Here is a 56,518-nt window from a genome sequence, read left to right on the forward strand (position 1 = left end):
ACGTCGTGCCAGGTGCCCGCCTGCCGGTAGACGAAGGGCGCGTTGCCGCAGCGCCGCGTCAGGGGCGCGGGGAACTGCGCGAGCAACCACCACGCGCCCGCACCCGATCGATCTGCCGCCCTCCGGGGGCCCGGCCCCTCGCACGCCGCAGATCGGGACGCGGCTGCCCGAGCCCCCTCACCTCGCCTCTCCACCAACCGAGTCGGGTGGGTGGGCCGAAAAGCGGTTGAGGCAGCGGGGCCGGCCGTTCAGCATGGGTCGGCGTGAGCCGCCTCCTCCCCGACCTCGCCCCCTGGAAGGCCTCCGTCGACTTCCGGCGGCTGTGGTTCTCCGGGCTCGTCAGCAACTTCGGGAGTTTCCTGACGTTCGTCGCGCTCCCCGTGCAGATCAAGGACCTCACCGGTTCCGCGGCCGCCGTGGGAGCCGTCGGTGCCGTCGAGCTGCTCCCGCTCGTCCTGTTCGGCCTCTACGGCGGCGCCCTCGCCGACGCCCTCGACAAGCGCGCGCTGATCGTCCGGACCGAGGCCGGTCAAGGCCTGCTCAGCGCGGGGCTGCTGGTCAACGCCCTGCTGCCGCACCCGGCCGTCTGGCCGCTCTACGTCGTCGCCGCGCTCTCCTCCGCGCTGGTGTCGGTGCAGCGCCCCGCCCTCGACTCCCTCTGGCCGCGGATCGTCGCCCACGACGACCTCCCGGCCGCGGCGGCCCTCAACTCCTTCCGCTGGACGGCCGGCGGCGTCGCGGGCCCCGCCGTCGCCGGCCTGGTCGTGGCGTACGCGGGCCTCGGCTGGGCGTACGGCGCCGACCTCGTCACCTTCGTCGTCTCCGTCGTCCTCATCCTCCCCATCGCCCCGTCGCCCGCGTCCCACGAAGCCGCCGGGCCCTCCCTGCGCGCCATCGCCGAGGGCGCCCGCTACGCCTGGAACCGCAAGGAGCTCCTCGGCACCTACGCCGTCGACCTCGCGGCGATGTTCCTGGCGATGCCGCTCGCCGTACTCCCGTTCCTGGCCGACGAGTTGGACGCGGAGTGGTCGCTCGGGCTGATGTACGCCGCCATCCCGGCCGGGTCGCTCCTCGTGAGCCTGGTCAGCGGCTGGAGCTCGCGGGTGCGCCGGCACGGGCGGATGGTGGTGCTGGCGGCCGCACTGTGGGGCCTGGCGATCGCCGCCGCCGGTGCCGTGGCGAACGTGTGGCTGGTGCTGCTCTTCCTGGCGGTCGCCGGTGGCTGCGACATGGTCAGCGGGATCTTCCGGTCCGCGATGTGGAACCAGACGATCCCCGACGAGCTGCGCGGCCGCCTCGCCGGGATCGAACTGCTGTCGTACTCCGTGGGCCCGACCCTCGGCCAGGTCCGGGCCGGCGGCATGGCCGGATGGCTGGGCGTACGGGCGTCCGTCGGCGCGGGCGGCCTGCTCTGCACCGGCGCGGTGGGCCTGTTGGCCCTGTGCCTGCCCGCCCTGATGTCGTACGACGCGCAGACCGACGAACACGCCGTACGGCTGCGCGCCCGGCGCGCCGCCGAAGCCGCGACCGACGCCGCGGCAGCGCCGACCCGGCCTTCCTGATCGACCCTCGCCCGAATCAGCCCTCGTCCGAGGAGTCCCCCGCCGGCGTGTCGTGCCAGCGCGGATCGTTCTCCCACTGGAGGTTGCGCTCCCGCGCGATCTCCATCGCGTGCTCGGCCTCCTCACGGGTGGCGTAAGGGCCGAACCGGTCCTTGGCGGGGCACTCCGGGCCCTCCTCGACCTTCTGGTGCTGCAGGCAGTAGTACCACTCGCCCGCCTTCGCGACGGTCCGCTTCTTGAACAGGGCCATGACCGGCTCCTTTCGCCATCCACATGTTCCCCCATGCCCGCTGGTTAGACTCGCTGGCATGTCTGGCCAGTCGCTGCTCGTACCAGGGGAGCTCTCTCCCACCCGTTCGGTACCCGGAAACATCCGCCGCCCCGAGTACGTCGGCAAACCCGCGCCGACCCCCTACACCGGGCCGGAGGTGCAGACCCCGGAGACCATCGAGGCGATGCGCATCGCCGGCCGTATCGCCGCACAGGCGATGGAGGAGGCCGCGAAGATCATCGCGCCCGGTGTGACGACGGACGAACTCGACAAGGTGGCGCACGCCTACATGTGCGACCACGGGGCCTACCCGTCCACCCTCGGCTACCGCGGCTTCCCCAAGTCCCTGTGCACCAGCGTCAACGAGGTCATCTGCCACGGCATTCCGGACTCGACGGTGCTCCGGGACGGGGACATCGTCAACCTGGACGTGACGGCGTACATCGGCGGGGTGCACGGCGACAACAACGCCACCTACCTGGTCGGGGACGTCGACGAGGAGAGCCGGCTCCTTGTGGAGCGGACCCGGGAGTCCCTCGACCGGGCGATCAAGGCGGTCCGGCCGGGCCGGCAGATCAACATCATCGGCCGGGTCATCGAGTCGTACGCCAAGCGCTTCGGGTACGGAGTCGTCCGCGACTTCACCGGGCACGGCATCAACTCGTCGTTCCACTCCGGGCTGATCATCCCGCACTACGACAGCCCGCAGGCGACGACCGTGATGCACCCGGGGATGACCTTCACGATCGAGCCGATGCTCACGCTCGGGACGTACGAGTACGACATGTGGGACGACGGCTGGACGGTCCTCACCAAGGACCGCAGGCGGACCGCGCAGTTCGAGCACACGCTGGTGGTGACCGACACCGGCGCGGAGATCCTGACCCTGCCGTAACCCCCCCGCTGCCGCCCGGCCCGTCCTCCCCTCGGAGGGCGGGCCTTTTTCCGGTACGCTTTTGCCGACAAGGTGTCGGTAACTTTACCGACGAAGCGTCGGCAAGAGCATTGACTTAGGTAAGCCTTACCTTAGAGGATATGGCCCATGGACTCCTTCTCGACACTCATCCGCACCGCGTCCCACGAGCAGCACGTGGCGGCCGAGACCTCGACGTTCATGAGCGACCTGCTGGGCGGCCGGCTCGGTGTGGAGGCGTACGCCCGCTACACCGAGCAGCTGTGGTTCGTGTACGAGGCGCTGGAGGGCGCGGCCGGGCGGCTGGCGTCGGACCCGGTGGCGGGGCCGTTCGTGCGGCCCGAGCTGTTCCGGCTGGCGGCGCTGGAGCGTGACCTGGCGCACCTGCACGGGGCCGGGTGGCGGACGGGGCGCACGGCGCTGCCGGCGACCGAGGAGTACGCGACGCGGGTCCGGGAGTGCGCCGAGGGCTGGGCGGGCGGGTACGTCGCCCACCACTACACCCGCTACCTCGGCGACCTCTCCGGCGGCCAGATCATCCGCGACCGGGCCGAGCGGACCTGGGGGTTCGCGCGCAGGGGCGACGGCGTCCGCTTCTACGTCTTCGAGGACATCGCCAACCCGGCCGCCTTCAAGCGGGACTACCGCGAACTGCTGGACGCGGTGAACGCCGACGACCTGGAGAAGCAGCGCATCGTGACCGAGTGCAAGCGGGCCTTCGCCCTCAACACGGCGCTGTTCCGGGAACTGGGCGAGGAGTTCCCGATGTCGGCCTGATCCCCGCCGTGCCGCTACTGGCTGATCGAGCAGAACTCGTTCGACCCCTGCCAGAAGCGGTAGAGCTGCTGCCCGCAGTACTGGTCCAGGTCTCCGACGCCCAGGTGGCGCAGCAGCGCGTCGATCACGTCGAAGAACGCGCTGTTGATCGACGGCACCCACAGCAGCGCGAACACGAAGAGCAGACCGAACGGGGCGAACGGCTCCACCTGGCGCTTGACGTTGTACGACAGCCAGGGCTCGATCACGCCGTAGCCGTCCAGGCCCGGCACCGGCAGGAAGTTCAGGATCGCGGCCGTCACCTGGAGCAGGGCGAGGAAGGCGAGCGCGAAACGGAAGTCGCGCGGGACGCCGTCCAGGGCGTCGAGCCAGAAGGGGGCGGTGCAGACGGCGGCGAACAGGACGTTCGTCAGCGGACCCGCGGCGGAGATGAGGCTGTGCCGCCAGCGGCCCCGGATCCGGCTGCGCTCGATGAAGACCGCGCCGCCCGGCAGACCGATCCCGCCCATGATCACGAACAGCACCGGGAGCACGATGCTCAGCAGCGCGTGCGTGTACTTCAGCGGGTTCAGCGTCAGGTAGCCCTTGGCGCCCACCGTGATGTCCCCGCCGTGCAGGGCGGTGCGCGCGTGCGCGTACTCGTGCAGGCAGAGGGAGACGATCCAGGCCGCCGTCACGAACAGGAACACGGCGACCCCGGGCTGCTCGGCGAACCCGGACCAGGTGGCCCACCCGGTGACCGCGGTGACGGCCAGGATCCCGACGAACACGGGACTGATCCGCCGGTCACTGGGGCGGGTGGTGGTGGCGGTCATGGCGCGGGACTCCCGGGGCGCGTCGGTGGAGGTGGCGTGCGGGGTAGACCGTACAGGTGACAGGTGAAGAACGTCCTGCGGGCGGCCGGAGGTTCCTGTTACTCGTTACGCTGATAGCGAGTCGAACGAGGAGGTGCTCATGACGATCGCAGAGGGATGGGTCGAACTGGTCCAGGACCGGATCGACGTCCCGCGCAGCGCGCGCCTCCGGCTGACGGAGAACGGGCTCACTGTGGTACCAGTCACCTTTGCGCACAGGGCGACGCAGCGGCGCATCGAGAACCAGATCGACCAGCGGTTGCCGGGCTGGGTCGCGACGAGTGAATTCTCTGTCGTTCCGCCCCGGGAGGGCTACAAGCCCGAGCCGGATGCCACGGCGATCCCGCTCGACCTGGTCCAGACGGACAAGAGCGACATCAGCGAAGAACTGTTGCCCTTCGTGGTCGAGGTCGTTTCACCCGAGAGCAAGAACCGCGACTACAACACGAAGCCGAGCCACTATGCCCTGCGCGGTATCCCGGCCTATCTGATCGTCGATGTGCTCTCCGCTCGGTGGACCCTGCTGACCCGCCCCGAAGACGGCGAGTACCAGCACGAGGAGTCCGGTGTGTTCGGCGACCAGATCTCCATTCCCGTCGCCGACCAGACCCTCACCCTGGACTCCTCCGAGTTCGTCCGCATCTGAAACCCACAGGCGGTGTCCCGGCGTCCCCAGGGACAATGGACCCCGTGCGCTACGCGATCCTCGGCACCACCCAGGTACTCCGCCCCGACGGCACGGCCGTCCCCGTGGGCGGTTCTCGGCTGCGTGCCCTGCTGACCGTGCTCGCGCTGCGGGCCGGGCGCGGGGTGCCCGCCGGGCTGCTCGTCGACGAGGTGTGGGGCGACGAACCGCCCGCCGACGCCACCGGCGCCCTCCAGGCCCTGGTCGGCCGGCTGCGCAGGGCGATCGGCGCGGACGCGATCGAGTCCACCGACGGCGGCTACCGGCTCGCCGCCGCCCCCGACGACGTCGACCTGCACCGCTTCGAGCGGCTCACCGGCGAGGGCCTGCGCGCCCTCGCCGACGGCGACCCCGCCAAGGCGGCCACCGTCCTCGACGACGCCCTCGCCCTGTGGCACGGCCCGGCCCTCGCCGACCTGCCCGACCGCACCGCCGAGGCGGCCCGCGTCGACGTCCGCCGCCTGGACGCCCTGCGCGCCCGGCACACCGCCGCCCTCGCCCTCGGCCAGGCCGAGCAGTCCCTGCCCGAGCTCACCGCCCTGTGCGACGCCCACCCCCTCGACGAACCCCTCCAGACCCTGCGCCTGCGCGCCCTGCACAGCACCGGCCGCACCGCCGAGGCGCTGGCCGCCTACGACGACGTACGGCACCTCCTCGCCGACCGCCTCGGCTCCGACCCCGGACCCGAACTGCGCGCCCTGCACGCCGAGCTCCTCGCCCCGGCACCCACGGCGGACGAGCCGTCCCGGCCCGGCAACCTGCGCGCCCGGCTCACCTCCTTCGTCGGGCGCGAGGCCGACATCGAGACCATCCGGGGCGACCTGGCCGCCGCCCGGCTGGTCACCCTGCTCGGACCCGGCGGGGCCGGCAAGACCCGGCTGTCGCAGGAGGCCGCCGAGACCGTGCGGTACGCCGCCCGGGACGGCGTCTGGCTGGCCGAGCTGGCCCCCGTCGACGACCCGGCCGACGTCCCCGAGGCCGTGCTCAGCGCGCTCGGCGCCCGCCAGGCCGTGCTCTACGGCGGCGGCGCCGAGACCATGCGGGCCGCCGCCGACCGGCACGACGACCCGGTCGAGCGGCTCGTCGAGCACTGCGCCCGGCGCCGGATGGTGCTCGTCCTCGACAACTGCGAACACGTCGTCGACGCGGCGGCCGACCTGGCGGCCCGGCTCCTGGAGCGCTGCCCGGACCTGACGATCCTCGCCACCAGCCGCGAACCCCTCGGCGTACCGGGGGAGTTGCTGCGCCCGGTGGAGCCGCTGCCCGAGCCGGTCGCGCTCCGGCTGCTCGCCGACCGGGGCGCCGCGGCCCGCCCCGGCTTCACGGTCGGCGCCGACGACGAGACCGCGGCCGCGTGCGCCGAGATCTGCCGCCGCCTGGACGGACTGCCCCTCGCCATCGAACTGGCCGCCGCCCGGCTGCGCATGCTGACCCCGCGCCAGATAGCCGACCGGCTCGACGACCGCTTCCGCCTCCTCACCTCCGGCAGCCGCACCGTGCTGCCCCGCCAGCAGACCCTGCGCGCGGTCGTCGACTGGTCCTGGGACCTGCTCGACGCCGACGAACGCGACGTCCTCGGCCGCCTCTCCCTCTTCGCGGGCGGCTGCGACCTGGCCGCCGCCGAGGCCGTCTGCGGCCCCGCCGCCCTCGACGCACTCGGCTCACTGGTCGACAAGTCCCTGGTCGTGGCCGCCCCTTCGGGTGCGGAGGGGATGCGCTACCGGCTCCTGGAGACCGTCGCCGAGTACGCCGCCCAGCGCCTCGACGAGAGCGGCGAACGCGCCGCCGCCGAGCGCGCCCATCTGACGTACTACCGCGAACTCGCCCGCACCAACGAGCCGTCGCTCCGCGGCCCCGGCCAGCGGGCCGCCATCGCACGGCTCCAGCTGGAGTACGAGAACCTGCGCACCGCGCTGCGGCACGCCATCGCCGTACGGGACGAGGGCGAGGCGCTCTGCCTGCTGCACTCCCTGTTCTGGTACTGGCAGATGCACGACCAGCGCATCGAGACCCGCACCTGGTGCGCCGACGCCATCGCCCTCGGCCCCGACCCGTTCGCCCAGCCGCTGCGCCGGGCCGAACCGGTCTGGCAGCGCTGCACCGACACCCCGCCGCCGTACGCCGGAGAACTCCTCGCCGAGGCCCGGCGCGGCGTGCACCTGGCCCACCTGGCCTGTATGGACACCGAACTGGACGTCTGGCAGACGCCGGAGGCCCAGGCCAAGCTGCGCACGGTCACCGAGGTCTACGAACCCGGCATGCCGCAGACCTGTCGGGCACCGGGCATGTTCTGGTTCTTCGCCGTGATGCTGACCGGCGGCATGGACCGGCTGCGCGAGATCCTCGACGCCGGCGTGCGCACCTGCCGCGAGACGCCCGGCTACGAGTGGGAGCTGGCCGGCAGCCTCGCCATGCGCGCCAACCTGCTCGCCAACCGGGCCGCCTGGGCCGGCGACGCCACCCGGGACGCCGACGAGGCACTGGAGATCTTCCGGCGCCTCGGGGACGACTGGGGCACCGCCGAGGCCTTCTCCGGGCGCGCCGAGTCCCGGGAGCGCAAGGGCGACTACCTGGCCGCGGCCGTCGACTACGAGGCCGCCATCGAACGGGTCGGCAGGCTCGGCGCCCGCTCCCAGGTCGCCGTGCTCAACGCCCGCCTGGGCAGCGTGCTCATCGAGTCGGGCGACACCGAGCGCGGGGAACGGCTGCTGCGCCAGGTCATCGCCGACAACGAGAGCCTGAGCAACGAGGCGATGCCCGCCGCCCGGCTCTTCCTCACCACCTGGCTCCTGATGAGCGGCCGCATCCCGGAGGCCCGCGAGCAGGTCCGGCTGCTGCGCAGCGAGTTCAAGATCTCCCACTTCGTCGTCTTCGACGCCCTGATCCTCACCCAGGAGGCCTGGGTGGACGCCCTCGACGGCCGCCACGCGGAGGCCCTGGACAAGCTGCGGAACGCGCTGCGGCTCGCCGCCGACCCGCTGAGCGAGGCCATCACCCCGCATCTGCCGTCCGTCTGCCTGACCGTCGCCGCGGTCGCCCTGGCCGGCCTCGACGGGGGCGTGCGCGCCGCGGACGCCGCCCGCTGCCTCGGCGCCGCCGACGCCCTGCTGCCGCCCGGCCACCTCCAGGTCGGCCTGGAGCGCATGGCACGGGACCGGTCGGAGGCCCGGGTCCGGGCCGTACTCGCCGACGACTCGGCCTACGAGTCGGCGTACGCCGAGGGCGGTGGCCTCTCCCGCGTGGAGGCCACCGCCCTGATCTGAGGTCCTTCGGCGAGCCTCAGCTCTTCGTACGGAACTTGTGGATCGCGTACGGTGCGGCGATCGCTGTGATCCCCACCGACCAGCCGAGCGTGATCCACAGGTCGTGGGCGACCGGGCCGCCGACCATCAGTCCGCGCGCCGCGTCGGCGAGCGTGGACAGCGGGTTGTAGTCGGTGAAGGCCTGCAGCCAGCCCGGCATCGACTTCGTCGGCGCGAAGATCGACGAGCCGAACTGCAGCGGGAACAGCACCAGGAACCCCATGGCCTGCACGGACTGGGCGTTCTTCAGGATCACGCCCAGGGTGAGGAACACCCACATGATCGAGGAGGCGAACACCGCGGACAGGCCCACGGCGGCGAACAGCCCGGCCCAGTTGTTGATGTGGAACCCGACGAGCACGGCGACGACCATCAGCACGGCGGTCGCGAACAGCATCCGCACCAGTTCCACCGAGATCTTCGCGAACAGCACCGAGCCGCGCCCGATCGGCAGCGACCGGAACCGGTCCATCACACCGGAGTTGAAGTCCTGGCTGAACCCGGTGCCGACGCCCTGCGAGAGCGTCATGCTCATCATCGCGATCATGCCCGGGATGACGTACTGGACGTAGCCGTCCTGACCGCCGCCGAGCGCCTGCCCGATCGAGCCGCCGAAGACGTACACGAACAGCAGCGTGAAGACGATCGGCATCAGCAGCGCGTCGAACATCGACTCCGGGTCCTGCCGGATCCACAGCAGGTTGCGGCGGATCAGGGCTCCGGTGTGCCGCAGGTGCCCGCGCAGCGTGATCCGGGCGTCGGCGGCCGGGGTGACGGTGGCCGGGGTGGCGGTGGCGGCGCTCATACGGCGACCTCCTGACGGTCGTCGGCGGTCTTGGCGTCCTGCGGGGCACCGGCGCGGTGGCCGGTGAGGGACAGGAACACCTCGTCCAGGCTGGGGAGTTCGGTGGTGATGGAGCTGATGGTGATACCGCGTGCGGTGACGGCGCCGACCACGGCGGTCAGCTGCTCGTCGCTGAGGATCGGCACCAGGAGCGTGCCGCTCTCACCGTCCACGGTGGTGCCGGCGAGCCCGGTGATCCCGAGCTCGTCGATCATGGCGGCGAGCGGCCGCGCCTGCAGCGGGTCGACGGGCCGCACCCGCAGCGTCCGCCCGCCGACCTTCGCCTTCAGCTCCTCCACCCTGCCGTTCGCGATGACCTTCCCGCGGTCCACGACGGTCAGCTCGGAGGCGAGCTGCTCGGCCTCCTCCATGTACTGGGTGGTCAGCAGCACGGTCACCCCCTCGCCGACCATGGCCTTGACCTCGTCCCACACCTCGTTGCGGGTGCGCGGGTCGAGACCGGTGGTCGGCTCGTCCAGGAACAGCACCTGGGGGCGCCCGATCATCGAGGCGGCCAGGTCGAGCCGGCGCCGCATGCCGCCGGAGTAGGTGCTCGCCGGCCGCTTCGCGGCATCGGTGAGCGAGAACCGCTCCAGCAGTTCGTCGGCGCGGGCCCGGGCGTCCTTGCGGGGCAGGTCGAGCAGCCGCCCGATCATGTACAGGTTCTCCCAGCCCGGCAGCTTCTCGTCCACGGAGGCGTACTGACCGGTCAGCCCGATCACCCGGCGCAGCTGGCGGGGCTGGCGCAGCACGTCGTACCCGGCGACGGTCGCCTCTCCCGCGTCGGGCTTCAGCAGCGTGGACAGGATCCGCACCAGGGTGGTCTTGCCGGCCCCGTTCGGTCCGAGCACACCCATCACGGTGCCCTGGCGGACGTCCAGATCAACTCCGTCGAGTGCCTTGGTGTCGCCGTAGTGCTTCACCAGCCCCCGTACGGACACGGCGTTGTTGTCGATTCGCGTCATGGGAAGAACCGTGCCAGGCCCCACCGACAAACCACCGACAGCCCACCGACACCGGCCGGCAGTCCACCGACAGCCCACCGACGGCTCGCCGAGGCAACCTGCCGACGGCCCCTCCGACGGCCCCTCCGACGGCCCCTCCGACGGCCCCTCCGACGGCCCCTCCGACGGCCCCTCCGACGGACCCTCCGACGGTCCTGCCGGCGGGGCCCTCCGACGGGACCTGCCGACAGACCTGCCGCGGGCCCTCCGACGGGCTCGCCGTCGGGCTCGCCGTCGGGCTCGCCGACGGCTCGGCGTGCGAGGGCGTACCGTGCCGGGCGTGACCCCACTCGCGGCCGAAGCCGTCACCACCCGCCGGCTGGACCTGCTGCCGCTGCGCGTCGAGCACGCCGAGGAGATGGCCGCGGTGCTGTCCGACCCGGCCCTGCACACCTTCACCGGCGGCGCACCGGACACCCCCGAGACCCTGCGCTCGCGCTACCGGCGCATCGCCGCGGGCCCCGGCGACCCGGCCGTCTCCTGGCTGAACTGGGTGATCCGGCTCCGTGCGGAATCCTGCCTGACGGGGTACGTCCAGGCGACGGTCACCGGCTCCGTCGCGGAAATCGCCTGGGTGGTGGGAACCCCGTGGCAGGGCAGGGGCATCGCCACGGAGGCGGCCCGCGCCCTCGTCGACCGGCTGCGGCGGCAGCCGGCCCACACGGTCATCGCCCACATCCACCCGGACCACCGGGCCTCCGCCGCCGTCGCCAGGGCTGCCGGGCTCACGCCCACCGACATCTGGCACGACGGCGAGATCCGCTGGAGTCGCCCCGCGCCGCTCTGACCGCAGACGGCAGCCGGCCCGCCGACGGGGGAAGATCGGCGGGCCGGCCTCGGTGTTTCCGCAGTGGCTCTCAGCAGGCCGGACGTTCAGCCGCGCCCCAAGGGGCGCGGGGAACTGCGCGACCAGCCACGACGAAGCCGTCGGACGACCGACGGCCCATCGCGGCACTTCCAGCGGAGCGCTCAGTGGACGGAGTGCTCCTCCAGCGGGAACGTTCCGCCGACGACGTCCTCGGCGTAGGCCCGGGCCGCGTTGCCCATGACCTCGCGCAGGTCGGCGTACTTCTTCACGAACTTCGGGACCCGGCCCGAGGTCAGGCCGAGCATGTCCGTCCAGACCAGCACCTGTGCGTCGGTCTCGGGACCGGCGCCGATGCCGACCGTCGGGATGTGCAGCACCCGGGTCACCTCGGCCGCGAGCTCGGCCGGGACCAGTTCGAGCACGACCGCGAACGCGCCCGCGTCCTGGACCGACTTGGCGTCGCGCAGCAGCTGCTGGGCCGCCTCCTCGCCGCGGCCCTGCACGCGGTAGCCCATCGCGTTGACGGACTGCGGGGTCAGGCCGATGTGCGCCATCACCGGGATGCCGGACTCGACGAGGAGCCGGATCTGCTCGTACGACCGCTCGCCGCCCTCCAGCTTGACCGCGCCCACGCCCGCCTCCTTCACCAGCCGGGTCGCCGAGCGCAGCGCCTGCACCGGGCCCTCCTGGTAGGAGCCGAAGGGGAGGTCGCCGACGATGAGGGCGCGCTGGGTGCCGCGGACCACGGCCGCCGACAGCATCGTCATCTCGTCCAGGGTGACGGGCACCGTCGACTCGTAGCCGAGGTGACAGTTGCCGGCCGAGTCACCGACCAGGAGTACGGGGATGCCGGCCTCGTCGAAGACGGACGCGGTCATCGCGTCGTAGGCGGTGAGCATGGGCCACTTCTCGCCGCGTTCCTTGGCGAGGGCGATGTCCCGGACCGTGATGCGTCGCGTGCCCTTACCCCCGTACAGCGCCTTGCTGCCGTCGGAGGGGCTGTTCTGCACAGTCCGGGCAGCCGAAAGCTGCGTCATGACACGGCTCCTTCAAGTCATCTCGAGGCACCCTGACGGTGTCCCCGGATCGCTTCCATGGTGGCACTTCGTGCCGCCCTCGGCCAGAGCACCCCCGTGTGATCCATCGGTCACCACCCACCCCGCCCCACCCTGTCGCGTTTCATAAAGCCCGGGTAAAGGTATTCAGATACGAGACGGTGCCGTATTGAAATGCCCTTAGGCTCGTAGGCATGACAACTCCTGCCGATCACGCTCCACCCGGCCCCCGCATACCCGAGGCGGTGCACCGGCGCCGCTGGGCGATCCTCGGCGTGCTCATGCTCAGCCTGCTGATCGTGGTGCTCGACAACTCGATCCTGAACGTCGCCGTCAAGACCATCTCCACCCCGGCTCCGGTCGGCCTCGGCGCCACCCAGAGTCAGCTGGAGTGGGCGATCAACGCCTACACCCTGGTCTTCGCCGGCCTGCTCTTCACCGCCGGCCTCGTCGGTGACCGCCTCGGCCGCAAGAAGGTGCTGATCGGCGGCCTCGTGGTGTTCGGCATCGGCTCGGCCCTGGCCGCCGAGTCCGGCTCCGCGGACTCGCTGATCGCCTTCCGCGCCCTGATGGCCCTCGGCGCCGCCTTCGTGATGCCCGCCACCCTCGCCGTCCTGATGAACGTCTTCGAGCGTCAGGAGCAGCCGAAGGCGATCGGCATCTGGGCCGGCGGCGTCGGCCTCGCCATCGCCATCGGCCCGATCACCGGCGGTGTGCTGCTCGACCACTTCTGGTGGGGCTCGGTCTTCCTCATCAACGTGCCGATCGTGATCATCGCGCTCGCCCTGATGTTCTGGCTGGTGCCCGACTCGCGCGACCCGCGCCCGGGCCGTCTCGACCCCGTCGGCGTGGTCCTGTCCGTCGTCGGTCTCGTCCTGCTGGTCTACGGCATCATCAAGGGCGGCGAACTCGCCGACTTCACCGACACCAAGGTGCTGGTGACCATCTTCGCGGGCGTCGCGGTGCTCGCCGGCTTCGTGATCTTCGAGGCGCGCAGCGACCACCCGTCCCTGGACGTCACCTACTTCAAGAACAAGGTCTTCTCGGCCGCCATGGCCGCCATCGCGCTGGTCTTCTTCGCGCTGATGGGCGTGACCTTCTTCTCCGTCTTCTACACCCAGAGCGTGCGCGGCTACTCGCCCCTGCAGTCCGGTCTGCTGCTGCTCCCGCTGGCCGCCGCGCAGATGATCTTCGCACCGCGGGCCCGGCTGGTCGTGGACCGGATCGGCAACAAGGCCACCACCGCGGGCGGTCTGGTGCTGATCGCCGTCACCCTGGGCGCCTTCGCCACCTTCGAGGCCGACACGCCGATCTGGATCCTGGAGATCGTCTTCTTCCTGATGGGCACCGGCATGGCGCACATCATGACGCCGACCTCGGTCGTGATCATGCAGGCCCTGCCCCGCGAGAAGGCCGGTTCCGCCTCCGCGCTCAGCAACACCTTCCGCCAGGTCGGCGGCGCCCTCGGCATCGCCGTCCTCGGCTCGGTGCTGTCGACGTCGTACCGCAACGGCATCGAGGGCAAGCTCGGCGCGCTGCCGCCCGGGCTGCGCGAGACCGCCGGCGAGTCCATCGAGGCCACCCTCGGCGTCGCCTCGAAGCTCGGGGCGCAGGGCAAGGCCCTGGTCACCCCCGCCAACGACGCCTTCCTGCACGCCATGCACGCCACCGCCCTGTGCGGCGCGGGCGTCGCGCTGATCGGCGCCGTGGTCGTGGCCCTCTTCCTGCCGGGCAAGCCGCCGGCCGGTCAGCAGGGCGACCGGGAGCAGGAGTTGGTCGTAGCCGCGGAGTGAAGGACCGGGTGATGAAGAACCGGGTGAAGGACTGCGTGAAGGACTGCGTGAAGGACTGCGTGAAGGACTGAACGGACCGGTACCACGGGCAGGAGTCACGGGGGAAAGCACGTGGGTGACCACGGGGGGAGGCTTCGGCTGCGGGAGAATTCCCGCAGCCAGTGAGAGGACGGTATGACGTGACGCTTGCCGACAGCGGACCGCGGTCCATTGCCCCGGCCCGGGGCCGCCCGCGCAGCGAGGCGGTGGAGAACGCCATCCTGGAGGGCGTGATGAAGCTCCTGGAGGACGGCGTTCCGCTCGCCGAGCTCTCCATCGAGCGGATCGCCCGGACCGCCGGCGTCGGCAAGGCCACCATCTACCGCCGCTGGAACGGCAAGGAGGAGCTCTTCGTCGACGTCATGCGCGCCGCCGAGCCCCCCGACCCCGAACTCCCCGGCACCTCCATGCGCGACGACCTCGTCGTGCTGCTGGAGTCGCTGCGGCAGCGCGGCCTGATGAACCGTTCGTCGGCCATCCTGCACAACGTCTACGCCCAGATGAAGAGCAGCCCCCGCATCTGGAACGCCTATCACACCAACGTCGTCAACCCCCGGCGCGAACTCGGCAAGGAAGTACTGCGCCGGGGCCAGCGGAACGGCGAACTCCGCGCCGACGTCGACATCGAGCTGGCCAACGACATGTTCACCGGCCCGATGCTGCTCAGGGCCATACTGCGCCCGGAGGCGGAACTCCCCGAGGGGCTGGCCGAACAGATGGTCGACACCGTGCTGGCGGGTCTGGGACCGGTCGGCACACCGGAGCCGTAAACCGGTCGGCACACCGGAGCCGTAGTCAGGGTCGCGCGGCCGCCGCGGACATGACCCGAGTGTTCGCGTTTCGTCACAGTCCCGGCGGACCCGGCGGTAACCGGAACCCCTTCCCTCGCCTTGTTCGTCCTCGTCTTCCGTACGGCCGTCATGTGACGGCGGGAGAGGAGCCGATCATCCCCTAGGGTCGTAACCGGGGGACGACGGTGTGCACGGCAGGTTGTGAGGCAGACGGTATGGCGCAGCAGGCGTACATGACGGAGACGGACAACGGCGGCTCGGGACCCGAGCGTCGGGGAGACCGGTTCCGGCGCCTGGTGAACCGCTTGCTGTCCGGCTGGCGCGACGATCCGCGGATCTGGCGCCGGGGCATCGTCACCGCCGTGGTGGCGCTGCTCCTGGCCGGTGTGATGCTGCTGCACTCCCGCATCCCCAACGCCGTCGGCAACCTCGGCAGTCTCACCGAGACCTTCCTGCCCTGGCTGGGCCTGCTGATCCCGGTCCTGCTGGTGATCGGCGTCCTGCGCAGGTCGGCGACGGCGCTGATCGCGGTACTGCTCCCGGCGATCGTCTGGCTGAACCTGTTCGGCGGACTGCTCACCGACAAGCAGGGCACCGGCGGCGACTTCATGGTCGCCACCCACAACGTCAACGCCGACAACCCCGACCCGACCGGCACCGCCGCCCGGCTCGCCGCCTCCGGCGCCGATGTGCTGGCCCTGGAGGAGCTGACGGCGACGGCCGTGCCGACGTACGAGAAGGCGCTGGCGGCGACGTACAAGTACCACGCGGTCGAGGGCACCGTCGGGCTGTGGAGCAAGTACCGCCTCACCGGCGTGAAGGCGGTCGACATCAAGCTGGGCTGGACCCGCGCGATGCGGGCCACGGTCGCCACCCCGCACGGCCCCCTCGCCGTCTACGTCGCCCATCTGCCCTCCGTGCGCGTCAAGATGAACGCCGGGTTCACCGCCCGGCAGCGCGACAAGAGCGCGGACGCGCTGGGCGAGGCCATCGCCGGCGAGAGCCTGCCGCGGGTGATCCTCCTCGGCGACCTCAACGGCACGATGAACGACCGCTCCCTGAACGCCGTCACCTCGCAGATGCGCTCCACGCAGGGCGCGGCGGGCAGCGGGTTCGGGTTCAGCTGGCCGGCCTCGTTCCCGATGGCCCGCATCGACCAGATCATGGTCAAGGGCGTGGAGCCGGAGAGCTCCTGGACCCTGCCGAGGACCGGCAGCGACCACCTCCCGATCGCCGCGCGTGTGAACCTGACCACATCGGGTTCGTAGAAGGCGCTGGTCAGCGCGGTGCCGGCACGATGTCGATGCCCTTGTCAGGACAATCGGACACCGCGCCGTAACCTGGCGGAATACTGGGCCTGGGACACTTTGTTCCGTAGCTGAACTTAGAACGCACGGAACCCTGCTCCCCGAAAGGCAAAGCCCGTCATGCCCCTGGCCCTGCTCGCCCTGGCCGTCGGCGCTTTTGGTCTCGGCACCACCGAATTCGTCATGATGGGCCTGCTGCCCGACGTCGCCGGCGACCTGCACATCTCGATCCCCGCCGCCGGCCACCTGGTCTCGGCGTACGCGCTGGGCGTCGTCATCGGCGCCCCGCTGCTTGCCGCGCTCACCGCGCGCCTGCCCCGCCGCACGGTCCTCATCTCCCTGATGGGCCTGTTCGTGGCCGGCAACGCGCTCTCGGCCCTGGCCCCCGGCTACGACTCCCTCCTGGCCGCCCGCTTCCTCAGCGGCCTCCCGCACGGCGCCTTCTTCGGCGTCGGCGCGGTCGTCGCCACCAACCTGGTGGCACCGGAGCGCAAGGCCCGCTCCGTCTCCCTGATGTTCATGGGCCTGACCGTCGCCAACATCGCGGGCGTCCCGGTCGCCACCCTCGTGGGCCAGCACCTCGGCTGGCGGGCGACCTTCCTGGGCGTGAGCCTCATCGGCGTCGCCGCGATGGCCGCCGTGTTCCTCCTCATCCACCCCGCCCACGTCCCGGCCCCGACGACCGGCCTGCGCGGCGAACTCTCCGCCCTGCGCTCCCTCCCCGTCTGGCTGGCCCTCGCCACGACGGTCGTCGGCTTCGGCGCGCTCTTCTCCGCGTACAGCTACATCACGCCGATGCTGACGGACGCCGCCGGTTACGCCGACGCGAACGTCACGCTGCTCCTCGCCCTCTTCGGCGTCGGCGCCACCATCGGCAACCTGGTCGGCGGCCGCCTCGCCGACCACGCGATGCGCGGCACGCTGTTCGGCGGCCTGGTGTCGATGGTCGCGGTGCTGCTCCTCTTCCCGGTGCTGATGCGGGCGGAATGGAGCGCGGCCCTGGCCGTCGTCCTGCTGGGCATCGCGGCGTTCGTCACCGGCTCGCCCCTCCAGCTGATGGTCATGGAACGCGCGGCCGCGGGTCCCTCCCTCGCCTCCTCCGCCAACCAGGCGGCCTTCAACCTCGCCAACGCGGGCGGCGCCTGGATCGGCGGCGTGGCCCTGGCCGCGGGCTTCGGCGTCACCTCCCCGGCACTGGCGGGCGCGGCCCTGGCCGTCCTCGGCCTGGGCGTGGCGAGCGTGGCGTACGCGGTGGACCGGCGCCGGGCGGTTCCGGCGACCGTCCACGAGCGGGTCGTCGCCTCGCACGTCCCCGAGCCGGCGGAGCCGGTGCGCTCCTGACCGGCGGCACCGCTCAGGGAGCGATCCCCTTCCGGAAGCACACCCGGTCCTGCCCGGGACCGTCGTAGTCGCTGTGGACGGACACCCCGCCGAACTCCCTGTCCCCGCGCTCCACGGAGAACCCCATCGCCCGGTGGAACGCGATCGACCCCGCGTTCCCCGGCGAGGTGATCGCACGGACCACCGTGCGGCCCTCCTCGGCGGCGCGCCGGCAGAACGCCGCGTAGAGGCGCCGGGCCACGCCCTGCCCACGCAACTCCGGGTCCACTCCCACGAAGTGGATGTACGCCTCGGTGTCGTCGTCGGCGGCGTGGAAGCCGATGAGGAGGGCACGGATCTCCGTGCCCTCCTCCAGGACCAGGCTGGTGCCGGCGAAGAACTGCAGGAACAGCCTGGGCAGCAGCAGCGACAGCTCCCGGGCCTGCTCGGGGGTGCGTGAGTCCCCCCACCACCGCTGCACACATCCGACGAGCGGGCCGTGGTCGGAGACGGTCGCCTGGCGCAGTACGGGCATCGCGGTCCTCCCGGTCGCCGTCCGCTACGCGGCGCGGATGTGTGTGCGGGCCTGCTCGACCCACCCCGACACGGCCTTGGCACCGCAGCTCTCGGCGACCGACCGGGCCTCGTCGAGGTGGCGGATCGCCGCCGACGGATCGCCGGTCTCGGCCGCGAGGTAGGCCAGCGCCACCAGGCCGGCCGCTTCCCCGGGCCGGAAACCGATCTCGCGGCGCAGTGCCACCGATTCGGTCAGCCGCCTGCGGGCCTCCTCGAAGCGGCCCGCGTCCTTGTCGGCGAAGCCCAGGTGGCGGATCGCATAGGACATCGTCATCCGGTCGTCGACGGATTTCGCCAGCGCGTACGACCGCTCGAAGTACGGCCTGCCGGTGGCGCCGTCGCCCTTGACCACCTGGTGCCAGCAGCCGACCCAGAACAACGCGTCCGCCTCACCCGACGCGTTCCCCAGACGCGCGTACAGCTCGGCCGCGCGCTCGAAGAGCACCAGTTCCCGGCCGTCCTCCTCGCGGTCGTTCAGGAATCGGACGTGCAGTACCTTGCCCCGAGCCAGGGAAAGCGGCGCCTCGACCGAGTCCAGCACGTCGTCGGACCGGTCCAGCGCGGACGTGTCCCCGCCGAACATCGCCGCTTCGAACAGCTCACCCGAACGCTCGATCCAGTCCTGCCCCGGCATACGCCAGCCCCTCCCCGTCGGACGATGACAGCCGAGGCTATCCCCGGACGCCCGGTGGATGCCGGGGATTTCCGTCGTGCGGCCCGGGCGGTGCATCCCGGTGTGCGCACCCGCCCGGCTGTCGTACTCCCTCCGTCAGGCCTGTTCCAGGGCCACCCGGGACGGACGGTAGGCCGCCCGGCCGTGCCGCACGGACTGCCGGGCGACCAGCAGGACGATCGCCGCCCCGGAGATCAGCGCGGTGTCCGCGTTGCCCCAGCCGAGCCCCCGGTACTGGGCCCAGTCGGCGAAGGACGCGCCCACCGGGCGGGTGAAGACGTAGGCGAACCAGAACGTGCCGATCGCGACCGCCGGTGTGCGGAACATCCGGAAGACCGCTCCGGAGAGCAGGATGACGCCCGCGAAGGCGAAGCCGGCCTGCAGGTTGTCCATGCCGAGGGAGTCGGTGGCCCAGTCGCCGGCGGCGGTGCCGAGGGCGAAGGTGCAGACGACGGCGAGCCAGTAGAAGGCCTCGCGGCGACGGGTGGTGACGCTGTGGACGGACAGGGTCCGCTCGGCGCCGAACCAGGCCGCGAAGACGACGAGGAGTACCGCCGTGAACAGCTCCGTCGTCAGTGCCGTGGACCAGCCGGTGGCCTGGTGCAGGACGTCCGCGCCGACGGTGCCGAAGACGCTGACCGCCACGACGTTGAGCCAGTAGACCCACGGGAGGTACCGGCGGACGGCGAACTGGACGACGAGGGTGACCGCGAGGATCGCGGCGGACACCCCGAGCGGGACCAGCTGGTCGGCGGAGACACCCGACTGACCCGGGCCGTGGCCGGGCCCGAGCGGGCCGCCGCCGGCGCCGCCCGGGCCGCCCGCGCTGCGGAAGACGCCGGAGAACCAGTCGCCGCCCGCCTCGCCGAAGCCGGTGGTGAGCAGCTTGGTGACCCAGAACAGCGCGGTGGCTTCCGGAACCTTGGCGAGCCCCCGCAGGGCTGTGGGCTGTGGATGCGCATTCATGCCGGTCACGTTTTCGGGACGCCGTCCGAGACCCCTCTGACCTGCATGTGATCCGTATGAGATCAAGGTAAGAGGGTGACTCATGTGGCGCACGAGGTCATGGCCGGCTGCCCGCAGCACAGAGGGGCGTGAGGTCCGTCAGGACCCCACGCCCCTCTGTCAGGCCGTGCGGCGGATCAGTGCTTGCGGTGCGCCTTCGTCGACTTGTACGACTCGACGTAGCCGTTGGCCGGGGTGCCGACGCCGGTGACGTCGTCGTAGCCCTTGACCGCGGACAGGGAGCTGTCCTTGCCGAGGCTGCGGACCGAGGTCAGCAGGCCGTCGGTGGCGTCGTAGCCGTTGGCGAAGTCGACACGGGCGACCGCCAGGCCGGAGCCGGTCGGGTTGTCCGTGACGTCGTGGTAGGCCTTCGAGCCGTACTTGGAGTAGATCAGCGGGTTGGCGAAGCCGATCGCCTTGCCGCCGCGCGCCTCCTGGGCGAGGGCCTGGACCGCCGCGATGACCGGCGCGGCCAGCGAGGTGCCGCCGATGCGGTACTCGCTGTACGCCTCGGTGCCGTCCGCCTGGGTCTGCGTCTGGCCCACCTTGAAACCGGTGTTGGGGTCGGCGATCGCGGAGATGTCCGGGACCACGCGGTTGCCGGTCGCGCTGTTGGCCTTCGCGAGGGAGTCCGGGACGACGCCCTTCTGGTAGTACGGCTCGGTCACCGTCTTGCTGGTGCCGCCGCCCGCGCCCGAGGTGAACGCGCCCGGGAAGTTGGTCCAGCTCTTGCCGTCGGCCGCCAGCGCGGCCTTCTCGGTGCCCCAGCCGGTCTCCCACAGGTACTTGTCGCCCTTGCCGACGGCGAGGGAGGTACCGCCGACCGCGGTCACCCAGGCGGAGTTGGCCGGGGTGTCGACCTGCTTCACACCGGTGTTGGCGACCTCGTCGCCGTTGTCGCCGGAGGAGAAGTAGAAGCCGATGCCCTGCACCGCGCCCAGCTGGAAGACCTGGTCGTAGGCGGCCTGGACGTCCGGGGTCTCGTTGCCCTCGATGTCGCCCCACGAGTTGGAGACGATGTCGGCGAGGTGGTTGTCGACGATCTTGCTGAGGGAGTCCAGCAGGTCGTTGTCCATGCAGGACGCGGCGCCCACGTAGGTGACGTCGGCGTCCGGCGCGACCGCGTGCACGGCCTCGACGTCGAGGGTCTCCTCGCCGTACCAGCCGGAGGCGTCGCACTCGTCCTCGGCGGTGTTCGTGTAGTTCGAGGGCAGCACCTGGTGCAGCTGGCTCGTCTTCCACGCGGCGTCGCCGTGCGCCTTGGCGTAGGTGCCGGCGTCGTAGGCGATGGTCGGCGAGGCGAACGCGTCGGTGATCGCGACGCGCACGTGCTTGCCGGTGTACTTGCCGGCGCCGTAGGCGGCCCGCAGCTGCTTGCCGGTGTAGCCCTGGACGGCGTACGGGATCTTCGAGCCGTACGCGTCCGGCAGCGTGGACGCGGTGTTCGAGCCGTAGTACGAGGAGAACGGCCCGGAGTTCTTGAACACGGTGGCCGGGGGCGGCAGCGTGTCGTCGTGGGTCGCCTTGTGCGGCGCGTTGTCCAGGCCGGTGACGGTCAGGACGGCGTCGCTGACGGCGGTCGGCACGCTCGCCGTCGTCGCCGGGGCGCGGTAGGTCTTCGAGCCCTTGGCGTAGTTGTGCAACTGGGTGCCGAACGCCTTCTCGGCGGCGGACACGTCACCGGAGACGGCGATGTAGTGCTGCGTGACCCCGGTGACCGTCAGGCCGGCCGCGGTCAGCCAGGTCCTGACGGCCTTCACCTGGGCCTTGGTGGCGCCGTAGCGGGCCTGCACCTGCTTGGCGCTGAGGTACTTGCCGTAGAGCGGCGAGCTGGGGTCGGACACCGCCTTCGCGTAGGCCGCGAGGCCCTTGGCGTCCTGGCCGGCCAGGTAGACCCGGGCCTTGACCGTGGCGCTGTTCGAGGTGGCGCCCTTGTCCGCCTTGGCCGTGGCCCAGGTGGGCTTGGTGCCCTTCAGGGTGTCACGGGCCGGGCTGTCCGCAGCGTGCGCCGCGGGTATGCCGAGCGCGAGCGCGCCGGCGATCATCGGCAGTGTCGCTGCCATGCTCACGCTGGCCCGCACCTTGGCACGGTTGGATCTCATACTGCCCCCTGCTATGCGGTTCGTCGCATGGAGTGGTCGGTCGTCCGTGATCACCAGGAGGCCTGCGGCGGAACGGCCCGTGAATGGATCACGCGGTGGACGTCACTCTTTCGGTGAACTGTTCATGCCAGGGGAAGGGATTGGTCAAGGAAATCCCAAGTGGGCGTTGATTAGGGGCTTTTGGTCCGCTTTCGACGGCACGCAGAACATTACAGATCGGTTGCGATTGTTGATGAATGCTTGCGGTGCCGTTAAGTCGACAAGTCCCCCCATTTGTAAGGCTGTTCAGTCGCGCGGCTTGGCGCCCCGCTCCTTCAGCATCTGCTTCATCGTCGTCAGCTCGGACTGCTGCGCGTCCACCATGCCCTGGGCGAGGCTCTTCTCCACCGGGACGGTGCACTTGGCCACGCACCCCTCGGCCATGTGGATGCCGCCCTTGTGGTGGTCCGTCATCAGCTGGAGGTAGAAGATCTCCGCCTGCTCGCCGTTCAGGGTCCCCAGCTTCTTCAGCTCGGTGTCGGTCGCCATGCCCGGCATCAGCGAACCGTCCCCGCGCTCGGGCATGTCGCCCATGCCCATCCAGGACATCGGTGGCTTCGCCGACACCTTCGGCAGGTCCCACAGGTCCAGCCAGCCCAGCAGCATGCCCCGCTGGTTGGCCTGCGTCTGCGCGATGTCGTAGGCGAGCCGCCGCACTTCGGTGTTCTTCGTGCGGTCGCGGACGATGTACGACATCTCCACGGCCTGCTGGTGGTGGACCGCCATGTCCCGCGCGAACCCCGCGTCCGCCCCGTCCGCGCTCGGGACGCTCAGCCCGCCGCCACCGCCGTCGCCGTCCTCGGCGACCGCGTACGTGATCGCGCCGGCCGCGACCAGCGCCGCGGCCGCGGTCCCGGCGATCCAGCCGATGTGCCTCTTCACGTCACATCGTCCCGCCGGTGCAGGAGGCACCCGGCTCCGGGGTCTGCTTGCCCTGCACGTACGTCTCGAAGAACTTCGCGACCTTCGGGTCGTCGGCGCTCGTCACGCTCAGCTGGTGGCCCCACGCCGAGAGCTCGATCGGCGAGGTCTGGTTCGTGTACGGGCTCATCAGCGAGTACGGCGTCTGCTTCACCTTCGCCGCCAGCGTGTCCACGTCGGACTTCTTCGCCTTGTCGGTGTACGTCACCCAGACCGCGCCGTGCTCGAGCGCGTGCACGGCGTTCTCGTCCTTCACGGCCTTGGTGTAGACGTTGCCGTTGCAGTTGAGCCACACCGGGTTGTGGTTGCCGCCGACCGGCGGGTGCATCGGGTACTTCACGGTCCCCGTGACGTGGGTGCGGGAGAGCTTGCCCGACCAAGTCCGCACGCCGTCGCTGCCGGTGACGAAGTGCCCCGAGTCCCCGGAACCGCCCTTCGCGTCGCTCGCGCTGTCGCTCTTCCCCGACTGCGAGTTGACGAGCACCACGCCCCCGACCACGAGACCGGCGACGACCACGACGCTCGCGCCGATCACCAGGATCCGGTTGCGCCGCTCACGCGCCTGCTCGGCACGCCGCATCTCCTCTATGCGTGCCTTGCGCGCTGCGTTGTTGTTCTTCTTGGCGGTAGCCATGGGCCGTGTCCTTCATGGGGGAAAGGGACGTGGAGGGTGGGGCTCGCTGATCGTAATGGGGGAGATGGGGCCGGTCGTAGGGAGGGCACAGGAAAGACCTGGAAATGCCCTGATCCGACAGGAAACCGATAATTTGAATGACGGATGCGCATTACCTACGCTGGCCGGTATGCGGCTGTTGCGCTCCACCGATCTGGCCCTGCGCCTCCTGATGCGGCTCGCCGTCGCGGGCGACGGGTCCAGCCCTACGACCCGTGAGGTCGCGGCGGACATGGACGTGCCGTACACGCACGCCGCGAAGGTGGTCGCCGAACTGCAGCACCTGGGGCTGGTCGACGCCCGGCGCGGCCGCGGCGGTGGACTCACGCTGACCGAGAAGGGCCGCACCGCCTCGGTGGGCACGCTGGTGCGCACCTTCGAGGGCGACGGCGACGTGGTGGACTGCGAGGGGGCGACGCCCTGCCCGCTGAACTCCGGGTGCCGGCTGCGGGGCGCCCTGCGCCGGGCCCAGGAGGCCTTCTTCGCGACCCTGGACCCGGTGACGGTGGCGGACATCGTGGCGGAACCGACGGGGGCTCTGCTGCTCGGTATCTCCAAGGGGCCGGGGGCGGTGTAGCACCCGCCGCACCCGCGCGGCGGCGGCTTGCCGACAACCAAGCGCCGACAACCAGGCGCCGACAGCCAGGCGCCGACAACCAAGCGCGGGCCATGACTTGCCCTCCGTGAGCCCCGCCGTATTCAAACATTCAACAAAGGGATCTTCGCGACCGGCCAAGAGCTCTACCCGCATAGACGATCCCGGTGCTGTCATGCTCACGACCGCCCGGAACTCCTGCCGGGCACCGCTCCGGGAGACCTCCCCCCATGCCCCGAATATCCCGCTCCTTGGTCACCGCCCTCTCCTCCCTCGCCCTCGCCGCCGCCGGCCTCACGGTCGCCGCCGGTACCGCGCACGCGCAGAGCTGCAGCCAGGACTACCTCCCCCTCCCCGACCCCAGCTGCCAGCCCGGCGACTTCAACCCGGACGTCACCCAGTCCACCATCGACTCCACCATCTGCGTCTCCGGATGGACCGCGACCGTCCGGCCCTCCAGCTCCTACACGACCGCGCTGAAGAAGAAGCAGATCGTCGAGTACGGCTACACGGACACCAGCACCTCCGACTACGAGGAGGACCACTTCGTCCCCCTCGAACTCGGCGGTGCCCCCAAGAGCGAGCTCAACCTCTGGCCCGAGCCGGAGTACGGCACCAAGACCGCCGCCAACAAGGACACCGTCGAGAACAAGCTCAAGAAGGCCGTCTGCGCCGGCACCGTCACCCTCGCCGACGCCCAGGACGCGATCGTCACGGACTGGACGACCGCGCTGTCGGACCTCGGCCTGAGCTGATCCCGTCCGCCTGCTCGCTCAGGCTCGAACCGCTGCCATCCACAGGTCCGGCCCGAAGACCTCGTAGTGGATGTCGGCCGGCGGGACGCCCTGGGCGAGCAGCTGGGCGCGGACCGCGCGCATGAAGGGGAGCGGGCCGCACAGGTACGCGCGCGTGCCGGGCGCGACCTCGATGCCGGCGAGGTCCACCAGGCCGGTGCGGCTGTCCGGGCCGGCGTCCCGCTCGTAGAAGAAGCGCACGGTGGCGTCCGGCAGCTTCGCCGCGTACGCCTCGTGGTCGGCGCGCAGGGCGTGGTCGGCGGGGGAGCGGTCGCCGTGCACGACGGTCACCGGGGCGCGGTGGCCGTCGGCCGCGAGCGCGGCCAGCATCGCGACCATCGGGGTCACGCCGATACCGGCGGAGGCGAGCAGGAGGGGGCGGCCGTCGGTGTCGCCCAGGACGAGGTCGCCGTACGGCTCCGACAGTTCGAGGACGTCACCCTCGCGCACGCGCGCGTGCAGGTGGTTCGAGACCTCGCCGTCGGGCGTCGCGTCGTCGCCGCACACGCGCTTGACGCTGAACTGGCGGACCGACTCGCCCGGCGCGCCGGAGAGGCTGTACTGGCGTATCTGGCGGGCGCCGTCGGGCAGGGTGACGCCCACGGAGACGTACTGCCCGGCCCGGAAGCCGCGCACCGCCGCCCCGCGGTCCACCGGCCGCACCCGGAAGGTCACCACGTCGGCGGTCTCCACGACCCGCTCGACGACCTCCCACGGCCGCAGCCCCCGCAGGCCGCCGCTCTCCTCGTACAGCCGCTTCTCGATCGCGACGAGGGCGTTCGCCATCAGCCAGTAGACCTCGTCCCAGGCGGCCGCGACCTCGGGGGTGACGGCCTCGCCGAGCACCTCGGCGATGGCGGCGAAGAGGTGCTCGTGGACGACGCCGTACTGCTCGGGTGCGACGCCCAGTGAGGCGTGCTTGTGGGCGATGCGGCCCAGCAGGGCGTCGGGTCGCCGGTCCGGGTGGTCCAGCAGGTGCGTGGCGAACGCGGCGACGGAGCCGGCGAGGGCCTGGCGCTGGGTGCCGGCGGCCTGGTTGCCGCGGTTGAAGAGGTCGCGCAGGAGTCCGGGGTGGGCGGCGAAGAGGCGGGCGTAGAAGCGCTCGGTGATCTCGCCGAGCGCCGCGCCGACGGCGGGCAGGGTGGCGCGGACGGTGGCGGCGGAGGGCTCGGACAGCATCGGGGCTCCTTGTGGCTCGGCCGAACAGCTCTTTCTCCCGCACGCTAGTAAAACTTGCATCTCATATTCAAATTTAGAGCCCGTGGTGTCCGTCACCGTGGTGCACGCCACGCGCACGCCACGCGCACGCCGCGTGCGCGCCACCTGACCGGCGTCCGGGAAACCGGACCGGCCATTACGGATGTCGGCGCGAACAGGCAAGATGGGCGGCAGGGCAGGACACCTGCCGTACGAGAGCCGTTCAGGCCGAGGTCGCTCGGGCGATCAAGGTGCGCAACGCGCATGAAATGCTGTTGTGGTGTGATGCTCAGGTGCCCGACCGCCTCCTGCGGGACAGGGAGACAGGCGGCCTGACCAGCAAGGATGGGGAAGCGGAAGATGGACAAGCAGCAGGAGTTCGTGCTCCGGACCTTGGAGGAGCGCGACATCCGGTTCGTACGCCTGTGGTTCACGGACGTGCTGGGCTTCCTCAAGTCCGTAGCCGTGGCCCCGGCCGAGCTTGAACAGGCCTTCGACGAGGGCATCGGCTTCGACGGCTCCGCCATCGAGGGCTTCGCCCGGGTATACGAGTCCGACATGATCGCCAAGCCGGACCCGTCCACCTTCCAGGTCCTCCCGTGGCGCGCCGAGGCCCCCGGCACGGCCCGCATGTTCTGCGACATCCTCATGCCGGACGGCTCCCCGTCCTTCGCCGACCCGCGCTACGTGCTGAAGCGTGCCCTGGCCCGTACCTCCGACCTGGGCTTCACCTTCTACACCCACCCGGAGATCGAGTTCTTCCTCCTGAAGGACCGCCCGATGGACGGCTCGCGCCCCACCCCGGCCGACAACTCGGGCTACTTCGACCACACCCCGACCAACGTCGGCATGGACTTCCGCCGCCAGGCGATCACCATGCTGGAGTCGATGGGCATCTCGGTCGAGTTCTCCCACCACGAGGGCGCCCCCGGCCAGCAGGAGATCGACCTGCGCTACGCCGACGCGCTCTCCACGGCCGACAACATCATGACGTTCCGCCTGGTCATGAAGCAGGTGGCGCTGGAGCAGGGCGTGCAGGCCACGTTCATGCCGAAGCCCTTCTCCGAGCACCCCGGCTCCGGCATGCACACCCACCTCTCCCTCTTCGAGGGCGACCGCAACGCCTTCTACGAGTCGGGCGCGGAGTTCCAGCTCTCCAAGGTGGGCCGCTCCTTCATCGCGGGCCTGCTGAAGCACGCGGCGGAGACCGCGGCGGTCACCAACCAGTGGGTGAACTCCTACAAGCGCATCTGGGGCGGCTCCGAGCGCACGGCGGGCGCCGGCGGCGAGGCCCCGTCGTACATCTGCTGGGGCCACAACAACCGCAGCGCCCTGGTCCGCGTCCCGATGTACAAGCCCGGCAAGACGGGCTCGGCGCGTGTCGAGGTCCGCTCCATCGACTCCGGCGCCAACCCGTACCTGGCCTACGCCGTCCTCCTCGCCGCCGGCCTCAAGGGCATCGAGGAGGGCTACGAGCTCCCGCCGGGCGCCGAGGACGACGTCTGGGCCCTCTCCAACGCCGAGCGCCGCGCCATGGGCATCGAACCCCTCCCGCAGAACCTCGGCGAGGCCCTGACCCTGATGGAGAACAGCGACCTGGTCGCCGACACCCTCGGTGAACACGTCTTCGACTTCTTCCTGCGCAACAAGCGCCAGGAGTGGGAGGAGTACCGCAGCGAGGTCACCGCGTTCGAGCTGCGGAAGAACCTGCCGGTGCTGTAGGCGCGGGGGGTCGCAAGCAGCCGCAGGGCGGGGCTTTGCCGCTCGTCAGGACGGCGGGCGGTCGCGCTGGAGGACGATCATGGCCTGGTCGTCGTTCGGCCGGCCGCCCGTGTACGCCCGGACGTCTGCCGCGAGCCGGTCGACGAGCGGGCCGGGTGCCTGGTCCGCCCAGGCCGTGGCGCGTTCGGTGAGCGGGTAGAAGTCGCCGTCCGCGTTCCGGGCCTCGCTGACGCCGTCCGTGTACAGGACCAGCCTGTGGCCGTACTCGAACGGGAAGGTCGCCGGTGTGTAGCAGCGGCCGGCGCTCTCCGTGCAGTACACGCCGGCGGGCCGGATGCCGAGGCCGAGCGGGGGCGACGGTTCGGGGACCGTCAGCGCCAGCGCCGACCTGGTGCGGCCGCGCAGCAGGAGGGGCGGCGGGTGCCCGCAGCTGATCAGGTGCACCACGGGCTCGTCGTCCGGGATGTCCAGGACGGCGGCGGTCACGAAGCGTTCGGCGGCGTCCTCGTCCGGCTCCGCGAACTCGGAGAGTCCCCACCGGACGGCGTCCTCGATGTAAGCGACCAGTTCCGGCAGCGGGATCGGGCGGTGCGCGGCGGCGCGGAAGGCGCCCAGCACGATCGCCGTGTCGCTGATCGAGGGGAGCCCCTTGCCGCGGACGTCCCCGATGAGCAGCCGCGTGGAGCCGGGGATCCGGGCGGCGGCGTACAGGTCGCCGCCGACGGTCGTGTCCGCTTCGGCGCTGCGGTAGTGCGAGGCGAGCGTGACGGGTCCGGCCCGCTTCGGCAACGGCCGCAGTACGACCCGCTGTGCCGCGTCGGACACCGAGCGCACCCGGACCAGTTCCCGCTCGCGGCGGTCCCGCAGCCGGGTGAAGAGGACGAGGAACGCGCAGACGGAGACGAGGGCCGAGAGTTCGACGAGGACGCTCTCGGTGGTGAGGGTCTGCCGCTCCAGGCCGGCGGAGACCAGGGCGAGGACCGCCAGCGACCCGATCAGCGCGGTGGCGCGCGGCCCGGTACCGACCGCGGTGACCGCCACGGCGACGACGAGGAGGTGGGCGAGGTGGACGTCCGGGGGCAGGAACCCGTCGGCCACCGGGATCGCGATGATCAGCAGGAGCGGTCCGGCCAGCCACAGGGGTCCCGGCGCGGAACGGCGCCATGCTCGCAGGCTCTCGGCCACAGAGGCCGTGGTGTTGGCAGCGCTCACGTCGTGCTCCGGTGCTCGTCGTCCTGCCACGACCAACACGTGGTGACATGTCCTCCATTCCCGACATTCGCGGCGTCAGCCCACGTACGCCGGTGACACCGCCGAGACGCTGATGCGGTGCGGCTTCCCCGTGCCGTCCGACGGGACCGAGTACAGGTCGGCGCCGTAGTCGCCCGGCAGCGCGTACACGATCGTGCGGGCGTCCTTCCAGACCGCCTGGTCGTCCACGCTCCGGGTCTCGGCCAGCGGCGTCTCGCGCATCGTCCCGAGGTCCAGGACGTACAGCCGCCAGGGGGCGTCCTTGGAGAGGCCCTTCACGCGCTTCTTGTACGCGATGCGGGTGCCGTCGGGGGAGAGGGACGGGCATTCCACGTTCGGGTGGAGGGTGGTGACCGTGCGGGTGCGGAGGCCGCCCCGGACCAGGTAGGTCGAGCCCTTCGTCGCCATCGTCGCGTAGAAGGTGCTGTCGTCCGCCGCGAACGTCACGCCCCAGAAGTTGACGTCCGCGGACTGGTAGGGGTGGTTGTTCCTGATGATGCGGAACGCCTCCAGGGACGGGATCAGGGTGCCGGTGCGGGTGTCGGCGATCGCCGTGCGGGTCGAGAAGTTCGTGCCCGCGTACGAGTCGCCGCCCACGAACGCCGTCCAGGCCGCGTAGTGGCCGGTGGGGGAGACCCGGGCCCGGGACGGGATGCCCGGGACGTCGTAGTGGGCCTTCGTGTGCAGGTTCGCGTCCAGGATCAGGGCGCGGTAGGTGTCCGAGACCGGGCCGTGGACGGCCTGGAGGCAGACGCCCGTGCCGGCGGCCGCGTAGAAGCGGAGGCACTTCACGCCGGAGGCGGTGCGGGGGCCGGCGGGGGCGGCGGCGGGGACCGTGGTCAGCTCGTCGCGGTGCGGGCCCCAGGCCATGTTGCGGAAGACCATGCGGCCGGGGGCCGTCAGGGTCACCGTCCCCGGGGTGACCTTCGGGCCGCCCGCCCGGGTGTGGTCCCGGCGCTCCGCCCGGGCCGAGGCGTGCAGGACGGAGGCCAGGGCGACGGCAGTGAGGACCGCGAGCGCCGAGAGGAGGATCAGGATGCGGGAGCGGGCGGGGAGGCGGACGGGGGAGTGGGCGGTCATGCGGCGGCCTTTCGGAGGGGACGGAGCGTGAGGGCGTACACCGCGCACACCGCCAGGGCCACCGCCGACACGCTCAGCGCCGTACGGTCGCCCCACAGCGTCCACGCCGCCCCGAACCCCAGTGAGCAGGTGAAACGCGCCGCCGCCTGGCCCGTCTGGACCAGTGCGAGACCCGACGAGCGCAGCGCCTCGGGGACGCTGTCCGACGCGGCCGCCATCAGGACACCGTCGGTCGCCGCGTAGAACGTGCCGTGCAGGGCCAGTACCGCGTAGGGGAGGGCGGTGCCGTGCCAGGACGTCAGCAGCAGGGTGTAGGCCAGCAGCAGGGCGCCGTGGCCGGTCAGGAAGACGCGCCAGCGGCCCCAGCGGTCGGCCAGGCGGCCCAGTGGGACGGCGAGGAGGAGGAACGCGGCCGCCGTGCCGAGGGGGAGGAGGGCGAACCAGCGGTCCGGGACGCCGAGCCGGTGTTGCAGCAGCAGGTAGACGAAGGAGTCGCTCACCGTCGCGAGGCCGAGGAGCAGGGCGCAGACGGTGAGGCGGCGCAGGTCGCGGTCGGCCAGGAGGCCGAGTGCCGCGCGCAGGGTGGGGCGCGCGGTGGTGGAGGCGGTGGTGGAAGCGGTGGTGGAGGCGGTCGTCCCGGCACGGCCGCCGCCCGGTACGAAGAGGACCAGGATCAGCACGCCCAGCACCGCCACGCAGAAGCTGACCGTGAACACCGCGTCGTAGCCGTCCACCGTCGCCCGGAGGATGAGGAACGCGGCCAGGGGGCCGAGCAGGGCGCCCGCCGTGTCCATCGCGCGGTGGACACCGAAGGCGCGGCCCCGGGTCTCCGGGGTGGAGGAGAGCGAGATCAGGGCGTCGCGGGGGGCCGTGCGCAGGCCCTTGCCGGTGCGGTCGGCCGCCAGGATCAGGCCGATGGGCGTCAACGAGTGCGCCACCAGCAGCAGGGGTTTGCAGAGGGCCGAGAGCGCGTAGCCCGCGCCCGCCACCCACTTGTGCCGGCCGCCGCCCCGGTCGGCCAGGTGGCCGCCGGCCAGGCGTACGACCGCCGAGAAGCCGTTGTAGACGCCGTCGAGGAGGCCGAAGCCGAGCGGGGACAGGCCCAGGCCCGCCACCAGGTACAGCGGGAGGACCGCCGTGACCATCTCGGAGGACACGTCCGTGACCAGGCTGACCGTGCCGAGGGCGAGGACGGTGGGGGCGATCGTGGAGCGGTACCGCCCGGCCGTCGCGGGCCGGGCGGTACCTTCCACGGACGCCGTCGCCGGAGTGCTCGCGCGGCTGTCCGCTACGTACACGTCAGGACGCCCAGATCCCGGTGATGTCGGACGAGGACGCCGCGTTGCCCGCGTGCGCGCTCAGGCCCTGGCTGTCCTCCAGGGTGCGCAGCAGGTCGTAGTGGTCGTACGTGGTGGACGAGGTGGAGCCCGCGGTGACCGGCTGGCCGTAGAGGACCGTGGGGATGCGGTTGCCCGCCAGGCGGTTGTCCTCGTCCATGGTGACGACGAGCAGGCTGTTGTGGGTCTTGGCCCAGGTGGCGTACGCGCCCAGGTTGTTCTTCAGCCAGGTGTCGCCGGTGGACACCGAGCAGTCGTGCATGTCGCTGCACAGGTTGGGGGTCACGAAGGACAGCTGGGGGAGGGTGGAGTAGTCGGTCGGGAACTGGGCGAACGTTTTTGCGGTCGAGGTCGGCACGTTGCTGAAGCCGAACCACGGGTTGTGCTTGCGCGCGTAGTTGCCGCTGCTGCAGGTGGTCGAGCCCTGGCTGGGCAGGGTCTCGTTGTAGCTGGCCCAGGTGCGGCCGGCCGCGAGCTGCTCGGAGGCCAGGTTCGCCGCCGAGGAGAAGCCCGCGGTGTAGCAGCTGTCGTCGGTGATGCCCTGGGTGGAGCCGGAGAACAGGGCGAAGTAGTTCGGCTGGCTCGGGTGGGTCTCGGCGTACATCTGGGTGAGGTTGGCGCCGCCGGACGCCAGCGAGTTGATGTAGGGGGCGCTGGAGGAGCCGATGACCTGGCTGTAGGCGTGGTTCTCGAAGACCACGACGATCACGTGGTCCGGGGTCGGTACGGCACTCGCGGCGTGCGCGGACGTGCCGCCGAGCCCGGTCCACAGGCCGACCGCGGCCGCGGTGAGGGCGGTGGCGGACGCCACCGTCGTACGGGCGCGGCGCAGTAGCGCGGAACGTGCGGAACTGCCGGACACATCAACCTCCGGTGCTGGGGGAAGGGAGGGGTCGGTGGCGGTGCGGACTGAGCATGCACACGCCAATAATCCCAGCCCCCACCGCGCTCGGCCAGACAGGTGAAGACCGGATGAACTACTCCCACTTCGTCCGGCCGAACGGCTCCCCTCGCCGAAGCCGGGGATCGTCGGCGACATGGTGGTGCCGGAGCGGGCCGTACTCCGCCTCTCCCGGGCCGCCGCCGGCCCGCGCTGCCGGCCGGCAGGCGGTGTATCCCCGAGTTCCCTGCCGGTACGGACCACGATCCCGCCCGGAACTCATCGGCGCTCGTCCCGTGGTCTGCGGTTAGGCTCGGGCGTGGACGACCTTGATCCGAATCTCGATCCCAGGGGAGGCCGCGGATGACGCCGGGGCGCAGGAGCAGCACCTTCACGCGACTGCTGCGGCACGGCTTCACCGACGCCTCCGCGGCCGAGCGGCTGCTGGACAGCGCCGAGCTGGCCGCCGTACGCGACGATCCGGTGCTCCTCGACGCGCTCGGCGCCACCGCCGACCCCGATCTCGCCCTGCACGGCCTGGTACGGCTCCTGGAGGCCCAGCCCGGCCCCACCGCCCGCCGCGAGCTGCTCGACACCCTGATAGCGGCCAAGCCGCTGCGGGACCGCCTGCTGGGCGTCCTCGGCGCCTCCGCCGCCCTCGCCGACCACCTGGCCCGGCACCCGCGCGACTGGGAGGCCCTGGTCACCTACGAGCCCCGCGACCTGCACCCCGGCGTCGCGGAGTTCGAACGCGGGCTCGCCGAGGCCGTCGACCCGGTCTCCCTCCGGGTCGCCTACCGGCGCTGCCTGCTCTCCATCGCCGCCCGGGACGTGTGCGGGACGACGGACGTCGCCCAGACCGCCGCCGAACTCGCCGACCTGGCCACCGCCACCCTGCGCGCCGCCCTCGCCCTCGCCGAGGCCGCCGCGCCCGGGGACGCCGCCGCCTGCCGGCTCGCGGTCATCGCCATGGGCAAGTGCGGCGGCCACGAGCTGAACTACGTCTCCGACGTCGACGTCATCTTCGTCGGGGAGGCCCTGGGGGCACCCCCAGGCCCTTCAGGCACTGGGGGAGGGGCCGACGAGAGCAAGGCCCTGCGGTCCGCCACCAAGCTCGCCTCGCACATGATGCGGATCTGCTCCGAGACCACCGTGGAGGGGTCGATCTGGCCGGTCGACGCCAACCTCCGCCCCGAGGGCCGCAACGGCCCCCTCGTCCGCACCCTCAGCAGCCACCTCGCCTACTACCAGCGCTGGGCCAAGACCTGGGAGTTCCAGGCCCTGCTCAAGGCCCGCCCGGTCGCCGGCGACCTCGACCTCGGACAGGAGTACGTCGACGCGCTCGAACCCATGGTCTGGAAGGCCGCCGAGCGCGACAACTTCGTCGCCGACGTGCAGAAGATGCGCCGGCGCGTGGTGGAGAACATCCCGGCCGCCGAGATCGACCGCGAGCTGAAGCTCGGCCCCGGAGGGCTCAGGGACGTCGAGTTCGCCGTGCAGCTCCTCCAGCTGGTGCACGGCCGCACCGACCTCACGCTGCGCTCCGGCACCACCCTCGACGCCCTCCAGGCCCTCGCCGCCGGCGGCTACGTGGGCCGCGCCGACGCCGTCCAGCTCGACGACGCCTACCGCTTCCTGCGCTCCATGGAGCACCGCATCCAGCTCTACCGGCTGCGCCGCACCCACCTGGTCCCCGAGGACGATGCCGACCTGCGCCGCCTCGGCCGCTCGCTGGGCCTGCGTGCCGAACCGGTGACCGAGCTGATCCGCGAGTGGAAGCAGCACACCGGCGTCGTACGGCGCCTGCACGAGAAGCTCTTCTACCGCCCGCTGCTCGACGCCTTCGCCCAACTCGCCCCCGGCGAAGCCCGGTTGAGTGCCGAGGCGGCCCGGGAGCGGCTGGTGGCCCTCGGCTACGCCGACCCCGCCGCCGCCCTGCGCCACCTGGAGGCCCTCGCCTCCGGCGTCACCCGCAAGGCCGCCATCCAGCGCACCCTGCTGCCCGTCCTGCTGGGCTGGTTCGCCGACTCCGCCGACCCGGACGCGGGCCTGCTGAACTTCCGCAAGGTCTCCGACGCGCTCGGCAAGACCCCTTGGTATCTGCGGCTGTTGAGGGACGAGGGCGCCGCCGCCGAGAACCTCGCCCGGGTGCTGTCCGCCGGCCGCCTCGCCCCCGACCTGCTGATGCGCGCCCCGGAGGCGGTGGCCCTGCTCGGCGACGGCGACGGGGGCGGCCTGGAGCCGCGCGGCCGGGCCCAGCTGGAGCAGGAGATCCTCGCCGCCGCCGGCCGCGCCGACAACGCCGAGGACGGGGTGCGCGCGGCCCGCGGCGTGCGCCGGCGCGAGCTGTTCCGGACGGCCGCCGCCGACATCGTGGACTCCTACGGCACCGAGACCAAGCCCGCCGAGGCCGACCAGGGCGCCCTGGTCGACCGGGTCGGCGGCGCGGTCTCCGACCTGACGGCGGCGACGCTCGCGGGGACCCTGCGGGCGGTGGTCCGGGGCGGCTGGGGCGACACCCTGCCCACCCGGTTCGCCGTGATCGGCATGGGCCGCTTCGGGGGCCACGAGCTGGGCTACGGCTCCGACGCCGACGTCCTGTTCGTGCACGAACCGCAGGAGGGCGTGGCCGAACGGGAGGCCGCCGACGCGGCCAACAAGGTCGTCGCCGAGATGCGCCGGCTGCTCCAGGTCCCCAGTGCCGACCCGCCGTTGCTGATCGACGCGGACCTGCGCCCCGAGGGCAAGTCCGGGCCGCTGGTGCGCACCCTCAAGTCCTACGAGGCGTACTACCGCCGCTGGTCGCTGGTGTGGGAGTCGCAGGCCCTGCTGCGCGCCGAACCGGTCGCCGGGGACGAGGAGCTGGGACGCCGGTTCATCGAACTGGTCGACCCGCTGCGGTACCCGGCGGAGGGGCTCGGCGAGGACGCGGTGCGCGAGATCCGGCGGCTGAAGGCCCGGATGGAGTCCGAGCGGCTGCCGCGCGGCGCCGACCCGAAACTGCACACCAAGCTCGGGCCGGGCGGCCTCTCCGACGTCGAGTGGACCGTGCAGCTGCTGCAGCTGCGGCACGGCTGGGCCGAGCCGGGACTGCGCACCACCCGGACCCGTCAGGCGCTGGCCGCGGCACAGGCGGCCGGGCTGCTGGGCACCGAGGAGGCCGCGATCCTGGACGAGGCATGGGTGCTGGCCACGCGGGTGCGCAACGCCGTGATGCTGGTGCGGGGCCGGGCCGCCGACACGTTCCCCTCGGAGAGCCGGGAGCTGGCCGCGGTCGGGCGGTACCTGGGGTACGGGGACGGGCACGCCGGGGACATGCTCGACGCGTACCGGCGGACGGCGCGCAGGGCCCGGGCGGTCGTGGAGGAGCTCTTCTACGGGGCCTGACGGGGCTTGGCGGCCGCTTCGCAGGAGCCGGGAAGCCGGACGGTGACGAGGAGACCGCCGCCGGGGCGGGGCGCGAGGTCGAGGGTGCCGTCGTGCGCCCGGACGACGCTGCGCACGATGGCCAGCCCGAGGCCGACGCCGGCGTGCTCGTCGGTGCGGACGCGTTCCGTGCCGCGCTGGAAGGGTTCGGTGAGGGTCGGTACCAGTTCCGGCGGGAGCGGACGGCCCGTGTTCTCGACCCGCAGCACGCTCGCGTCGTGCTGACGTTCGGTGTGGACCGTCACGGTGCCGCCGGCGGGGAGGTTGTGGACGACGGCGTTCTGGACGAGGTTCGTCACCATCCGCAGGATCAGTGCCGCGGAGCCGACGGCGTGGGCCGGCTCGCCGGTGACGTCGAGCGTGACCCGGCGCTTCTCGGCGACGGCGAGCAGCGTCTCGGCGGCCTCCTCGGCGGCGAGGGAGAGGTCGACGGGCTCGCGGGTGAAGCTCCTGCCGTCGGCGCGGCTGAGCAGCAGGAGCGCCTCGGTGAGGTCGATCGCCCGCGTGTTGACGGTGTGCAGGCGTTCGACGAGTTCGCCCTGGTCCCGCGTGGGGTCGTTGCGGGCGGCGTCGAGGAGCGTGCGGGAGACGGCCAGCGGGGTGCGCAGTTCGTGGGAGGCGTTCGCGGCGAACCTCTGCTGTTCGGCGACGTGGGACTCGAGTCGTTCGAGCATGGTGTCGAACGCGTCGGCCAGTTCACGGAACTCGTCTCTGGGCCCCGTCATGCGGATCCGGTGGGAGAGCGATCCGGTCGAGGCCAGCCGTGCCGCGTACGCGATCCGGGTGAGCGGTGCGAGCATCCGGCCGGCGAGGATCCATCCGCCCAGCAGGCCGAGGACGAGGAGGACGGCCAGTGCCGTGGCCGCGGCGGGGGCGAAGCCGTTCAGCAGGTCGGAGCGCTTGGGCCCGATGATGATCACGGCGCCGAACCTCTTCTGGATGGCTCTGGCGTCCTCGTTCGGGAGCCAGCGCAGCACGAACACCCACATCACGGCCAGCAGGAGGACGCCGGCGACGAGGAGGAATCCGGCGTAGCTGAGGGTGAGCTTCAGTCGGGCGCTGAGGTTCGGGCGTCTGTTCACGGTGTGCCCAGCGTAGGCAGCCGACTCAGCCCGTCGGCGTCAGCGCGCGGCTCGGCCGGTCCGAGGGCGGCTGTGCCGTCGGGCGCCACCAGGGGCGCGACGCCAGCCCGGCCAGCAGGGCGCCGACGGCGTTGACCAGGACGTCGTCCACGGAGGACACCCGGTCCAGGCGAAAGACGTACTGCGCGGTCTCGACCAGGACCGAGCAGCCCGCCCCGAGCGCCAGGATCCGCGGCGCGGACGCCAGCGCCGCGAACCGCACCGGGGCGAAGAACCCCAGCGACGCGAAGACCAGCAGGTTGCCGACGATCCCGAGCGCCCCCATCGTGACCAGGTCCCGCAGCGGCACGAGGCTCACCCGGGCGGGGGCGGTACCGGCCCCCTCGCCCGGCATCATGGTCAGCCACACGAACGGCACCGTCCCGTGCACCATGCCCACCTCGGCCAGCGACGTCCGCCACGCCGACGTGTCACCGGCGGCACGCCGGCGGTACGCCAGCGCCCACGCCACCAGCGCGGCCAGCGGCAGCGTGACCAGCGTCATGAGCACCACGCCGTTGAACGTGTCGAAGCAGCCGTGCCACTGCCCGGCCATGCACCTCGGGGCGGACATCATGAGCGGCCGCCGTAGGACGAACAGGGCGCCCGCAGCGCCGAGGAGCGCCAGGCCGAGGAAGGGTGCGTTTCGGTTCACGCCTCCATGGAAGGTGGCGGGCGGTTGTGGCGGCGTATGCGGTTTTCGATACGCCCGCGATACGCCGAGTGTGCTGGACACGGAGTCCGCCGGACACGGAGTCTGCCGGAGCAGGGGTTCAGTGCTGGAGCAGCAGGCTCCGGGCGTGGTTCATGAGGCCCGTCAGGCCCACCTCGAACGCGCGGTCCGCCCTGCCGTCCTCCACCGCCGCCAGGGCCTGCGCCAGGCGCGGGGTCGGTGTCCGGTCCGTCAGCTCCCACATCGTCTCCGGGGCCGCCAGGTCCAGCGCCGAGCCGAGCACCAGGTTCTCCAGGGCGATCAGCAGGGGCATCACGTCCGCCGCGGCGAAGCCCGCCGTCAGCAGCACCGTGACCGCGCGCTCGTACTGCTCCAGGACCCGGGGTGCCCGCACCGGCGAGGTCATCAGGAGCGGGATCGCCCTCGGGTGGGCGGCGAACGCGGCCCGGTAGGAGCGGGCCCAGGACTCCAGCGCGGTGTCCCAGGGGGCCAGGTCCAGGGTCGCGGGGTCGATCGCGGCCGCGACCCGTTCGCGCAGCAGCTCGACGATGCCGTCCCGGCCGTCCACATGGTGGTACAGCGAGCCGGCCTGGGTGCCGAGCCGCTTCGCGATCTTCGGGACGCTGAAGTCGCCCTGCTCGTCGACGAGTTGCAGCGCGGTCGTGGTGATCCGCTCCCGGTCGAGGAGCGGGGTGCGCGGCCGTCCCATCTGTGTGTTCTCCCCTGAAGGTGTGAAACGGGTCTTCCCGGATGTCCAGGAGGAGGCTACATTGCCAAAACCGAAAGGCTTTAGATTTACGGGTCCGGGGCACCTCCTGCCCCGGTAGCGCCGGTTATCCCGCACGCCCGGAACCCTCCCGTCCGTCGCGCTCGAAGGGCTCCTCCCCATGTCCGTCACCGCTCGCGAGGAGAGCACGCCACCCGCCGTGGCCACGCTCCGCTCCGGCTCGCTCGGCACCGCCGACATCGCCTTCTTCGTCATCTCCGCCGCCGCCCCGCTCACCGTGATGGCCGGCGTCGCCCCCCTTGCCGTCCTGCTCGGCGGTATCGGCGCCCCCGCCGGCTACCTCATCGCCGGCATCACCCTCGCCGTCTTCGCCGTCGGCTTCACCACCATGAGCCGGCACGTCAGGAGCGGCGGCGCCTTCTACGCGTACATCACCCGCGGCCTCGGCCGCCCCGTCGGCATCGGCGCGGCGCTGCTCGCCCTCGTCGGCTACAACGGCATGGAGATCGGCGTCTACGGCCTGCTCGGCAGCGCCGGGCGGGACACCGCGAAGGCCCTCTTCGGCGTCGACGTCCCCTGGCTGCCGATCGCCCTCGCCGGTCTCCTCCTCATCGGCTACGGCGGCTACCGCTCCATCGAGTTCGGCGCCAAGCTGCTCGGCGTGCTGCTGGTCGCCGAGACCGGGATCCTCGTGCTGCTCGCCGGCGGAGTGCTGGTGAAGGGCGGCGCGCACGGGCTGTCCGGCGCCTCCTTCGCACCCGGCCACGTCTTCGTCTCCGGCACCGCGGTCGTCCTCGCCTTCGCCTTCGCCGCCTTCACCGGCTTCGAGTCGACCGTCATCTACCGCCGCGAGGCCCGCGACCCCGACCGCACGGTCCCGCGCGCCACCTACGTGGCCGTCGCGTTCCTCGGCCTCTTCTACGCCTTCATGGTGTGGATCATCATCCAGGCCTTCGGGAACCAGGACGTCATCGCGGCCGCCGCCAAGGACCCCGGCGGGCTCTTCTTCACCGCCATCACCACCTATGTGGGCGGCTGGGCGGCCGACCTGATGCACCTCTTCATCGTGACCAGCATCATCGCCTCGCTGCTCGCCTTCCACAACGCGATCAACCGCTACGTCCTCGCCCTCGCCGAGGAAGGCGTCCTGCCCAGGCCGCTGGGCACGATCCACCCGCGCCACCGCTCCCCGCACCTGGCCGGTGCCGCGCAGACCGTCCTCGGCCTGGCGGTCGTGCTCGCCTTCTGGGCGGCGGGCGCGGACCCGTACAACCAGCTGCTGCTGTGGGTCAACACCCCGGGAATGATCGGCCTGTTCGCGCTCCAGCTGCTCGCGGCGATCGCGGTGCCCTGCTACTTCCGGCGGATACGGCACGAGGAGGGCACCCTGCGCACCGTGGTCGCCCCGACCGTCGCCGCCGTCCTGCTCGCCACCGCGATAGGGCTCGTCATCACCCATATCGACCTGTTCACCGGGGCGTCGAGCACGGTCAACACCCTGCTGATCGTCATCGCGCCCGCCGTCTTCGTCGCGGGCCTCGGTCTCGCGTGGTGGCTGCGCCGCGAACGGCCCGCGGTGTACGCGGACTTCGCGGCCGAGCCGACCGAATAGGCGAACAGTCGAGTAGCCGAACAGCCGTACCGGACAAGGGAGTTCACCGCAACATGACCGCCAGCCCCGACCTGATCCTGACCGGCGCCGAGGTCCGCACCCTCGACCCCGCCCGGCCGTTCGCCACCGCCGTCGCCGTCCGTGACGGGGTGATCGCCGCCGTCGGCGAGGAACGGGACGTCCGCGACTGGCGGGGGCCGGGCACCGAGGTCATGGACCTGAGCGGCGCCCACCTGGTGCCCGGCCTGGTGGACGCGCACAGCCACCCGGTGTGGGGCCTGGACATGGCGACCGGCGCCGACCTGTCGGGCGTTCGCGACCTGGCGGGCCTGCGGGCGGCGCTGACCGGGGCCGAACGGACCGACGGCTGGGTGATCGGCTTCGGCCTCGACCACAACGCGTTCGAGGGCCGCCCCGTCGACCGCGCGCTCGTCGAGAAGGTACTCGGCGGCGCCCCCGCCTTCCTCCGGCTCTACGACGGCCACTCCGCGCTCGCCAGTGGCGCGGCGCTCGCGGCGGCGGGGGTCACGGGCGCGCGGGCCTTCGCCCAGCGGGCGCAGGTCGTCTGCGATCCCGAGGGCCGCCCCACCGGGCACCTCGTGGAGCATGCGGCGATGCAGCTGGTCGAGCGGCTGGTGCCCCGGCCCTCGTACGCCGCCCGCCGGGCCCGCCTCGTCGAGCTGCTCGCCGCGATGGCGGCCACCGGGCTGACCGGGGCGCACGTCATGGACGCCGGGGACGCGGAACTGGTCGGGGCGGTGGCCGAGGAGACCGTCCTGCCGCTGCGGCTGCGCTTCGCGCCCTGGTGCATGCCGGGGATCGACGCGGCCGGGCTCGCGGAGCTGGTGGCCGCGCAGGGGCGGGGCGGGCGGCACTGGGTGGTGGACGGGGTCAAGTTCTTCATGGACGGGACCGTGGAAGGGGGCACGGCCTGGCTGGCGCACGCGGACTGCCACGGCCAGGGGACCGCGGCGTTCTGGCCGGACCCCGAGGCCTACGGGGCCGCCGTACGGCACCTGCACGGGGCCGGCGTACGGACGGCCACGCACGCCATCGGGGACGCGGCGGTACGGCACGTCCTGGACGTGGTGGCGGGGCTGGGCGCGGGCGCCGCGGGCCGGCACCGCATCGAGCACATCGAAACGGCCCCGGACGACCTGCTGCCCCGCTTCGCGGAGCTGGGGGTGGCCGCGTCGATGCAGCCGCCGCACACGGCGTACACGCGGGCCGACGGCACGGACGAATGGTCCCGGAGGCTGGGTTCGGCCCGCGCCGGGCACGCCTGGCGGCTGCGTGACCTGCGGGACGCGGGTGCGACGGTCGCGCTGGGCTCGGACTGGCCGATCGCCCACCACGACGTCCGCGCCGTCCTGGCGACGGCCCGCGCCCCGCGCGGCGCCGCGTCGGCCCGGGCGGGCCTGACGGGCCTGGAGGCCCTGGAGGGCTGCACGACCCACGCGGCACGAGCGGCGGGCGAGGCGGCCGTCGCAGGCCGCGTCGCGGTGGGCTGCCGCGCCGACCTGACGGCGTTCGCCCTGGACCCCGTCGACTCCCCGGCGGACGAACTGACAGAGGCACCGGTACGCCTGACGGTGACCGGAGGGTACGTGGTGCACCGGGGGAAGTGAGGCGCCGGCGGGCCGAGCAGGGTCCGGCACCGCCGGTCACCGCCGTGGTGGCTGGGCGCCGTCGCGGCGGGGGAAGGGGGCCGGCAGTTGCCCTGATCCGGGGGTGCTCCGGGCCGGGGGTTGCTCCGGGCCGGGGTGGTTCTGGGCCGGGGTGGTTCTGGGCCGGAGGTTGTCATTGATGCGTCGGTTGTTCTTGAGCCGACGGCTCTCTGTTCTCCGCCGCAGCGGCGCTCAGCCACCGCCGTGGTGGTCGGCGGTGCCGAACCGGCCGTGCGCCCCGGACCGATGCCGGCCTCGGCCGCAGCAAGGCCTCGCCCCGGACCGAGGCCGGCCTAGCCGCCCGCAGGGCTCCGCAGCACGGTCACCCCCGTCGGCTGCCGGGGCAGGGCGTACGGCAGGGCGCCGTACCACAGGCGGGCCACCGCGAAGCCGAAGGCCAGGCAGAGGGCGCCGCCCACCGCGTCCAGCCAGAAGTGGTTGGCCGTGGCGACGATGACGAGGAGGGTGGCCGTGGGGTAGAGGAGGCCGAGGAGCCGGACCCAGGGCACCGAGGCCAGGGCGAAGACCGTCAGGCCGCACCAGAGGGACCAGCCGATGTGCATGGACGGCATCGCGGCGTACTGGTTGGACATGTGCTTGAGGTCGCCGGAGGCCATCGAGCCCCAGGTGTGGTGGACCGTCACCGTGTCGACGAAGTCGCCGTCGTTCATCAGGCGGGGCGGGGCGAGCGGGAACAGGTAGTAGCCGAGGAGGGCGACACCGGTCGTGGCGAAGAGGGCGAGGCGGGCCGCCGCGTAGCGGCCGGGGTGGCTGCGGTAGAGCCACACCAGCACCCCCAGCGTCACCACGAAGTGCAGGGTCGCGTAGTAGTAGTTCATGCCGACGATCAGCCAAGTCACCGAGTTCACGGCATGGTTGACCGACTCCTCGACGGCGATCCCCAGGTGGCGCTCGGCCCGCCAGATCCAGTCGGCGTTGCGCAGCGCCTGCGCCTTCTGCTCCGGGACCGCGTTGCGGATCAGGGAGTAGGTCCAGTAACTCACCGCGATGAGGAGGATCTCGAACCAGAGCCTGGGCCGGCGCGGGGTGCGCAGCCGGTGCAGGAACCGCTGGTCGCCCTCGCCCGTGACGGTCCGCGGAAGGGTCTGTTGTGCGCGACCTTCCGGCTCTGTCACGGTCGAGTCACTCATAGGCACAGAGTCTGCCAGAAAAGACGTCTACGGCAGATCATCCCAAGGTCGGGTTCACCGTGCATGTTCTACGGCGGGGCGACTACTTCCCAGGTACTGCCGCCGTGGAACCGCGTACCACCAACTCCGGCATGAAGACGAACTCGCTGTGCGGGGCCGGGGTGCCGCCGATCTCCTCCAGCAGGGTGCGCACCGCGGCCTGGCCCATCGCCGGGACCGGCTTGCGGATGGTGGTGAGCGGCGGGTCGGTGAAGGCGATGAGCGGGGAGTCGTCGAAGCCGACCACCGAGACGTCCCGGGGGACGTCCAGGCCACGCTGGCGTACGGCCCGTATCGCGCCGAGGGCCATCATGTCGCTGGCGCACACGATCGCCGTGCACCCGCGGTCGATGAGCGCCGTGGTGGCCGCCTGGCCGCCCTCCAGGGTGTAGAGGGAGTGCTGGACGAGCTGCGTCTCGATCGTCTCCGCGGCGAGGCCCAACTGGTCCTGCATCGCCCGCACGAACCCCTCGATCTTGCGCTGTACCGGGACGAAGCGCTTCGGGCCGAGGGCGAGCCCGATCCGGGTGTGGCCCAGGGAGACGAGGTGGGTGACGGCCAGCGTCATCGCGGCCCGGTCGTCGGGCGAGATGAACGGCGCCTGCACCTTCGGCGAGAAGCCGTCCACGAGGACGTACGGCACGCCCTGCGCCCGCAGCCGCTCGTAGCGCTGCATGTCGGCGGTGGTGTCCGCGTGCAGCCCTGAGACGTAGATGATGCCCGCGACCCCGCGGTCCACCAGCATCTCGGTCAGCTCGTCCTCCGTGGAACCGCCGGGGGTCTGGGTGGCGAGCACCGGGGTGTAGCCCTGCCGGGTCAGCGCCTGCCCGATGACCTGCGCCAGGGCCGGGAATATCGGGTTCTCCAGCTCGGGCGTGATCAGGCCCACCAGGCCCTCGCTGCGCTGCCGCAGCCGGACCGGACGCTCGTAGCCGAGGACGTCCAGGGCGGCGAGCACGGACTGGCGGGTGGTGGCGGCGACGCCCGGCTTCCCGTTCAGGACCCGGCTCACCGTCGCCTCGCTCACCCCCGCCTGCGCTGCGATGTCGGCAAGCCGTGTGGTCACGGCACCGGACTGTACCGGCCGTATCGTCATCGCGGTCCCTCTGTTCTGGTCGGCGCTCCTGGTCCCGCAAGGGGATGATTCCCGTGCGGAAGTCGGATGGCAAGAGCTTGCAGAGTCTTGCACAACCGGGACATGCCCCGCTCAGCCCAGGGCAGCAAGGGTCTCGGGGCGGTCGACGGGGAGTCACGGCGGCATAACGTCCGCAGTCTCTTGCACTTTTTTTCTGCAAGGTCTTTCGCAAGGCTTACATCGCTGTTACGTTCCCTGACGCCCGGCCACGGCAACGGCGCGTCGGCAGCACAACGGGCTTTCACCCTCAAGGAGAACTCATGCGGCGTGGCATAGCGGCCTCCGCGCTGGTGGCGTCCCTCGCCCTCACGGCGACGGCGTGCGGCGGGAGCGACAGCGACAGCAAGTCGGACGGCCCGGTCACCATCACCTGGTGGGACACCTCCAACGCCACCAATGAGGCACCCACGTACAAGGCCCTGGTCAAGGAGTTCGAGGCCGCGAACAAGGGCATCAAGGTCAACTACGTCAACGTCCAGTTCGACCAGGCGCAGAACAAGTTCGACACGGCCGCCCAGTCCGGCAAGGGTGCCCCCGACGTGCTGCGCTCGGAGGTCGGCTGGACCCCCGCCTTCGCCAAGGCCGGCTACTTCGTGCCGCTGGACGGCACCGCCGCCCTCGCCGACAAGGACAAGTTCCAGTCCAGCCTGATGACCCAGGCCCAGTATGAGGGCAAGACCTACGGCGTCCCGCTGGTCACCGACACCCTCGCCCTCGTATACAACAAGGCGCTCTTCAAGAAGGCCGGCATCACCGCGGCTCCCACCACCTGGGACGAGGTGAAGGCCGACGCCGCCAAGATCCAGGACAAGGCCAAGACCACCGGCTACTGGGGCCCCGAGGCCGCGTACTACACCCAGCCCTTCCTCTACGGCGAGGGCACCGACATGGTCGACGCCTCCGCCAAGAAGATCACCATCACCTCGGCGGCGGCCGAGAAGGGCTACCAGACCTGGCTTGACCTCTACTCCGGCAAGGGCCTGCACAAGGCGGACGTCACCGCCGACGCCTACGCCCACCGTCAGGACGCCTTCGTCAACGGCAAGGTCGCCATGACCATCGAGGGCCCCTGGGAGATCACCAACTTCTACAAGGGCTCCGCGTTCAGCGACAAGTCCAACCTCGGCATCGCCACCGTCCCGGCCGGCTCCACCGGCAAGGCGGGCGCCCCGACCGGCGGCCACAACCTCTCGATCTACGCCGGCATCGACAAGACCCACCAGGCCGCGGCCGAGAAGTTCGTCGCCTTCATGACCTCCGCGAAGTCCCAGACGGAGATCGCCCTGAAGAACTCCACCCTGCCGACCCGCTCCGACGCCTACACGGCCGAGGTCAAGGCCGACCCGGGCATCGCCGGCTACCAGGCCGTCCTCTCCTCCGCCCAGCCGCGCCCGGCGCTCGCCGAGTACTCCTCCCTGTGGGGTCCGGTCGGCACCGAGCTGACCAAGATCGCCGGCGGCAAGGAGTCCCTGGACAAGGGCCTGAGCACCGCCGAACTCGGGATCGAGAAGCTCGTCCCCGACTTCAGCAAGTAAGCGCCGGCCGGCCGCCGGAGTGCCTCGTTCAGGGAGGTGCTCCGGCGGCCACCGGCCTGTGCCCAGCCAGCCCGACCCCGGAAGACCAGAAGGTGTCGAACCATGACAGTCGCCATCGACCGCGCGACCGGCAAACGCCACGGTGACCGCGCGCCCCGCCCCGGGCTGGGCCAGCGGCTGAAGAACAACTACCAGAAGTACTGGTACGCCTACGCGATGATCGCGCCCGTGGCCGTGGTCCTCGGGGCGCTCGTCGTCTACCCGTTGGTGTACGGCTTCTACCTGACGTTGACGGACGCCAACAGCCTCAACACCGCCCGCACCATCGGCGTCAACCACATCGACGCCACGTACAAGTTCATCGGCCTGGACAACTACAAGGACATCCTGTTCGGCCCGACGTCCTACGACCGCTTCTGGTCCCACTTCCTCTGGACGATCGTCTGGACCGCGCTCTGCGTCACCCTGCACTACACCATCGGTCTCGGCCTCGCCCTGCTGCTCAACGAGAAGTTCCGCGGCCGCACCTTCTACCGCATGGTCCTGGTGCTGCCCTGGGCGGTGCCGACCTTCGTCACCGTCTTCGGCTGGCGGTTCATGCTCGCCGACGGCGGCATCATCAACGCGACCCTGCACTTCCTCCATCTGCCGCAACCCGACTGGCTGGAGGACACGTTCTGGCAGCGGGCCGCCGCGATCCTCGTCAACACCTGGTGCGGTGTGCCGTTCATGATGCTCTCGCTGCTCGGCGGCCTGCAGGCCATCGACGGCACGCTCTACGAGGCCGCCGAGATGGACGGCGCGAGCGCCTGGCAGCGCTTCCGGTACGTCACCCTGCCGGGGCTCAGGTCCGTCAGCTCCACCGTCGTACTCCTCGGCATCATCTGGACGTTCAACCAGTTCGCCGTCATCTTCCTGCTGTTCGGCAACACCGCCCCCGACGCGCAGATCCTGGTCACCTGGGCCTACTACCTCGGCTTCGGACAGCAGCCGCGTGACTTCGCCCAGTCCGCCGCCTACGGCATGCTGCTGCTGGCCATCCTGATCGTCTTCACCTCCTTCTACCGCCGCTGGCTCAACCGCAACGACCAGCAGCTCGCGATCTGAGACAGGAGTTCCCATGAGTACGACCACGGTCCGGACCTCCGCCCAGGTCGCCGAGGAGGCCCCCGTGACGACCACCCGCCGAGTCCGCGGCAGGGGCGAGCGCGGCCCGCTGGGCAGCGCCGCCGTCCACGGCGTCCTCGCCGTCGCGAGCCTGATCGCGTTCTTCCCGGTCGGCTGGCTGATCTTCCTGTCCCTCGGCCCGGACAAGGACGACTACCTGCACCCGAGCGGCATCTGGCACAAGATGACGCTGGACAACTACTCGTTCGTCCTCCAGCACACCGGCTTCTGGGACTGGTTCAGGACGACGATGATCGTCGTCGGCGGTACGACGGTCATCGGCCTGATCCTCGCCTCCACCACCGGCTACGCGGTCTCCCGGATGCGCTTCCCCGGCTACCGGAAGTTCATGTGGCTGCTGCTGGTCACCCAGATGTTCCCGATCGCCGTGCTGATCGTGCCGATGTACCAGATCCTGTCCCGGCTCGGCCTCATCGACAGCTACCTCGGCCTGATCCTCGTCTACTGCACGACGGTGGTGCCGTACACGGCCTGGCTGCTCAAGGGCTACTTCGACACGATCCCCTTCGAGATCGACGAGGCCGGCCGAGTCGACGGGCTCTCGCCCTTCGGCACGTTCGCCCGGCTGATCCTGCCGCTGGCCAAGCCCGGTCTCGCGGTCGCCGCGTTCTACAACTTCCTCACGGCTTTCGGCGAGGTCGCCTTCGCGTCGACGTTCATGCTCAGCGACGACAAGTACACGTTCGCGGTGGGGCTGCAGAGCTTCATCAGTGAGCACGACGCGCAGCGCAACCTGATGACCGCGACGGCGGTGCTGATCGCGATACCGGTGGCCGTGTTCTTCTACCTCGTGCAGAAGAACCTGGTGACCGGCCTCACCGCCGGCGGGACCAAGGGCTGACCGTTGGCCGAGTCACGAGGGTCGTCGTTCGTCTGCGGCGCCGTCGTGGCTGGTCGCGCAGTTCCCCGCGCCCCTTTCGGGGCGCTGCCCCTCGGGGCGTTGCAACTCCCGCGTGCCCGAACGCGCGGGGTAGGCGGCCGTGGTCTCCATCCGACCCCGCTGTGACCGCGGCCGCCTTGTCACCATCCCACCGCTGTATTCACCTCTGACCCGATGACCCTGTTACGACGCATCAAGGACGCCATGAGCCAGCAGCAATCCGCCGCACCGGCCCCCGCCACCGTCACCGTCGCCCGTCGCCGCGACTGGTGGCGGGACGCGGTGATCTACCAGGTCTATCCGCGCAGCTTCGCCGACAGCAACGGCGACGGGATGGGTGATCTGGAGGGCGTGCGTGCCAGACTCCCGTACCTGCGCGACCTCGGTGTCGACGCCGTGTGGCTCAGCCCGTTCTACGCCTCCCCGCAGGCCGACGCCGGCTACGACGTCGCCGACTACCGGGCCGTGGACCCCATGTTCGGCAACCTGCTGGACGCCGACGCGCTGATCCGGGACGCGCACGGGCTGGGGCTGCGGATCATCGTCGACCTCGTGCCCAACCACTCCTCCGACCAGCACGAGTGGTTCAAGCGGGCGCTGGCCGAGGGCCCCGGCTCGCCGTCGCGCGACCGCTACCACTTCCGCCCGGGCAAGGGTGAGAACGGCGAACTCCCGCCCAACGACTGGGAGTCCATCTTCGGCGGCCCGGCCTGGACGAGGGTCGAGGACGGCGAGTGGTATCTCCATCTCTTCGCCCCGGAGCAGCCCGACTTCAACTGGGAACACCCCGCCGTCGGCGACGAGTTCCGCTCCATCCTGCGGTTCTGGCTGGACATGGGCGTGGACGGCTTCCGCATCGACGTCGCTCACGGGCTGGTGAAGGCGGAGGGTCTGCCGGACATCGGCGACGCCGACCAACTCAAGCTGCTGGGCAACGATGTCATGCCGTTCTTCGACCAGGACGGCGTGCACGAGGTCTACCGGCAGTGGCGGCACGTGCTGGACGAGTACGCCGGTGAGCGGATCTTCGTCGCCGAGGCGTGGACGCCGACCGTCGAGCGCACCGCGAACTACGTCCGCCCGGACGAACTCCACCAGGCCTTCAACTTCCAGTACCTGAGCACCGACTGGGACGCGAAGGAGCTGCGGGCCGTCATCGACCGCACCCTGGAGGCGATGCGCCCGGTCGGCGCCCCCGCCACCTGGGTGCTCTCCAACCACGACGTCACCCGGCACGCCACCCGCTTCGCCAACCCGCCGGGACTGGGGACCCAGATCCGCACGGCCGGTGACCGGGAGCTGGGTCTGCGCAGGGCGCGGGCGGCCACCCTCCTGATGCTCGCGCTGCCCGGCTCCGCCTACGTCTACCAGGGCGAGGAGCTGGGCCTCCCGGACGTCGTGGACCTGCCCGACGAGGTCCGGCAGGACCCCGCGTACTTCCGCGGCGCAGGCCAGGACGGCTTCCGCGACGGCTGCCGGGTGCCGATCCCGTGGACGCGGGAGGGCTCGTCGTACGGCTTCGGGGCCGGGGGCAGCTGGCTGCCGCAGCCCGCGAACTGGGGCGAGCTGAGTGTCGAGGCGCAGACGGGGGTGGCCGGTTCGACGCTGGAGCTGTACCGCAGCGCCCTGCGCGTCCGGCGTGAGCAGGCCGACCTCGGTGCGGGCGACGCGGTGGAGTGGCTGCGCGCCCCGGAGGGTGTCCTCGCCTTCCGGCGCGGGGAGTTCGTGTGCGTCGCGAACACGAGCGGGGAGTCGGTGACGACTCCGGCCTACGGCAGGGTGCTGCTGGCCAGCGGTGAGCTGACCGAGGCGGACGGCGAGGCGAAGCTGCCGGCCGACACCACCGCGTGGTGGACGACCGCCTGAGCACCGCCTGATCACCGACTGAGCATCGCTTGACCGTAACCTGACGGCGCGTCATGCGGTAACTTCTTGCAGCAACTTCACAGGGCCCGCTACCCAACTGGGTGGCGGGCCCTTAACATCTGCGCAACCGCAAGATTTCAGCAAGGTTTCTGCAAGAGCCTTCAATGGTGAAGGAACCCCACATGGCACGTAGGACCCTCTCCGTCGCGCTGGCGCTGGCCGCCTGTAGCGTTGTCATGACCCCGTCCGTCGCGTCGGCCTCCCCGCCCGGCACCAAGGACGTCACCGCCGTCCTCTTCGAGTGGAACTACGGCTCGGTCGCCAAGGAGTGCACCAGCACCCTGGGCCCGGCCGGCTACGGATACGTCCAGGTCTCCCCGCCCGCCGAGCACATACAGGGCTCGCAGTGGTGGACGTCGTACCAGCCGGTGTCGTACAAGATCGCGGGCAGGCTCGGTGACCGCACCTCCTTCCAGAACATGGTGAACACCTGCCACGCGGCCGGTGTGAAGGTCGTCGTCGACACGGTCGTCAACCACATGTCGGCGGGCAGCGGCACCGGCACCGGCGGCTCGTCGTACACGAAGTACAACTACCCCGGCCTGTACTCCTCCTACGACTTCGACGACTGCACCTCGCTCGTCTCCAACTACGCCGACCGCTGGAACGTCCAGCACTGCGAACTCGTCGGCCTGGCCGACCTGGACACCGGTGAGGAGTACGTCCGGTCGGCGATCGCCGGTTACATGAACGACCTGCTCAGCCTCGGCGTCGACGGCTTCCGGATCGACGCGGCCAAGCACATCCCGGCCGAGGACCTCGCCAACATCAAGACCCGGCTGACCAACCCGTCCGTGTACTGGAAGCAGGAGGTCATCTACGGCGCCGGCGAGGCCGTCCAGCCGACCGAGTACACCGGCAACGGGGACGTCCAGGAGTTCCGGTACGCCTACGACCTCAAGCGCGTCTTCAACGACGAGAACCTCGCCTACCTGAAGAACTACGGCGAGGGCTGGGGGTACATGAGCAGCTCGGTCGCCGGGGTCTTCGTCGACAACCACGACACCGAGCGCAACGGCAGCACGCTGAACTACAAGGACGGCGCGAACTACACGCTGGCCAACGTCTTCATGCTCGCCTACCCCTACGGCGCCCCGGACATCAACTCCGGCTACGAGTGGACGGACGCCGACGCCGGGCCGCCCAACAACGGCGTCGTCAACGCCTGCTGGCAGGACGGCTGGAAGTGCCAGCACGCCTGGCCGGAGATCATCCGCATGGTCGCCTTCCGCAACGCGGTACGCGGCGAGTCGATGACGAACTGGTGGGACGACGGCGCCGACGCGATCGCCTTCGGGCGCGGCGCGAAGGGCTATGTCGCCATCAACCACGAGTCGGGCTCCCTGACCCGTACCTACCAGACGTCCCTGCCGGCCGGGACGTACTGCAACGTGCAGGCGAACACGTCGGTGACGGTCAATTCGAGCGGCCAGTTCACGGCCACCCTGGCCTCGAACACCGCCCTCGCGATCTACGCCGGGAAGTCCGCCTGCTGAGGGTCCATCCGCTGCGTCCCGATCACCGACAGCAGCCGCAGCGCCTCCTCGGACCGTGAGCCCGGGGTCGCGGTGTAGATCACGACCTGCTGGTCCCGGTCGGTGATGTCGAGGGCGTCGCAGTTGACGGTGACGGGGCCCACCACCGGGTGCCGGAAGGTCTTGACCAGGGTGGGCTCGGCGGACACGTCGTGCGACTCCCACAGTCGCCTGAACTCCTCGCTCCCGGCGAGGAGTTCGGCCACCAGGCCGGTCACCTCGGGCGCGTCGGGGTACCGGCCCGCCGCGGCCCGCAGGCGCTTCGCCGAGAGCCGGGCGAAGGAGTCCACGTCCGACACCCCGTACAGCCGGCTGCCCGCCGGGCGCGGGGTGAGGAACGCGCGGCGCATGAGGTTGCGGTCGCGCGGGGGCAGCGCGGAGAAGTCCTCCATGAGGGCGGCCGCCAGATCGTTCCAGGCCAGCACCTCGAAGGTCGCGGAGGTCACGAAGGCGGCGGCCTGCGGAAGCCGGTGCAGCAGGTCGAGCAGGCTCTGCCGGACCTCGCGGGAGGGCCCGGGCGGCGGCCCCGGCGGCGCCCCGGCGAGATGGTGCAGATGCCCGCGCTCGGCGTCGGACAGCCGCAGCGCCCGCGCCAGCCCGCCCAGCACCTCACGCGACGGCCGCGGGCCCCGGGCCTGCTCGAGCCGCGTGTAGTACTCCGTCGAGATGAACGCCAGCTGCGCCACCTCCTCGCGCCGCAGCCCCGGCGTCCGGCGGCGCGGACCGCGCGGCAGCCCCACCTCGGCGGGGGAGATCCGCTCACGTCGGCTGCGCAGGAAAGCGGCGAGTTCTTGCCTGTCCACGCGTCCAGTGTGCGCCGGGCGCCGGACCTCATCCAGGTACCGCCGGTGCCTGGATGGGCTCGGCGCCCGGACGCAGGCTCGAAGCCATGGAGAACACAGTGAATCCCGGTCTGCTGACCGGCAAGGTGGCGTTCATCAGCGGTGCCGGGCGCGGGATCGGCGCGGCGGCCGCCCGGCTCTTCGCCCGTGAGGGCGCCCGGGTGCTGCTGGCCGCCCGCACGGAGGACCAGCTCAAGGCGGTGACCGAGGAGGTCCGCGCGGCCGGTGGCACCGCGGACTACGTGGTCTGCGACCTGGCCGACGCGGCGAGCGTCCGCGCCGCCGTCGACCGCACCGTGGAGGTGTACGGCCGCCTGGACCTCGCCTTCAACAACGGCGCGATCGCCCAGCACCCCGGCCCCGTGGACGGACTCCCCGAGGCCGACTTCGACCACATCACCGCCGTGAACCTCAAGGGCGTCTGGCTCGCCATGGCCGCGGAGGTCGCCGCCATCCGGGCCACCGCCGGCACCGGCGCCATCGTCAACAACTCGTCCGTCGGCAGCCTGCGCGCCAACCCCGTCCTGCCGGTCTACGGGGCCCTGAAGCGGGCCGTCAACAGCCTCACCGAGTCGGCCGCCGTCACCTACGGCCCCGAGGGCATCCGCGTCAACGCCGTCGCCCCCGGCGGCACGCTCACCGAGATGGTCCGCGACTGGGACGAGGTCACCCCCGGTGTCATCGAGCACATGAAGTCCGTGACCCCCCTGCGCCGCACGGCCGCTCCCGAAGAAATAGCCGAGGCCGCCGCCTGGCTCCTCAGCGACCGCGCGTCCTTCGTCTCGGGCGCGGTTTTGCAGGTGGACGGCGGGGCCGGGGCGTAGCCACCGCACCGGCCAGGGCGTGGAAGGTCAGTCGGTGACGTCGATGTGCCTGGCCAGCGCGGTGACGGAGAGGTCGGCGTGGTCGACCCACTGGGGGAATCCCAGCGTCTTGTGCTTGGTCGAGGCGGGCGGCGTGATCTCCAGGTAGGAGGCGTGCACCGCACCCGAGGTGCCGGTGTTGGCGTGCGTCCAGGCGACGACGGCCTCGGCGCTCTGGCCGTCCTTGAGGACGATGGTCTTCTTGCCCGGGTCCTTGGCGTACCAGGTGTTGCCCCAGTGCGTGTGGGTCGTGATCGCCTTGTGCGCGGAGTTCTCCAGGCCCAGGCCGGGGTAGCCGCGCAGCGCGCAGGTCTTCCCGCTGAGGTTGCGCAGCGTGATGACGACACCCTGGTGGTTCATGCCGCCGGCCAGCTGCTTGCCGAAGCCGGCCTTGAGGGCGGCGGCGGAGCAGGTCGGCGTGGCCTTGGCGGTGCTCGGCGTCGCGGCATTGGCGGTGCCCGCCCAGACGAGGCCCAGGGCGGCCAGGGCGGCCGCGCCTCCGGCAAGCTTGGCGCGGCTGACCCCGCGGCGGGCGCGGTGCCTGCCCGCGGACCCGGCGGCACCCAGGCCGGAGGTGTCGGAGGTGTCGGAGATGTCGGTGCTGGAGGTGTTCAGGTCTTCGTTCACGGCGACGGCGCTCCACTCGTGTCCTGCGGCACGGGGCGCGGTGTGCGCCCCGTGCCGTCCTCTGCTGCTGTACACGAGATTCGATGCACGCCCCCGCGGATTTGTTCGCGCCGGGCCGAGACAATCTTTCCGGGCTTACTTCCAGGTGTCGCTCGTCGTGTAGCCGGAGGAGGTGCCCGTCGTGTAGGAGCGGTTCGTGCCCGACTCCCACGTCACGTTCCCGGAGCTGTCCTTCTTCACGTACTTGTACGTGAAGGCGGTGCTCTTCGGGACGATCACCAGCTTGCGCCACGTGGGGTACGACTCCGACGACAGCGGGATCGCGTCGCTCGTGTTCCAGGAGCCGAGGGAGGCGATGGAGCCGACGACGTAGACGTTGGTGCCCCAGTCGGTCGTGGCGTACTCGTTGAAGGTCACGTCGGTGGCGTCGGCGTTCGCCACGTTCCAGGAGTTGTTGAGGGAGACCGCCGAAGTCGCGCTCGAGGCGGATCTGTTGGCGTTGGACTCCCAGGTCACATTGCCCGAACTGTCCTTCTTTATGTATTTGTACGTGAAGGACGTGTTGATCGGCACGTTCACCGCGCCCGACCAGATCGGGTACCCGGAGGACGACAGCTGGATCGCCTTCGAGGTGTCCCAGGAGCCCAGGGCGTCGATGGAGCCGACGACGTAGACGTTGGTGCCGGTGGTGGTGGACGCGTACTCGTTGAAGGTCGCGGTCACCGTGGAGGTGGAGCCACCGCCACCGCTGCCGCCGTCGTCGCAGCCGACGGTGCAGGTGTAGGAGGAGTTGTAGAAGGCGACGGCGTCCTTCGCGGGGATCGTGATGCTCGCGCTGCCGCCGGAGACGGTGACCGTGGAGGCGCCGCCGTCGATGACGTTGGAGTACGTGCCGTCGGCCATGCCCGTCGCGAAGGTGTAGGTGGCCGACGACGAGCCGTTGTTGACCGCGAAGAAGCCGGCGCCGCTGCGGCCGAAGCCGATGACGGATGACGACTTGGTCGACCAGTCGGAGACGGCGGCGCTGCCGGTCGCGTTGTGCCAGGCGACCATGCCGACGACGGCGGTGTCGCGGTCGAGGCAGTTCCAGCCGCTGGAGCAGTTCGTGTCGGTGACGAAGCCGGACGAGTTCGGCGGCGCCTGGTCGCTCTGGGTCCACTGCCAGCTGGAGTAGATGGTCGGTGTCGACCACTTGTAGGCGAGCTCGAAGAGGTTGGCGAGCTTGTAGCTGTCGCCGTCCTTGTAGCTCATGTGCAGGCCGTTGCGCTCGGTGTCGTGGTTGGTCACGAAGGACACCGAGTTGGCGGCGGGCAGGATGCCGCTGCTCTCCAGGGAGGACAGGTCGGAGACGTTGCCCTGGAAGGCCGACTTCATCCTGCTCGCGTAGGTGAAGTCCAGGACGTCACCGGAGCCGTAGTAGTCGCTGGGCTGCGGGGTCGACCCCGGGTACACCTCGTCGAAGACGTACGGCGCCGCGCCGGACGTCGTGGTGTTCAGCCTGGCGACGATGGCCGCCATGTCGGTGGCCGGGATGTGCTTGGCCGAGTCGACGCGGAAGCCGTCGACGCCCAGCGCGATCTGCTTGTTGAGGAAGGCCGCGAGGCCCGAACGGACGTTGTCCGCGCTGGTCTTCAGGTCGGGCAGGCCCAGCAGTTCGCAGTTCTGGACCTGGGTGAGGTTCGAGTAGTCCTGGATGGTCAGGTCGGAGGTGGGGCAGTCGGCGGAGGTGTGGTAGTCGCTCGGGTCCCAGTCCGGGGTGTCGTACTTGCTGGTGAGGGTGGTGCCGTTGTAGCCGGTGCCGGTCTGGGCGGCCGTGTGGTTGATCACCGCGTCGGTGTAGACCTTCACGCCCGCGGTGTGGCAGGCGGTGATCATCGCGGCGAACTGCGTCGCCGTACCGAAGCGGCTGTTCAGGGTGTACGAGTAGGGCTGGTAGACGTCCCACCAGTAGTAGTTGGACTGCTTGAGGGACTCGGAGGGCGGCGCGACCTGCACCGCGCCGTACCCGGCCGGACCGAGCACGTTCGTGCACTCGGACGCGATCGAGTTCCAGTTCCATTCCCACAGGTTGGCGATCACATCGCCCTTGGCGGTGGTGTCCGCCTGCGCGGCGGTGGCCGGCAGGGCGATCACGCCCGTGAGCGCCAGGGCGCCCGCGGCGATCGCGACGGCCGTGCGTCTGAAGACACCCGGGGGTCGGTGTCCGGTCATGTGCGGCTCCGAAGCAGGAGGGACAGGCTTCAACAACCCTGGAGCGTGGGCCAGTTGATACAACGCGTCAATACGCCTCGTGAAAGTTCTTGCTGTGAGTTTCAAGCCTCTTGCTGTAAACCTTTCGTTAGCGATACCGTCGCGCCGGGTCGGACCCCAAGAGAGCCGCTATCGCTAGGAGTTCACACCGGTGATACATGTCAGACGGGTCGCGGCCGTCGCCGTCGCCGCCCTCGCCGCCGCGCTCGTGCAGCCCGTCGCCGCACACGCCGCCGCCCCGCCCGCGCCGCCCTCCGACGCGAAGCTCGCCGCCGCGCCCGCCCGGCACGACGACACCCGCGAGCAGTTCTACTTCGTCATGCCGGACCGTTTCGCCAACGGCGACACCGGCAACGACAAGGGCGGCCTCACCGGCTCCCGTCTCTCCACCGGCTACGACCCCACCGACAAGGGCTTCTACCAGGGCGGCGACCTCAAGGGCCTGACCAACCGGCTCGACTACATCAAGGGGCTCGGCACCACCGCCATCTGGATGGCGCCGATCTTCAAGAACAAGCCCGTGCAGGGGACGGGGAGCAACGCCTCGGCCGGCTACCACGGGTACTGGATCACCGACTTCACCCAGGTCGACCCGCACTTCGGGACCAACAAGGACCTTCGGACCCTCATCTCCGAGGCGCACGCCAAGGGCATGAAGGTCTTCTTCGACGTCATCACCAACCACACCGCCGACGTCGTCGACTACGAGGAGAAGTCGTACGACTACCTCTCCAAAGGTGCCTTCCCCTACCTGACCAAGGACGGGGAGCCGTTCGACGACGCGGACTACGCGGCCGGCGGCAAGAAGTTCCCTTCGGTGGACACGGCCTCCTTCCCGCGCACCCCGACCGTGACCAGCGACAGCAAGGTGCCGTCGTGGCTCAACGACCCGACGATGTACCACAACCGGGGCGACTCGACGTTCGCCGGCGAGTCCGCGACCTACGGCGACTTCTCCGGGCTCGACGACCTGTGGACCGAGCGGCCCGAGGTCGTCAGCGGCATGGAGAAGATCTACGAGCGGTGGGTGAAGGACTTCGCCATCGACGGCTTCCGGATCGACACCGTCAAGAACGTCGACATGGAGTTCTGGACCCAGTGGGCGACCGCGCTGGACGAGTACGCGGCGCAGCACGGCCGTAAGAACTTCT

47 protein-coding genes (1 of these 47 cut by a window edge) are annotated in these 56,518 nt (G+C 71.1%); 23 read left to right on the forward strand and 24 right to left on the reverse strand.

What is annotated here, in order from left to right; genetic code table 11:
• Nucleotides 1–263: 263 nt before the first annotated feature.
• Nucleotides 264–1,562: an MFS transporter gene (locus ACFWPQ_RS45275; RefSeq protein ID WP_384049092.1), complete on the forward strand. Its 1,299-nt coding sequence runs from the start codon at nucleotides 264–266 to the stop codon at nucleotides 1,560–1,562.
• A gap of 16 nt (nucleotides 1,563–1,578) precedes the next feature.
• On the opposite strand, the gene ACFWPQ_RS45280 is transcribed toward ACFWPQ_RS45275, so the two are convergent.
• On the reverse strand, nucleotides 1,579–1,812 hold the full coding sequence (locus tag ACFWPQ_RS45280; RefSeq protein ID WP_384049095.1) for a hypothetical protein: 234 nt from the start codon (nucleotides 1,810–1,812) through the stop codon (nucleotides 1,579–1,581).
• A 58-nt stretch (nucleotides 1,813–1,870) separates the two neighbouring features.
• Between ACFWPQ_RS45280 and map the strand changes: the two genes are divergently transcribed.
• Both map and ACFWPQ_RS45290 read left to right on the forward strand, forming a co-directional pair.
• Nucleotides 1,871–2,728, forward strand: a complete 858-nt coding sequence (gene map / locus ACFWPQ_RS45285) for a type I methionyl aminopeptidase (RefSeq protein ID WP_384049098.1) — start codon at nucleotides 1,871–1,873, stop codon at nucleotides 2,726–2,728.
• Nucleotides 2,729–2,875: 147 nt separating this feature from the next.
• Nucleotides 2,876–3,523 (forward strand): heme oxygenase (biliverdin-producing), encoded by a 648-nt coding sequence (locus ACFWPQ_RS45290; protein ID WP_384049100.1) that lies wholly within the window; start codon nucleotides 2,876–2,878, stop codon nucleotides 3,521–3,523.
• A gap of 14 nt (nucleotides 3,524–3,537) precedes the next feature.
• Here ACFWPQ_RS45290 and ACFWPQ_RS45295 read toward each other — a convergent pair whose 3' ends face one another.
• Nucleotides 3,538–4,338 (reverse strand): site-2 protease family protein, encoded by an 801-nt coding sequence (locus ACFWPQ_RS45295; RefSeq protein WP_384049102.1) that lies wholly within the window; start codon nucleotides 4,336–4,338, stop codon nucleotides 3,538–3,540.
• 139 nt (nucleotides 4,339–4,477) lie between these two features.
• Here ACFWPQ_RS45295 and ACFWPQ_RS45300 point away from each other — a divergent pair, with 139 nt between their 5' ends.
• Both ACFWPQ_RS45300 and ACFWPQ_RS45305 read left to right on the forward strand, forming a co-directional pair.
• The gene (locus tag ACFWPQ_RS45300) at nucleotides 4,478–5,023 is read left to right on the forward strand and encodes a Uma2 family endonuclease (protein ID WP_384049105.1); all 546 of its coding nucleotides are present in this window, start codon (nucleotides 4,478–4,480) and stop codon (nucleotides 5,021–5,023) included.
• 35 nt (nucleotides 5,024–5,058) lie between these two features.
• On the forward strand, nucleotides 5,059–8,325 hold the full coding sequence (locus tag ACFWPQ_RS45305) for a BTAD domain-containing putative transcriptional regulator (protein ID WP_384049108.1): 3,267 nt from the start codon (nucleotides 5,059–5,061) through the stop codon (nucleotides 8,323–8,325).
• A 16-nt stretch (nucleotides 8,326–8,341) separates the two neighbouring features.
• On the opposite strand, the gene ACFWPQ_RS45310 is transcribed toward ACFWPQ_RS45305, so the two are convergent.
• The gene (locus ACFWPQ_RS45310; protein WP_384049111.1) at nucleotides 8,342–9,169 is read right to left on the reverse strand and encodes an ABC transporter permease; all 828 of its coding nucleotides are present in this window, start codon (nucleotides 9,167–9,169) and stop codon (nucleotides 8,342–8,344) included.
• On the reverse strand, nucleotides 9,166–10,173 hold the full coding sequence (locus ACFWPQ_RS45315) for an ATP-binding cassette domain-containing protein (RefSeq protein ID WP_384049113.1): 1,008 nt from the start codon (nucleotides 10,171–10,173) through the stop codon (nucleotides 9,166–9,168). The genes ACFWPQ_RS45310 and ACFWPQ_RS45315 overlap by 4 nt, the downstream gene beginning before the upstream one ends.
• 319 nt (nucleotides 10,174–10,492) lie before the next feature.
• On the opposite strand from ACFWPQ_RS45315, the gene ACFWPQ_RS45320 reads away from it, so the two are divergent.
• Nucleotides 10,493–10,999 (forward strand): GNAT family N-acetyltransferase, encoded by a 507-nt coding sequence (locus ACFWPQ_RS45320; protein ID WP_384049116.1) that lies wholly within the window; start codon nucleotides 10,493–10,495, stop codon nucleotides 10,997–10,999.
• A gap of 182 nt (nucleotides 11,000–11,181) precedes the next feature.
• Here ACFWPQ_RS45320 and panB read toward each other — a convergent pair whose 3' ends face one another.
• On the reverse strand, nucleotides 11,182–12,057 hold the full coding sequence (panB, locus tag ACFWPQ_RS45325) for a 3-methyl-2-oxobutanoate hydroxymethyltransferase (protein ID WP_383701641.1): 876 nt from the start codon (nucleotides 12,055–12,057) through the stop codon (nucleotides 11,182–11,184).
• A gap of 212 nt (nucleotides 12,058–12,269) precedes the next feature.
• On the opposite strand from panB, the gene ACFWPQ_RS45330 reads away from it, so the two are divergent.
• From ACFWPQ_RS45330 to ACFWPQ_RS45345, 4 genes are all read left to right on the forward strand, one after another.
• Complete coding sequence (locus ACFWPQ_RS45330) at nucleotides 12,270–13,868, forward strand: MFS transporter (protein WP_384049119.1); 1,599 nt, start codon at nucleotides 12,270–12,272, stop codon at nucleotides 13,866–13,868.
• Between the two features lie 179 nt (nucleotides 13,869–14,047).
• Nucleotides 14,048–14,677, forward strand: coding sequence for a TetR/AcrR family transcriptional regulator (locus ACFWPQ_RS45335; protein ID WP_384049122.1), 630 nt, complete (start codon nucleotides 14,048–14,050; stop codon nucleotides 14,675–14,677).
• A gap of 236 nt (nucleotides 14,678–14,913) precedes the next feature.
• Nucleotides 14,914–15,966, forward strand: a complete 1,053-nt coding sequence (locus ACFWPQ_RS45340) for an endonuclease/exonuclease/phosphatase family protein (protein WP_384049124.1) — start codon at nucleotides 14,914–14,916, stop codon at nucleotides 15,964–15,966.
• 159 nt (nucleotides 15,967–16,125) lie between these two features.
• On the forward strand, nucleotides 16,126–17,346 hold the full coding sequence (locus ACFWPQ_RS45345) for an MFS transporter (RefSeq protein WP_384049127.1): 1,221 nt from the start codon (nucleotides 16,126–16,128) through the stop codon (nucleotides 17,344–17,346).
• 13 nt (nucleotides 17,347–17,359) lie between these two features.
• On the opposite strand, the gene ACFWPQ_RS45350 is transcribed toward ACFWPQ_RS45345, so the two are convergent.
• From ACFWPQ_RS45350 to ACFWPQ_RS45375, 6 genes are all read right to left on the reverse strand, one after another.
• Nucleotides 17,360–17,860, reverse strand: coding sequence for a GNAT family N-acetyltransferase (locus ACFWPQ_RS45350; protein WP_384049130.1), 501 nt, complete (start codon nucleotides 17,858–17,860; stop codon nucleotides 17,360–17,362).
• Nucleotides 17,861–17,884: 24 nt separating this feature from the next.
• Nucleotides 17,885–18,535 carry a tetratricopeptide repeat protein gene (locus ACFWPQ_RS45355; RefSeq protein WP_384049133.1) on the reverse strand — a complete coding sequence of 217 codons (651 nt, stop codon included), beginning with the start codon at nucleotides 18,533–18,535 and terminating at the stop codon, nucleotides 17,885–17,887.
• Nucleotides 18,536–18,670: 135 nt separating this feature from the next.
• Nucleotides 18,671–19,540, reverse strand: a complete 870-nt coding sequence (locus ACFWPQ_RS45360; protein ID WP_384049136.1) for a hypothetical protein — start codon at nucleotides 19,538–19,540, stop codon at nucleotides 18,671–18,673.
• Between the two features lie 176 nt (nucleotides 19,541–19,716).
• The gene (locus tag ACFWPQ_RS45365) at nucleotides 19,717–21,642 is read right to left on the reverse strand and encodes a protease pro-enzyme activation domain-containing protein (protein WP_384049218.1); all 1,926 of its coding nucleotides are present in this window, start codon (nucleotides 21,640–21,642) and stop codon (nucleotides 19,717–19,719) included.
• Between the two features lie 324 nt (nucleotides 21,643–21,966).
• Nucleotides 21,967–22,602: a DUF305 domain-containing protein gene (locus tag ACFWPQ_RS45370; RefSeq protein ID WP_384049138.1), complete on the reverse strand. Its 636-nt coding sequence runs from the start codon at nucleotides 22,600–22,602 to the stop codon at nucleotides 21,967–21,969.
• Nucleotide 22,603: 1 nt separating this feature from the next.
• A complete protein-coding gene (locus ACFWPQ_RS45375) occupies nucleotides 22,604–23,275 on the reverse strand; it encodes a DUF3105 domain-containing protein (RefSeq protein WP_384049141.1) in 672 nt (223 codons plus the stop codon).
• Between the two features lie 169 nt (nucleotides 23,276–23,444).
• Between ACFWPQ_RS45375 and ACFWPQ_RS45380 the strand changes: the two genes are divergently transcribed.
• Nucleotides 23,445–23,891: an Rrf2 family transcriptional regulator gene (locus ACFWPQ_RS45380; protein WP_384049144.1), complete on the forward strand. Its 447-nt coding sequence runs from the start codon at nucleotides 23,445–23,447 to the stop codon at nucleotides 23,889–23,891.
• A gap of 248 nt (nucleotides 23,892–24,139) precedes the next feature.
• On the forward strand, nucleotides 24,140–24,664 hold the full coding sequence (locus ACFWPQ_RS45385) for a hypothetical protein (protein WP_217560213.1): 525 nt from the start codon (nucleotides 24,140–24,142) through the stop codon (nucleotides 24,662–24,664).
• A gap of 18 nt (nucleotides 24,665–24,682) precedes the next feature.
• Here ACFWPQ_RS45385 and ACFWPQ_RS45390 read toward each other — a convergent pair whose 3' ends face one another.
• Complete coding sequence (locus ACFWPQ_RS45390; RefSeq protein ID WP_384049147.1) at nucleotides 24,683–25,882, reverse strand: globin domain-containing protein; 1,200 nt, start codon at nucleotides 25,880–25,882, stop codon at nucleotides 24,683–24,685.
• A 378-nt stretch (nucleotides 25,883–26,260) separates the two neighbouring features.
• Between ACFWPQ_RS45390 and ACFWPQ_RS45395 the strand changes: the two genes are divergently transcribed.
• Nucleotides 26,261–27,622, forward strand: a complete 1,362-nt coding sequence (locus ACFWPQ_RS45395) for a glutamine synthetase family protein (RefSeq protein WP_189260572.1) — start codon at nucleotides 26,261–26,263, stop codon at nucleotides 27,620–27,622.
• Between the two features lie 45 nt (nucleotides 27,623–27,667).
• Here ACFWPQ_RS45395 and ACFWPQ_RS45400 read toward each other — a convergent pair whose 3' ends face one another.
• The 4 genes from ACFWPQ_RS45400 to ACFWPQ_RS45415 form a co-directional block, all read right to left on the reverse strand.
• Nucleotides 27,668–28,834 (reverse strand): PP2C family protein-serine/threonine phosphatase, encoded by a 1,167-nt coding sequence (locus ACFWPQ_RS45400; RefSeq protein ID WP_384049150.1) that lies wholly within the window; start codon nucleotides 28,832–28,834, stop codon nucleotides 27,668–27,670.
• A gap of 75 nt (nucleotides 28,835–28,909) precedes the next feature.
• A complete protein-coding gene (locus ACFWPQ_RS45405) occupies nucleotides 28,910–29,953 on the reverse strand; it encodes a TolB family protein (protein ID WP_384049153.1) in 1,044 nt (347 codons plus the stop codon).
• Nucleotides 29,950–31,251: an MFS transporter gene (locus tag ACFWPQ_RS45410; protein ID WP_384049156.1), complete on the reverse strand. Its 1,302-nt coding sequence runs from the start codon at nucleotides 31,249–31,251 to the stop codon at nucleotides 29,950–29,952. Before ACFWPQ_RS45410 ends, ACFWPQ_RS45405 begins: the two co-directional genes overlap by 4 nt.
• Before the next feature lies 1 nt (nucleotide 31,252).
• Nucleotides 31,253–32,152, reverse strand: coding sequence for an alkaline phosphatase family protein (locus tag ACFWPQ_RS45415; RefSeq protein ID WP_384049158.1), 900 nt, complete (start codon nucleotides 32,150–32,152; stop codon nucleotides 31,253–31,255).
• A gap of 381 nt (nucleotides 32,153–32,533) precedes the next feature.
• Here ACFWPQ_RS45415 and ACFWPQ_RS45420 point away from each other — a divergent pair, with 381 nt between their 5' ends.
• Nucleotides 32,534–35,557, forward strand: a complete 3,024-nt coding sequence (locus tag ACFWPQ_RS45420; protein WP_384049161.1) for a bifunctional [glutamine synthetase] adenylyltransferase/[glutamine synthetase]-adenylyl-L-tyrosine phosphorylase — start codon at nucleotides 32,534–32,536, stop codon at nucleotides 35,555–35,557.
• Here ACFWPQ_RS45420 and ACFWPQ_RS45425 read toward each other — a convergent pair.
• The 3 genes from ACFWPQ_RS45425 to ACFWPQ_RS45435 form a co-directional block, all read right to left on the reverse strand.
• On the reverse strand, nucleotides 35,545–36,678 hold the full coding sequence (locus ACFWPQ_RS45425) for a sensor histidine kinase (RefSeq protein WP_384049164.1): 1,134 nt from the start codon (nucleotides 36,676–36,678) through the stop codon (nucleotides 35,545–35,547). The two genes, ACFWPQ_RS45420 and ACFWPQ_RS45425, sit on opposite strands and share 13 nt — an antisense overlap.
• A 25-nt stretch (nucleotides 36,679–36,703) precedes the next feature.
• Entirely contained in the window at nucleotides 36,704–37,372 is a 669-nt protein-coding gene (locus ACFWPQ_RS45430) for a VanZ family protein (RefSeq protein WP_384049167.1), read from the reverse strand.
• Nucleotides 37,373–37,490: 118 nt separating this feature from the next.
• Nucleotides 37,491–38,099, reverse strand: a complete 609-nt coding sequence (locus ACFWPQ_RS45435; protein ID WP_384049170.1) for a TetR/AcrR family transcriptional regulator — start codon at nucleotides 38,097–38,099, stop codon at nucleotides 37,491–37,493.
• Between the two features lie 178 nt (nucleotides 38,100–38,277).
• On the opposite strand from ACFWPQ_RS45435, the gene ACFWPQ_RS45440 reads away from it, so the two are divergent.
• Both ACFWPQ_RS45440 and ACFWPQ_RS45445 read left to right on the forward strand, forming a co-directional pair.
• Nucleotides 38,278–39,729 (forward strand): APC family permease, encoded by a 1,452-nt coding sequence (locus ACFWPQ_RS45440; RefSeq protein WP_384049172.1) that lies wholly within the window; start codon nucleotides 38,278–38,280, stop codon nucleotides 39,727–39,729.
• Between the two features lie 53 nt (nucleotides 39,730–39,782).
• Nucleotides 39,783–41,357 carry an amidohydrolase gene (locus ACFWPQ_RS45445; RefSeq protein ID WP_384049175.1) on the forward strand — a complete coding sequence of 525 codons (1,575 nt, stop codon included), beginning with the start codon at nucleotides 39,783–39,785 and terminating at the stop codon, nucleotides 41,355–41,357.
• Nucleotides 41,358–41,689: 332 nt separating this feature from the next.
• Here ACFWPQ_RS45445 and ACFWPQ_RS45450 read toward each other — a convergent pair whose 3' ends face one another.
• Together ACFWPQ_RS45450 and ACFWPQ_RS45455 are read right to left on the reverse strand one after the other, a co-directional pair.
• Nucleotides 41,690–42,547 carry a phosphatase PAP2 family protein gene (locus ACFWPQ_RS45450; protein WP_384049178.1) on the reverse strand — a complete coding sequence of 286 codons (858 nt, stop codon included), beginning with the start codon at nucleotides 42,545–42,547 and terminating at the stop codon, nucleotides 41,690–41,692.
• An 82-nt stretch (nucleotides 42,548–42,629) separates the two neighbouring features.
• Nucleotides 42,630–43,652 carry a LacI family DNA-binding transcriptional regulator gene (locus ACFWPQ_RS45455; RefSeq protein ID WP_384049179.1) on the reverse strand — a complete coding sequence of 341 codons (1,023 nt, stop codon included), beginning with the start codon at nucleotides 43,650–43,652 and terminating at the stop codon, nucleotides 42,630–42,632.
• 329 nt (nucleotides 43,653–43,981) lie between these two features.
• Between ACFWPQ_RS45455 and ACFWPQ_RS45460 the strand changes: the two genes are divergently transcribed.
• From ACFWPQ_RS45460 to ACFWPQ_RS45480, 5 genes are all read left to right on the forward strand, one after another.
• The gene (locus ACFWPQ_RS45460; RefSeq protein ID WP_384049182.1) at nucleotides 43,982–45,256 is read left to right on the forward strand and encodes an extracellular solute-binding protein; all 1,275 of its coding nucleotides are present in this window, start codon (nucleotides 43,982–43,984) and stop codon (nucleotides 45,254–45,256) included.
• Between the two features lie 102 nt (nucleotides 45,257–45,358).
• On the forward strand, nucleotides 45,359–46,363 hold the full coding sequence (locus ACFWPQ_RS45465; RefSeq protein WP_384049185.1) for a carbohydrate ABC transporter permease: 1,005 nt from the start codon (nucleotides 45,359–45,361) through the stop codon (nucleotides 46,361–46,363).
• Nucleotides 46,364–46,376: 13 nt separating this feature from the next.
• Entirely contained in the window at nucleotides 46,377–47,285 is a 909-nt protein-coding gene (locus tag ACFWPQ_RS45470) for a sugar ABC transporter permease (protein ID WP_384049188.1), read from the forward strand.
• Between the two features lie 243 nt (nucleotides 47,286–47,528).
• Entirely contained in the window at nucleotides 47,529–49,190 is a 1,662-nt protein-coding gene (locus tag ACFWPQ_RS45475; RefSeq protein WP_384049191.1) for a glycoside hydrolase family 13 protein, read from the forward strand.
• Between the two features lie 182 nt (nucleotides 49,191–49,372).
• Complete coding sequence (locus ACFWPQ_RS45480; RefSeq protein WP_384049194.1) at nucleotides 49,373–50,746, forward strand: alpha-amylase family protein; 1,374 nt, start codon at nucleotides 49,373–49,375, stop codon at nucleotides 50,744–50,746.
• Here the strand turns inward: ACFWPQ_RS45480 and ACFWPQ_RS45485 are convergent.
• On the reverse strand, nucleotides 50,722–51,588 hold the full coding sequence (locus ACFWPQ_RS45485) for a helix-turn-helix transcriptional regulator (RefSeq protein WP_384049197.1): 867 nt from the start codon (nucleotides 51,586–51,588) through the stop codon (nucleotides 50,722–50,724). The genes ACFWPQ_RS45480 and ACFWPQ_RS45485 overlap by 25 nt on opposite strands.
• Nucleotides 51,589–51,674: 86 nt before the next feature.
• On the opposite strand from ACFWPQ_RS45485, the gene ACFWPQ_RS45490 reads away from it, so the two are divergent.
• Entirely contained in the window at nucleotides 51,675–52,451 is a 777-nt protein-coding gene (locus ACFWPQ_RS45490) for an SDR family NAD(P)-dependent oxidoreductase (protein WP_384049200.1), read from the forward strand.
• A 27-nt stretch (nucleotides 52,452–52,478) separates the two neighbouring features.
• Here ACFWPQ_RS45490 and ACFWPQ_RS45495 read toward each other — a convergent pair whose 3' ends face one another.
• Together ACFWPQ_RS45495 and ACFWPQ_RS45500 are read right to left on the reverse strand one after the other, a co-directional pair.
• The gene (locus ACFWPQ_RS45495; protein ID WP_384049203.1) at nucleotides 52,479–53,117 is read right to left on the reverse strand and encodes a DUF4232 domain-containing protein; all 639 of its coding nucleotides are present in this window, start codon (nucleotides 53,115–53,117) and stop codon (nucleotides 52,479–52,481) included.
• Nucleotides 53,118–53,252: 135 nt separating this feature from the next.
• Nucleotides 53,253–55,328: a carbohydrate-binding module family 20 domain-containing protein gene (locus tag ACFWPQ_RS45500; RefSeq protein WP_384049206.1), complete on the reverse strand. Its 2,076-nt coding sequence runs from the start codon at nucleotides 55,326–55,328 to the stop codon at nucleotides 53,253–53,255.
• A 190-nt stretch (nucleotides 55,329–55,518) separates the two neighbouring features.
• Between ACFWPQ_RS45500 and pulA the strand changes: the two genes are divergently transcribed.
• A protein-coding gene (gene pulA, locus ACFWPQ_RS45505) for a pullulanase-type alpha-1,6-glucosidase (protein ID WP_384049209.1) crosses the window boundary here: on the forward strand, nucleotides 55,519–56,518 show its start. 4,367 nt of this gene lie beyond the right edge of the window; 1,000 of the gene's 5,367 nt are visible here — the first part of the coding sequence; it begins with the start codon at nucleotides 55,519–55,521; the stop codon falls past the right edge of the window.

Origin of the sequence: Streptomyces sp. NPDC058464, assembly GCF_042721035.1 — a bacterium.
In the GTDB taxonomy this organism is placed as follows: domain Bacteria; phylum Actinomycetota; class Actinomycetes; order Streptomycetales; family Streptomycetaceae; genus Streptomyces.

What these genes read in the sequence shown, in the direction of transcription:
- ACFWPQ_RS45280 (WP_384049095.1), bottom strand. Translation starts at nt 1,812, where the DNA reads ATGGCCCTGTTCAAGAAGCGGACCGTCGCGAAGGCGGGCGAGTGGTAC.
- map (WP_384049098.1), top strand. Translation starts at nt 1,871, where the DNA reads ATGTCTGGCCAGTCGCTGCTCGTACCAGGGGAGCTCTCTCCCACCCGT.
- ACFWPQ_RS45290 (WP_384049100.1), top strand. Translation starts at nt 2,876, where the DNA reads ATGGACTCCTTCTCGACACTCATCCGCACCGCGTCCCACGAGCAGCAC.
- ACFWPQ_RS45295 (WP_384049102.1), bottom strand. Translation starts at nt 4,338, where the DNA reads ATGACCGCCACCACCACCCGCCCCAGTGACCGGCGGATCAGTCCCGTG.
- ACFWPQ_RS45300 (WP_384049105.1), top strand. Translation starts at nt 4,478, where the DNA reads ATGACGATCGCAGAGGGATGGGTCGAACTGGTCCAGGACCGGATCGAC.
- ACFWPQ_RS45305 (WP_384049108.1), top strand. Translation starts at nt 5,059, where the DNA reads ATGGACCCCGTGCGCTACGCGATCCTCGGCACCACCCAGGTACTCCGC.
- ACFWPQ_RS45310 (WP_384049111.1), bottom strand. Translation starts at nt 9,169, where the DNA reads ATGAGCGCCGCCACCGCCACCCCGGCCACCGTCACCCCGGCCGCCGAC.
- ACFWPQ_RS45315 (WP_384049113.1), bottom strand. Translation starts at nt 10,173, where the DNA reads ATGACGCGAATCGACAACAACGCCGTGTCCGTACGGGGGCTGGTGAAG.
- panB (WP_383701641.1), bottom strand. Translation starts at nt 12,057, where the DNA reads ATGACGCAGCTTTCGGCTGCCCGGACTGTGCAGAACAGCCCCTCCGAC.
- ACFWPQ_RS45330 (WP_384049119.1), top strand. Translation starts at nt 12,270, where the DNA reads ATGACAACTCCTGCCGATCACGCTCCACCCGGCCCCCGCATACCCGAG.
- ACFWPQ_RS45340 (WP_384049124.1), top strand. Translation starts at nt 14,914, where the DNA reads ATGGCGCAGCAGGCGTACATGACGGAGACGGACAACGGCGGCTCGGGA.
- ACFWPQ_RS45345 (WP_384049127.1), top strand. Translation starts at nt 16,126, where the DNA reads ATGCCCCTGGCCCTGCTCGCCCTGGCCGTCGGCGCTTTTGGTCTCGGC.
- ACFWPQ_RS45350 (WP_384049130.1), bottom strand. Translation starts at nt 17,860, where the DNA reads ATGCCCGTACTGCGCCAGGCGACCGTCTCCGACCACGGCCCGCTCGTC.
- ACFWPQ_RS45355 (WP_384049133.1), bottom strand. Translation starts at nt 18,535, where the DNA reads ATGCCGGGGCAGGACTGGATCGAGCGTTCGGGTGAGCTGTTCGAAGCG.
- ACFWPQ_RS45360 (WP_384049136.1), bottom strand. Translation starts at nt 19,540, where the DNA reads ATGAATGCGCATCCACAGCCCACAGCCCTGCGGGGGCTCGCCAAGGTT.
- ACFWPQ_RS45365 (WP_384049218.1), bottom strand. Translation starts at nt 21,642, where the DNA reads ATGGCAGCGACACTGCCGATGATCGCCGGCGCGCTCGCGCTCGGCATA.
- ACFWPQ_RS45375 (WP_384049141.1), bottom strand. Translation starts at nt 23,275, where the DNA reads ATGGCTACCGCCAAGAAGAACAACAACGCAGCGCGCAAGGCACGCATA.
- ACFWPQ_RS45380 (WP_384049144.1), top strand. Translation starts at nt 23,445, where the DNA reads ATGCGGCTGTTGCGCTCCACCGATCTGGCCCTGCGCCTCCTGATGCGG.
- ACFWPQ_RS45385 (WP_217560213.1), top strand. Translation starts at nt 24,140, where the DNA reads ATGCCCCGAATATCCCGCTCCTTGGTCACCGCCCTCTCCTCCCTCGCC.
- ACFWPQ_RS45390 (WP_384049147.1), bottom strand. Translation starts at nt 25,882, where the DNA reads ATGCTGTCCGAGCCCTCCGCCGCCACCGTCCGCGCCACCCTGCCCGCC.
- ACFWPQ_RS45395 (WP_189260572.1), top strand. Translation starts at nt 26,261, where the DNA reads ATGGACAAGCAGCAGGAGTTCGTGCTCCGGACCTTGGAGGAGCGCGAC.
- ACFWPQ_RS45405 (WP_384049153.1), bottom strand. Translation starts at nt 29,953, where the DNA reads ATGACCGCCCACTCCCCCGTCCGCCTCCCCGCCCGCTCCCGCATCCTG.
- ACFWPQ_RS45420 (WP_384049161.1), top strand. Translation starts at nt 32,534, where the DNA reads ATGACGCCGGGGCGCAGGAGCAGCACCTTCACGCGACTGCTGCGGCAC.
- ACFWPQ_RS45435 (WP_384049170.1), bottom strand. Translation starts at nt 38,099, where the DNA reads ATGGGACGGCCGCGCACCCCGCTCCTCGACCGGGAGCGGATCACCACG.
- ACFWPQ_RS45440 (WP_384049172.1), top strand. Translation starts at nt 38,278, where the DNA reads ATGTCCGTCACCGCTCGCGAGGAGAGCACGCCACCCGCCGTGGCCACG.
- ACFWPQ_RS45445 (WP_384049175.1), top strand. Translation starts at nt 39,783, where the DNA reads ATGACCGCCAGCCCCGACCTGATCCTGACCGGCGCCGAGGTCCGCACC.
- ACFWPQ_RS45450 (WP_384049178.1), bottom strand. Translation starts at nt 42,547, where the DNA reads ATGAGTGACTCGACCGTGACAGAGCCGGAAGGTCGCGCACAACAGACC.
- ACFWPQ_RS45460 (WP_384049182.1), top strand. Translation starts at nt 43,982, where the DNA reads ATGCGGCGTGGCATAGCGGCCTCCGCGCTGGTGGCGTCCCTCGCCCTC.
- ACFWPQ_RS45465 (WP_384049185.1), top strand. Translation starts at nt 45,359, where the DNA reads ATGACAGTCGCCATCGACCGCGCGACCGGCAAACGCCACGGTGACCGC.
- ACFWPQ_RS45470 (WP_384049188.1), top strand. Translation starts at nt 46,377, where the DNA reads ATGAGTACGACCACGGTCCGGACCTCCGCCCAGGTCGCCGAGGAGGCC.
- ACFWPQ_RS45475 (WP_384049191.1), top strand. Translation starts at nt 47,529, where the DNA reads ATGAGCCAGCAGCAATCCGCCGCACCGGCCCCCGCCACCGTCACCGTC.
- ACFWPQ_RS45480 (WP_384049194.1), top strand. Translation starts at nt 49,373, where the DNA reads ATGGCACGTAGGACCCTCTCCGTCGCGCTGGCGCTGGCCGCCTGTAGC.
- ACFWPQ_RS45490 (WP_384049200.1), top strand. Translation starts at nt 51,675, where the DNA reads ATGGAGAACACAGTGAATCCCGGTCTGCTGACCGGCAAGGTGGCGTTC.
- ACFWPQ_RS45500 (WP_384049206.1), bottom strand. Translation starts at nt 55,328, where the DNA reads ATGACCGGACACCGACCCCCGGGTGTCTTCAGACGCACGGCCGTCGCG.